The organism is Paenibacillus sp. 2TAB26 (genome assembly GCF_052115145.1).
Classification (GTDB): Bacteria; Bacillota; Bacilli; order Paenibacillales; family Paenibacillaceae; genus Pristimantibacillus.
Genome location: NZ_JBFRGC010000044.1, coordinates 1 through 56,435, shown reverse-complemented (window position 1 = coordinate 56,435; position 56,435 = coordinate 1). Strand labels below are relative to the sequence as shown.

Annotated in this window: 58 protein-coding genes, 1 pseudogene and 1 riboswitch; of the genes and pseudogenes, 47 read left to right on the top strand and 12 right to left on the bottom strand. The window is 42.8% G+C overall.

Translation table 11 applies throughout. The features are described from left to right. A pseudogene (locus AB4Z50_RS33525) lies at positions 1-298 on the bottom strand (rhodanese-related sulfurtransferase); the annotation flags it as partial. A 141-nt stretch (positions 299-439) separates the two neighbouring features. Here AB4Z50_RS33525 and AB4Z50_RS33520 point away from each other — a divergent pair. The 6 genes from AB4Z50_RS33520 to AB4Z50_RS33495 all read left to right on the top strand — a co-directional run bounded on the left by AB4Z50_RS33520 (position 440) and on the right by AB4Z50_RS33495 (position 8,717). Then, a complete protein-coding gene (locus AB4Z50_RS33520; RefSeq protein ID WP_441886344.1) occupies positions 440-961 on the top strand; it encodes a hypothetical protein in 522 nt (173 codons plus the stop codon). Positions 962-1,011: 50 nt separating this feature from the next. Then, positions 1,012-1,590 (top strand): sigma-70 family RNA polymerase sigma factor, encoded by a 579-nt coding sequence (locus AB4Z50_RS33515; protein ID WP_441886341.1) that lies wholly within the window; start codon positions 1,012-1,014, stop codon positions 1,588-1,590. Continuing rightward, a complete protein-coding gene (locus tag AB4Z50_RS33510) occupies positions 1,580-2,557 on the top strand; it encodes a hypothetical protein (protein ID WP_441886338.1) in 978 nt (325 codons plus the stop codon). Before AB4Z50_RS33515 ends, AB4Z50_RS33510 begins: the two co-directional genes overlap by 11 nt. A 19-nt stretch (positions 2,558-2,576) precedes the next feature. After that, positions 2,577-3,617 carry a hypothetical protein gene (locus AB4Z50_RS33505; RefSeq protein ID WP_441886335.1) on the top strand — a complete coding sequence of 347 codons (1,041 nt, stop codon included), beginning with the start codon at positions 2,577-2,579 and terminating at the stop codon, positions 3,615-3,617. Continuing rightward, entirely contained in the window at positions 3,614-4,492 is an 879-nt protein-coding gene (locus AB4Z50_RS33500; RefSeq protein WP_441886332.1) for a hypothetical protein, read from the top strand. Before AB4Z50_RS33505 ends, AB4Z50_RS33500 begins: the two co-directional genes overlap by 4 nt. 232 nt (positions 4,493-4,724) lie before the next feature. Continuing rightward, positions 4,725-8,717, top strand: a complete 3,993-nt coding sequence (locus tag AB4Z50_RS33495; RefSeq protein WP_441886329.1) for an S-layer homology domain-containing protein — start codon at positions 4,725-4,727, stop codon at positions 8,715-8,717. A gap of 68 nt (positions 8,718-8,785) precedes the next feature. Here the strand turns inward: AB4Z50_RS33495 and AB4Z50_RS33490 are convergent, their stop codons facing one another. After that, the gene (locus AB4Z50_RS33490; RefSeq protein WP_441886326.1) at positions 8,786-9,124 is read right to left on the bottom strand and encodes a winged helix-turn-helix transcriptional regulator; all 339 of its coding nucleotides are present in this window, start codon (positions 9,122-9,124) and stop codon (positions 8,786-8,788) included. A gap of 163 nt (positions 9,125-9,287) precedes the next feature. Here AB4Z50_RS33490 and AB4Z50_RS33485 point away from each other — a divergent pair, with 163 nt between their 5' ends. Next, complete coding sequence (locus tag AB4Z50_RS33485; RefSeq protein ID WP_441886323.1) at positions 9,288-10,313, top strand: NADH:flavin oxidoreductase/NADH oxidase; 1,026 nt, start codon at positions 9,288-9,290, stop codon at positions 10,311-10,313. A gap of 55 nt (positions 10,314-10,368) precedes the next feature. On the opposite strand, the gene AB4Z50_RS33480 is transcribed toward AB4Z50_RS33485, so the two are convergent. Then, positions 10,369-11,247 (bottom strand): LysR family transcriptional regulator, encoded by an 879-nt coding sequence (locus AB4Z50_RS33480; RefSeq protein ID WP_441886320.1) that lies wholly within the window; start codon positions 11,245-11,247, stop codon positions 10,369-10,371. Between the two features lie 116 nt (positions 11,248-11,363). On the opposite strand from AB4Z50_RS33480, the gene aroC reads away from it, so the two are divergent. The 3 genes from aroC to AB4Z50_RS33465 are packed head-to-tail and all read left to right on the top strand — an operon-like array spanning position 11,364 to position 14,083. Then, a complete protein-coding gene (gene aroC / locus AB4Z50_RS33475; RefSeq protein WP_441886317.1) occupies positions 11,364-12,419 on the top strand; it encodes a chorismate synthase in 1,056 nt (351 codons plus the stop codon). A gap of 45 nt (positions 12,420-12,464) precedes the next feature. Next, positions 12,465-13,433, top strand: a complete 969-nt coding sequence (locus AB4Z50_RS33470; RefSeq protein WP_441886314.1) for a 2-hydroxyacid dehydrogenase — start codon at positions 12,465-12,467, stop codon at positions 13,431-13,433. Between the two features lie 35 nt (positions 13,434-13,468). Further along, a complete protein-coding gene (locus AB4Z50_RS33465; RefSeq protein WP_441886311.1) occupies positions 13,469-14,083 on the top strand; it encodes an NAD(P)-dependent oxidoreductase in 615 nt (204 codons plus the stop codon). Positions 14,084-14,154: 71 nt separating this feature from the next. On the opposite strand, the gene AB4Z50_RS33460 is transcribed toward AB4Z50_RS33465, so the two are convergent. Then, complete coding sequence (locus tag AB4Z50_RS33460; RefSeq protein WP_441886308.1) at positions 14,155-16,209, bottom strand: molybdopterin-containing oxidoreductase family protein; 2,055 nt, start codon at positions 16,207-16,209, stop codon at positions 14,155-14,157. 176 nt (positions 16,210-16,385) lie between these two features. Next, positions 16,386-16,495: riboswitch (purine riboswitch) on the top strand. A gap of 73 nt (positions 16,496-16,568) precedes the next feature. On the opposite strand from AB4Z50_RS33460, the gene AB4Z50_RS33455 reads away from it, so the two are divergent. Then, positions 16,569-17,510: an EamA family transporter gene (locus tag AB4Z50_RS33455; RefSeq protein ID WP_441886305.1), complete on the top strand. Its 942-nt coding sequence runs from the start codon at positions 16,569-16,571 to the stop codon at positions 17,508-17,510. 173 nt (positions 17,511-17,683) lie between these two features. Next, positions 17,684-18,580, top strand: coding sequence for an NAD(P)/FAD-dependent oxidoreductase (locus tag AB4Z50_RS33450; protein ID WP_441886302.1), 897 nt, complete (start codon positions 17,684-17,686; stop codon positions 18,578-18,580). Here AB4Z50_RS33450 and AB4Z50_RS33445 read toward each other — a convergent pair. Then, entirely contained in the window at positions 18,573-19,157 is a 585-nt protein-coding gene (locus AB4Z50_RS33445) for an ATP-dependent Clp protease proteolytic subunit (RefSeq protein ID WP_441886299.1), read from the bottom strand. The two genes, AB4Z50_RS33450 and AB4Z50_RS33445, sit on opposite strands and share 8 nt — an antisense overlap. Positions 19,158-19,340: 183 nt before the next feature. On the opposite strand from AB4Z50_RS33445, the gene AB4Z50_RS33440 reads away from it, so the two are divergent. Next, on the top strand, positions 19,341-20,072 hold the full coding sequence (locus AB4Z50_RS33440) for an RNA polymerase sigma factor (RefSeq protein WP_441886296.1): 732 nt from the start codon (positions 19,341-19,343) through the stop codon (positions 20,070-20,072). 123 nt (positions 20,073-20,195) lie between these two features. Beyond that, on the top strand, positions 20,196-20,975 hold the full coding sequence (locus AB4Z50_RS33435; RefSeq protein WP_441886354.1) for a Cof-type HAD-IIB family hydrolase: 780 nt from the start codon (positions 20,196-20,198) through the stop codon (positions 20,973-20,975). Positions 20,976-21,039: 64 nt separating this feature from the next. On the opposite strand, the gene AB4Z50_RS33430 is transcribed toward AB4Z50_RS33435, so the two are convergent. Next, positions 21,040-21,549: a C40 family peptidase gene (locus AB4Z50_RS33430; RefSeq protein ID WP_441886293.1), complete on the bottom strand. Its 510-nt coding sequence runs from the start codon at positions 21,547-21,549 to the stop codon at positions 21,040-21,042. Between the two features lie 612 nt (positions 21,550-22,161). Here AB4Z50_RS33430 and AB4Z50_RS33425 point away from each other — a divergent pair. The 4 genes from AB4Z50_RS33425 to AB4Z50_RS33410 all read left to right on the top strand — a co-directional run bounded on the left by AB4Z50_RS33425 (position 22,162) and on the right by AB4Z50_RS33410 (position 27,486). Next, positions 22,162-22,428: a CD3324 family protein gene (locus AB4Z50_RS33425; protein WP_054024760.1), complete on the top strand. Its 267-nt coding sequence runs from the start codon at positions 22,162-22,164 to the stop codon at positions 22,426-22,428. A 200-nt stretch (positions 22,429-22,628) separates the two neighbouring features. Then, entirely contained in the window at positions 22,629-22,994 is a 366-nt protein-coding gene (locus AB4Z50_RS33420; protein WP_076265936.1) for a response regulator transcription factor, read from the top strand. Then, complete coding sequence (locus AB4Z50_RS33415; RefSeq protein WP_441886288.1) at positions 22,987-25,827, top strand: ATP-binding protein; 2,841 nt, start codon at positions 22,987-22,989, stop codon at positions 25,825-25,827. Before AB4Z50_RS33420 ends, AB4Z50_RS33415 begins: the two co-directional genes overlap by 8 nt. An 18-nt stretch (positions 25,828-25,845) precedes the next feature. After that, positions 25,846-27,486, top strand: coding sequence for a GGDEF domain-containing response regulator (locus AB4Z50_RS33410; protein ID WP_441886285.1), 1,641 nt, complete (start codon positions 25,846-25,848; stop codon positions 27,484-27,486). A 123-nt stretch (positions 27,487-27,609) separates the two neighbouring features. On the opposite strand, the gene AB4Z50_RS33405 is transcribed toward AB4Z50_RS33410, so the two are convergent. Next, a complete protein-coding gene (locus AB4Z50_RS33405; protein WP_441886282.1) occupies positions 27,610-27,900 on the bottom strand; it encodes a hypothetical protein in 291 nt (96 codons plus the stop codon). Between the two features lie 198 nt (positions 27,901-28,098). Between AB4Z50_RS33405 and rpiA the strand changes: the two genes are divergently transcribed. The 10 genes from rpiA to AB4Z50_RS33355 all read left to right on the top strand — a co-directional run bounded on the left by rpiA (position 28,099) and on the right by AB4Z50_RS33355 (position 39,150). Then, positions 28,099-28,761, top strand: a complete 663-nt coding sequence (gene rpiA, locus AB4Z50_RS33400) for a ribose-5-phosphate isomerase RpiA (protein ID WP_441886279.1) — start codon at positions 28,099-28,101, stop codon at positions 28,759-28,761. An 81-nt stretch (positions 28,762-28,842) separates the two neighbouring features. Next, positions 28,843-30,414, top strand: coding sequence for an ABC-F family ATP-binding cassette domain-containing protein (locus AB4Z50_RS33395; protein WP_441886276.1), 1,572 nt, complete (start codon positions 28,843-28,845; stop codon positions 30,412-30,414). Positions 30,415-30,617: 203 nt separating this feature from the next. Next, complete coding sequence (locus tag AB4Z50_RS33390; RefSeq protein ID WP_441886273.1) at positions 30,618-31,757, top strand: acyl-CoA dehydrogenase family protein; 1,140 nt, start codon at positions 30,618-30,620, stop codon at positions 31,755-31,757. Between the two features lie 13 nt (positions 31,758-31,770). Next, positions 31,771-32,943: an acetyl-CoA C-acetyltransferase gene (locus AB4Z50_RS33385; protein WP_441886270.1), complete on the top strand. Its 1,173-nt coding sequence runs from the start codon at positions 31,771-31,773 to the stop codon at positions 32,941-32,943. A 16-nt stretch (positions 32,944-32,959) separates the two neighbouring features. Next, positions 32,960-33,823: a 3-hydroxybutyryl-CoA dehydrogenase gene (locus tag AB4Z50_RS33380; protein ID WP_441886267.1), complete on the top strand. Its 864-nt coding sequence runs from the start codon at positions 32,960-32,962 to the stop codon at positions 33,821-33,823. 23 nt (positions 33,824-33,846) lie between these two features. After that, on the top strand, positions 33,847-34,995 hold the full coding sequence (locus tag AB4Z50_RS33375; RefSeq protein WP_441886264.1) for an acyl-CoA dehydrogenase family protein: 1,149 nt from the start codon (positions 33,847-33,849) through the stop codon (positions 34,993-34,995). 22 nt (positions 34,996-35,017) lie between these two features. After that, entirely contained in the window at positions 35,018-35,917 is a 900-nt protein-coding gene (gene prpB / locus AB4Z50_RS33370; protein WP_441886261.1) for a methylisocitrate lyase, read from the top strand. Beyond that, the gene (gene prpC, locus AB4Z50_RS33365) at positions 35,907-37,028 is read left to right on the top strand and encodes a bifunctional 2-methylcitrate synthase/citrate synthase (RefSeq protein WP_441886258.1); all 1,122 of its coding nucleotides are present in this window, start codon (positions 35,907-35,909) and stop codon (positions 37,026-37,028) included. The genes prpB and prpC overlap by 11 nt, the downstream gene beginning before the upstream one ends. A gap of 23 nt (positions 37,029-37,051) precedes the next feature. Next, positions 37,052-38,494 carry a bifunctional 2-methylcitrate dehydratase/aconitate hydratase gene (locus AB4Z50_RS33360; RefSeq protein ID WP_441886255.1) on the top strand — a complete coding sequence of 481 codons (1,443 nt, stop codon included), beginning with the start codon at positions 37,052-37,054 and terminating at the stop codon, positions 38,492-38,494. 146 nt (positions 38,495-38,640) lie between these two features. After that, the gene (locus AB4Z50_RS33355; protein ID WP_441886252.1) at positions 38,641-39,150 is read left to right on the top strand and encodes a hypothetical protein; all 510 of its coding nucleotides are present in this window, start codon (positions 38,641-38,643) and stop codon (positions 39,148-39,150) included. Positions 39,151-39,272: 122 nt separating this feature from the next. Here AB4Z50_RS33355 and AB4Z50_RS33350 read toward each other — a convergent pair whose 3' ends face one another. After that, positions 39,273-40,097 carry an alpha/beta fold hydrolase gene (locus AB4Z50_RS33350; protein WP_441886249.1) on the bottom strand — a complete coding sequence of 275 codons (825 nt, stop codon included), beginning with the start codon at positions 40,095-40,097 and terminating at the stop codon, positions 39,273-39,275. 99 nt (positions 40,098-40,196) lie between these two features. Further along, positions 40,197-41,099 carry a YihY/virulence factor BrkB family protein gene (locus tag AB4Z50_RS33345; RefSeq protein WP_441886246.1) on the bottom strand — a complete coding sequence of 301 codons (903 nt, stop codon included), beginning with the start codon at positions 41,097-41,099 and terminating at the stop codon, positions 40,197-40,199. 116 nt (positions 41,100-41,215) lie between these two features. On the opposite strand from AB4Z50_RS33345, the gene AB4Z50_RS33340 reads away from it, so the two are divergent. Continuing rightward, positions 41,216-41,659: a TerB family tellurite resistance protein gene (locus AB4Z50_RS33340; protein WP_441886243.1), complete on the top strand. Its 444-nt coding sequence runs from the start codon at positions 41,216-41,218 to the stop codon at positions 41,657-41,659. Positions 41,660-41,744: 85 nt separating this feature from the next. On the opposite strand, the gene modA is transcribed toward AB4Z50_RS33340, so the two are convergent. Next, entirely contained in the window at positions 41,745-42,587 is an 843-nt protein-coding gene (modA, locus tag AB4Z50_RS33335) for a molybdate ABC transporter substrate-binding protein (RefSeq protein ID WP_441886240.1), read from the bottom strand. Positions 42,588-42,745: 158 nt separating this feature from the next. Here modA and AB4Z50_RS33330 point away from each other — a divergent pair, with 158 nt between their 5' ends. From AB4Z50_RS33330 to AB4Z50_RS33320, 3 genes are all read left to right on the top strand, one after another. Next, positions 42,746-43,696 (top strand): helix-turn-helix transcriptional regulator, encoded by a 951-nt coding sequence (locus tag AB4Z50_RS33330; RefSeq protein ID WP_076266131.1) that lies wholly within the window; start codon positions 42,746-42,748, stop codon positions 43,694-43,696. Positions 43,697-43,750: 54 nt separating this feature from the next. Beyond that, positions 43,751-44,563 (top strand): GNAT family N-acetyltransferase, encoded by an 813-nt coding sequence (locus tag AB4Z50_RS33325; protein WP_441886237.1) that lies wholly within the window; start codon positions 43,751-43,753, stop codon positions 44,561-44,563. Positions 44,564-44,634: 71 nt separating this feature from the next. Next, entirely contained in the window at positions 44,635-45,276 is a 642-nt protein-coding gene (locus AB4Z50_RS33320; protein ID WP_441886234.1) for a Bax inhibitor-1/YccA family protein, read from the top strand. Between the two features lie 32 nt (positions 45,277-45,308). On the opposite strand, the gene AB4Z50_RS33315 is transcribed toward AB4Z50_RS33320, so the two are convergent. Beyond that, positions 45,309-45,488, bottom strand: coding sequence for a hypothetical protein (locus AB4Z50_RS33315; RefSeq protein WP_441886231.1), 180 nt, complete (start codon positions 45,486-45,488; stop codon positions 45,309-45,311). Positions 45,489-45,635: 147 nt separating this feature from the next. Between AB4Z50_RS33315 and AB4Z50_RS33310 the strand changes: the two genes are divergently transcribed. The 15 genes from AB4Z50_RS33310 (at position 45,636) to AB4Z50_RS33240 (ending at position 56,110) form a co-directional block, all read left to right on the top strand. After that, positions 45,636-45,794, top strand: coding sequence for a hypothetical protein (locus AB4Z50_RS33310; RefSeq protein WP_441886228.1), 159 nt, complete (start codon positions 45,636-45,638; stop codon positions 45,792-45,794). A gap of 191 nt (positions 45,795-45,985) precedes the next feature. Then, positions 45,986-46,564, top strand: a complete 579-nt coding sequence (locus tag AB4Z50_RS33305) for a sulfurtransferase TusA family protein (protein WP_441886350.1) — start codon at positions 45,986-45,988, stop codon at positions 46,562-46,564. 61 nt (positions 46,565-46,625) lie between these two features. Then, positions 46,626-47,750, top strand: a complete 1,125-nt coding sequence (locus tag AB4Z50_RS33300) for an MBL fold metallo-hydrolase (RefSeq protein WP_441886347.1) — start codon at positions 46,626-46,628, stop codon at positions 47,748-47,750. 15 nt (positions 47,751-47,765) lie between these two features. Continuing rightward, complete coding sequence (locus AB4Z50_RS33295; protein ID WP_441886225.1) at positions 47,766-47,993, top strand: sulfurtransferase TusA family protein; 228 nt, start codon at positions 47,766-47,768, stop codon at positions 47,991-47,993. Positions 47,994-48,023: 30 nt separating this feature from the next. Then, positions 48,024-48,506 (top strand): DsrE/DsrF/DrsH-like family protein, encoded by a 483-nt coding sequence (locus tag AB4Z50_RS33290; protein WP_339209355.1) that lies wholly within the window; start codon positions 48,024-48,026, stop codon positions 48,504-48,506. A 75-nt stretch (positions 48,507-48,581) separates the two neighbouring features. Next, the gene (locus AB4Z50_RS33285) at positions 48,582-48,848 is read left to right on the top strand and encodes a metal-sensitive transcriptional regulator (protein ID WP_441886221.1); all 267 of its coding nucleotides are present in this window, start codon (positions 48,582-48,584) and stop codon (positions 48,846-48,848) included. Positions 48,849-48,919: 71 nt separating this feature from the next. Beyond that, the gene (locus tag AB4Z50_RS33280; RefSeq protein ID WP_441886218.1) at positions 48,920-49,483 is read left to right on the top strand and encodes a manganese efflux pump MntP; all 564 of its coding nucleotides are present in this window, start codon (positions 48,920-48,922) and stop codon (positions 49,481-49,483) included. A 296-nt stretch (positions 49,484-49,779) separates the two neighbouring features. After that, on the top strand, positions 49,780-50,571 hold the full coding sequence (locus tag AB4Z50_RS33275) for a sulfite exporter TauE/SafE family protein (RefSeq protein WP_076265959.1): 792 nt from the start codon (positions 49,780-49,782) through the stop codon (positions 50,569-50,571). Positions 50,572-50,611: 40 nt separating this feature from the next. Beyond that, complete coding sequence (locus tag AB4Z50_RS33270; protein WP_441886214.1) at positions 50,612-50,971, top strand: rhodanese-like domain-containing protein; 360 nt, start codon at positions 50,612-50,614, stop codon at positions 50,969-50,971. 142 nt (positions 50,972-51,113) lie between these two features. Continuing rightward, positions 51,114-51,644, top strand: a complete 531-nt coding sequence (locus AB4Z50_RS33265; protein ID WP_441886211.1) for a DUF6886 family protein — start codon at positions 51,114-51,116, stop codon at positions 51,642-51,644. Next, positions 51,644-52,192 (top strand): GrpB family protein, encoded by a 549-nt coding sequence (locus tag AB4Z50_RS33260; protein WP_441886208.1) that lies wholly within the window; start codon positions 51,644-51,646, stop codon positions 52,190-52,192. The genes AB4Z50_RS33265 and AB4Z50_RS33260 overlap by 1 nt, the downstream gene beginning before the upstream one ends. A 157-nt stretch (positions 52,193-52,349) precedes the next feature. Beyond that, the gene (locus tag AB4Z50_RS33255) at positions 52,350-53,492 is read left to right on the top strand and encodes a serine hydrolase domain-containing protein (protein WP_441886205.1); all 1,143 of its coding nucleotides are present in this window, start codon (positions 52,350-52,352) and stop codon (positions 53,490-53,492) included. A 214-nt stretch (positions 53,493-53,706) separates the two neighbouring features. Next, positions 53,707-54,339, top strand: coding sequence for a nitrite reductase (locus AB4Z50_RS33250; RefSeq protein WP_441886202.1), 633 nt, complete (start codon positions 53,707-53,709; stop codon positions 54,337-54,339). Further along, the gene (locus AB4Z50_RS33245; protein ID WP_441886199.1) at positions 54,336-55,028 is read left to right on the top strand and encodes a response regulator transcription factor; all 693 of its coding nucleotides are present in this window, start codon (positions 54,336-54,338) and stop codon (positions 55,026-55,028) included. Before AB4Z50_RS33250 ends, AB4Z50_RS33245 begins: the two co-directional genes overlap by 4 nt. After that, positions 55,025-56,110 carry a sensor histidine kinase gene (locus tag AB4Z50_RS33240; protein ID WP_441886196.1) on the top strand — a complete coding sequence of 362 codons (1,086 nt, stop codon included), beginning with the start codon at positions 55,025-55,027 and terminating at the stop codon, positions 56,108-56,110. Before AB4Z50_RS33245 ends, AB4Z50_RS33240 begins: the two co-directional genes overlap by 4 nt. Before the next feature lie 223 nt (positions 56,111-56,333). Here AB4Z50_RS33240 and AB4Z50_RS33235 read toward each other — a convergent pair. Then, positions 56,334-56,435, bottom strand: a 102-nt coding sequence (locus tag AB4Z50_RS33235) for an IS3 family transposase (RefSeq protein WP_441878013.1), incomplete at its 5' end; no start/stop codon positions are given.

The following is a 56,435-nucleotide window of genomic DNA, read 5'->3' as shown; positions in this document are numbered from 1 at the left end:
TCACTAGCTCTTTCTTGTAACGTACAAAAATCTTTTTGAAAGCATGTTTATCCGTATCGTCGATTTTGAAAAGCATATCCGAAAATAAAGGATTCGCACGCATATGCGACATATATTGTTCAGTTTGCTCGATGGTTCCTGAGAGCGTTCCGTTAATTCCTTCATCAGCAATTAAGATACGGCCTTTTACGTTTAATTCCTTGCAATATGCAAGATGTTCAGCGGCAAACTGCTCAGCATCCGGTACAGCTACAAATTTATAATACAATAAAACTCGAAAATGATTAGCTTCACTCATCGTAGTCTTTCCTTTCCAGTAAACAAATAAAAGCATTCTATATTATAGTTGACATTTTAAATAATTTCAACTTAAAACCTTTTTGAACCTTTTTCATATACGAAACCAATGTATAGCGAAAGCAAATAGAGGAGGGGCTATATGAAAAAAGGGATAATAGTCATATTGATCTGTTTGGTGCTTGCCGCGTGTTCCAACGAGCAGCCAAGCATGCCTCAGGATTTTATTACAAATATCGAAAGTACGGATTTAAGCAAGGAACATACTGGCGAGATATCGCCTGGGGATTCGGTACAATTACTTACGGATAAACGTGGTGAGCCCAAAGGGAAATACGATATTAAAATGAAAAAAGCAGATAATTATGATGTGCCCGTTCAGTCTTGGGAGTATTTTAACGCTACATATACGGTAACTGACAGCAATGTCGCAAGCTATAATCTGCTTCCAGATGAAGCTACCCATAAAGGGGCTAAACTGGGAAATTCTATACAATCTGTGAAGGACATGTATGGGGATGCCTATTATAATAGAGAACACGATGATTTAAAACTACTAGGTTATATCGATAAAGAAAAGGAATGGGTGCTCGAGTTTATGGTAGATCAAGAAAAGGTAACCGGCATCATGATGAGTGAATTATCCCTTTTTGAAACGAAATAATAATTGAAATTGGCACATGAGTACTCGTGTGGCGTGAGGAGGTTTCCGTATTGAAGGATTCGGACATACAACCCTTGTTAGCTTCGCTTCTGGATGAAGATCCGGAAGCTTTCCGCTTGGTGTATGAGAAAACGGCAGATCATATCTATCGTACCGTCTATTATTTGGTCACGAACAAAAATGAAGTTAATGATATCGTTAGTGAGATTTACATCGCTATGCTCTCCGCTTTGCCTGCCTACGACTACAATAGACCATTTCGAGCCTGGCTTAACGGCCTAATCATTAATCAGGTTAATCATTATAATCGAAAGGGCTGGCGATTTTTACGTTTAATTAATCGCAATAAGCAATTGTATGGCGTACAGCCATGGAAGAGGCCAGATGAATTAGCGGTCGAAGAAGAAGAAAAACACCAAGTACTTCAGCTCGTAAACAGCTTGTCTGCCAAACATAAACAAATAATCGTACTTCGCTATTATCAGGATTGCTCCTTTGAGGAGATTGCCAGCACGCTCCAAATCCCACTAGGCACAGCCAAATCCAGACATCATGAGGCTTTGAAAAAACTGCGAAATCGAACCTCACATTCTCAATTTTTCAAGGAGGTGTTTAATCATGTCGATTGAACAAGAGCTAACACAAGCCTACAAACAATCCGCAACGAGAATCAAACGCCCTGAGGAGCTTGATGCTCGAATCGAACAGCTGTACCGTAAGCAGAGCTTCCAAAAGAAGACCAAGCTGCACGCGGTAAAAAAATCATGGACGCTCAGAATTATCGTAGCGGGATTGCTCCTTACTTCCATGGGTTTCTCTACACCCTATATTTTTCATTTTAAAGACGAGATTATTGATTACATGCTGCATAATGGTCAATTAGGAACGTATGATGCGATGTTGGCTCAGCAAATGCGAGAGTCGCTCGAAGAGGTTAAACAAACACTTCCTACCGAGGGGAAGGCGATATTCTATTCACAAAAATTAAAAAGCCTTTTGCCGAAAACTAATACTATCCCTTTCACAATCATCACCAATCCATACGTGTGGAAAGTGGAGAAGGATTGGGAGATGCAATTGACAGAAGTAAATCCAGATCTTCAATTACCTGATTCCTTAACAGAAACATTGACGTTTATTGGAGGTCAGAAGGAGCAGCCGTTTGGCGGTTCATTATCCGCTGCAGACATGGAGTCGCTTCATGAGCTTGAGAAACGAGTGAAGAAAGAGAAACCGAAGGAGACCTGGCTGCCTCTGCCCAGACCTGTAGCAGAGAGCGTGGATCATCCTATCTATACGACGACTTATGAGAACGAATCCACTGACATTATTCATATCACCATGGAAGTATTCACGGATAAGAGCAATGTGCAATTACGTTCAAATCTAAAGGCGCAAGAGCAAATCGTTATTGGACAACAATCTGCTACTTATGCTCTAGCCCAGCCGTTTCTGTACAGTGATTCGGATCAGTATCAATCTGTCTTTTGGATGGATTCACTAGCGGATGAAACGATACTATACACGATAGGCAGCCCTGATCTAGACATAACCAAATCAGAATTAACCAGTATAGCCGAGCAGTTTATTCATTGATAACTGGGGAGAGTGTTCAATGCAACCATACGCTATTTCTACGAAAAGCCACTTCGTAACGATGCTGCTTGGCACATGGCTGGTGCTCGGTATATTCGTAGACGGTTATGCCCATAACCATGATGTTGTCGAAACATTTTTCACTCCTTGGCATGCGATTTTGTATAGTGGGTTTCTTGCATGCGCAGCATGGATACTTGGAATGATTGTATATGTGAAAAAAAGAATGGGCTGCTCGTGGAAGCAAGCCATTCCTAGTGGATATGAGCTTGGCTTGCTTGGCGTCATCATCTTTCTTGCAGGCGGCTTAGCTGATATGGCTTGGCATATTATTTTTGGAATTGAAGTGAATCTTGAAGCGCTGCTTAGTCCTTCTCATTTAGCTTTAATGCTTGGTGCCATTCTCATCTTATCAAGTCCACTTCGAGCAGGCTGGAGGGAGCTGAGTGGCGACCAGATAGGTTGGAGAAGCTTTTTCCCATACTTATTATCCTTAGCGTTATCAGCGGGTACTGTCAGTTTTTTTCTCATGTATGTGTGGATGTTTCGGTATAATTTGCCAGCGCCCAAAGTAGTTGCTTGGTATATGAACAATTCCAGCACTTTATTTGCGCACCGAATGGCAGATGATGCCGAGGTAAGAGGATTAACGTTTATCCTACTTAATACGATCGTATTTATGTTTCCCATTTTATTTATGCTAAAGCGCTGGAAGCCTCCTTTTGGTGCGATTACTTTTGTATTCTTACTCATTAGCGCACTAATGGGTGTAATCGATGGTTTTACCCAAATACATAGTTTACTCATATCGTTTGTTGCAGGACTCAGCGGTGACTTATTGCTACATTTTAGACGCTCTGATCTGAATCGCAGGCGAAGCAGCAGGCTGATTGCAACCATTACGCCTATTGTGCTTTGGGGCAGTTACTTCGGCTGGATGGCTGCGACGAGCGGAATTGGCTGGGAGCCCGAGCTGTGGGTAGGCTCAATCGTACAAGCTTCGCTGCTGTCGCTGGGCCTTAGCCTTTTAGCCCAATCGCCTGAGCGTGTAAGTCAATGAGCGTACGATTAAAGTCCATTATTTTGTTGCTTATAACTTTGTTCATCATCCTGTTAGCTGCAACTGGCTGTGCTTCGGGTACATTTACGAACCTTACGAACGTCGATATAGAACCGCCTAAGCGCGGATTGCTGGCTGCTCTTCAGAATGAACAAATGCCGTCACCAGAAGCTTCAGGTTATCTTGTAAAAATAAGCGAAATAAATGGCAATCCAGTAGAAGCAGGAGAAATGGAATTACAATTGGAAGTCACCACCGCGGATGGGCAGCCTGTAACGAAATTTACAGAAGATATGACCAAGCTCATGCATCTGATCGTCGTTAGTAAAGATTTATCATCGTTTCAGCATGTGCATCCCGATTATGTGAAAGACAATGTTTTTCGGACAAAGCTTAATTTACCATTTGCAGGCTCGTTTTATGTAACGACTGAATTCAAGCCTCATAAACAAAAAGTTGTCATTCATAAGCAGTGGATACAGGTTTCTGGCGAGCCATTATCTAACAAAACAATAGTTCCTGACACCACATGGATAAAAAGTGTAAGCGGCTTAGAAGTTTCATTATCGGCAAGTCCCGGGATTGGTGAAATAGAAGCGGGACAGATGGTTATGTTGCTATTCCGATTTATTGATAAAGAGACGGGAAAGCCGATTAAGCAGATAGAGCCATTTCTCGGCACTTCCGGCCATTGTGTTATTTTGAACAGCACAGTTGACCAATTCGTGCATGCACATGCAATGGAAGCGATGAGTGGTGGTTCAAACGTCATGTTCCACACGGTATTTCCTGAGAAAGGCATCTACAAGTTATGGGGGCAATTTCAGTTTAAAGGCGAGGTGCTGACGGTGCCATTTGTCATCACCGTTAAATAAGAGATGGTTGAACCAAATAAAAAGTGTGTATGTACTCCTGCCCCCGTTAAGGGGGTTTTTGCTTTTTATAAGCCTTTATTCAATAACGACCACTGGACTAATCCATTCTTTTATTAGTAAATTGCTCAAGATTGCTGTCCATAATGTGGGATTTACCGCATTAGAGGGTTCGTACATTCCCCCTATACTTATAAATGTAAGGGTTTTCAAAAATGAAGAAGGGGGAAAGGAAATGACATTCACGACTCGAAAATGGTTTTGTTTTGCGTTAGCGTTTGCGATTTTGGCATCATCGGTATTTGTTTCAGCGCCAAGTGCGAAGGCAGCATCAGACGGAGTAGGGGGAGCGGGAGTGGGTCCAGCTACAATTTATTCGTATCAGCCTTCAGCAAAATATGCAGTTTCAACGAACTATAGCCTTAAGGCGAATGGAGTAGAAATTCCAGTGGTTAAGGGCTTCAACGACTACGATTATGCAAGCTTCTCGATGGGAGGCGGACCGGTAACCTATGAACTAACGATCCTGAATACGGACAAGGTGCATGAATATTCGATCAGTCCGAAGAAACTCGGTATTCAAGCTGATTCGGTGGTTGGCAGAACGATCACGTTTACGACGCAGAAGGATGAGTATTTGATCATCATGATGAACAACCGGGCTACCCGATTGGTTATCGCGGCTGATCCGGCGGAGACGGATATTCCGAATGCCACCGGCGAGGGGATCTATAATGTGACCGCAGCGCCTTATCTGGTGACGACAACGGGGGAGAAAACGGGAGTAGCAGCGAGAACAGCTGCCTTGCAGCAAGCCATTAATGATGCGAGCAGCTATGGAACTGCGCAGGGGAATGGGAAGCAAGGCATCGTTTATGTTCCACGCGGTACGTATTACATCGGTAATATCCTGTTGAAGAGCAACACGGCGCTTTATATGCAACCTGGAGCAACATTTGTTGCTACGGGAAAGACGGCAGATTATACCGAACATTGGTTTAAGGATTCGATGGGAAGGCCCGCCACATGGTGGATTTCTACAGCCTTTCATTCGACGAATATTAAAATTTACGGGCGCGGCACGATCGATGGCAACGGACAAGCGCTGCATGATGATAAAAGTACGAACGGCAAAGGTATGATCAACAATCTGATCGTGCCTATCGCTACATCAAATTTTAAGATGGATGGCATCATGGTTCGGGAATCGGCTGGCTGGGCGATCGTATCGACAAGATCCAATGATTTAGCATTTACGAATTTGAAAATGTTCAACAGCCTGGGCATGGGCGAAAATGACGGCATCGACATTTGCGAGTCGCAAAACGTAGTCGTTAGAAATTCGATTGGCATAGCGCTGGATGATCCGTATTCCACCAAAGCATGGCGGGAGGATACGGATATCGCATCCGGGAAGGTACCGTGGCCAGGAAGTCCGGAGCCGGTGCAAAACGTGCTCTTCGAAGACGCGATTTCTTGGACTTTATGTTATGGCTTCAAAATGGGTCAAGGCGTTATGCAGGACCAACAAAATATTACGTTCAAGGACGGTGTCGTGTATAAGGCAGCGGTTGGTTTTGCCATTCATCATAAATATGGATCGGGTAAGGTAAGCGGCATTACCTTCGAGAATATGGATGTAGAAGATATCAGCGGCAGCAACGAAGACAACAGTGCTTGGATGACAATGTTTACAGTAAACGGCGGCAATGCAGGTGTCGGACCGATCACAGGCGTAACCGTAAAAAACATTACAGTACGAGACATTGGCGAAGGCTTCTCCAAGCTGAAGGGGATGGAAGGAGCGGAGATTACAAATATTACGTTCGAAAACGTGTATATGCCGGGCAAAAGCGAGCCTGCAAAAAATCTCCATGAGATGAACTTTCTGAGCAAGGAGCATTATAGCGGTGTAACGATCAAGCCCGTGCAAAATCCGGAGCCTAGGACGCGGACGAATCTGGCGCTAAGGAAGCCCGCGGTCGGCTCTTCGAATGACGGCGTCGAGGATACGTCGCGTTATGTTAATGACGGTAATCTCGCGACCCGCTTTGGCTCCAAGCGAGGCATCGATCCGAGCTGGATTTATATTGATCTCGGGGAGAGCAAGACAATTGATCAAGTGAAGCTGTACTGGGAGAGTGCCTATGGCAAAAGCTATCAGATCCAAGTTGCCAACGATATAAGCAGCGAAGCAGGTTGGCAGACGGTGTACAGTACGACGACTGGGAAGGGCGGCATCGAGACGGTTTTGTTTAATGAAGTCAACGCCCGCTACGTGCGGATGTACGGTACGGTAAGAGCGACAGTGTATGGTTATTCCCTTTGGGAGCTTGAGGTATATGGACCCGAAGTGTTTGCGGACAGCATTACTTTGAATCAATCAGCATTTACGCTGGTGACTGGCAAAACGGAGCAGCTAAGCGCAGCGCTTATGCCAGAGCAAACGACGAACAAAAATATAACGTGGACAACAAGCAACAGCAATGTTGCAACGGTAAGCCAGACTGGGCTTGTTACCGCCATAGGGATAGGGACGGTCAACATTACGGCGAAAACACAAAACGGCGACTTAAGTACATCAGCAGTTGTGACGGTGATGGAACCAACTGATCCAATAGATCCAACTGATCCAACTGAACCAGGGGAGTCGCTTTTGCCGCCAGTACTATATGAGGCAGTGGCGGGCAATGGAGAAACCAGCTTAAGCTGGAACGCCGTGGATCATGCAGATGGCTACAAAATATTTGTCAGCACGACGCCAGGCGTTTATTCGGAAGAGACAGCAACCGTAACAGGCTCTGTATATAACTATTTAGCCAAAGGCTTGAGCAATGGTCTTACGTATTATTTTGTTATCAAGGCTTATAATGGGTCAGGAGAAAGCACAGCTTCTAATGAAATAAGCGCAGTTCCAATAGGAGAATCAGGACCTGTCTCGCCTATTAATCCTCCGCAGCCTGGGAAGCCTACTAATGCAGAGTTTGCTGTGTTGATCAACGGCAAGGAAGAGCAGCTTGGAACCGCAGAGACTTCAACAATAAATGGACAATCGGTTACTCAGTTCAAGCTTGATCCTGTTAAACTCGCGAATAAGCTGGCCAGTGAGCAAGAGCATTCGGTCATTGCGATACAGACGAGAACACAGCCTGATCGTTTCCTAGCTGGGCTGACTGCGGAAATACTGGATAATCTTCAGCAGAAAAATGCGGTAATTATGCTGCAAACCGCTGCAACAATCTATACGCTGCCTGCGCAGCATATTAATTTAAAAGCATTGATGGTGCAATTTAACACTTCTGCAGAGCCGTCAGCCATAGAGATTAATATCGAAATCAGCAAGCCGGAAGCAGCGGTTCAAAAGTTGCTAGACGAAGCTGCTATAATCGGCAAGTTTTCATTAGTTGATGCGGCATTTGATTTTACGGTTACCGCCAATTATGGAGGAACCAAAATGAATATCGACAGCTTCGACGCCTATGTGGAAAGGGCGTTGATACTTCCTGACGATGTGGATCAAACTCAAATGACGACAGCTGTTGTCATTGACCCAGACGGATCAGTTCGCCATGTACCTACCAAAATTGTTCATAAGAATGGCAACTATATAGCAGTAATTAGCAGTTTGACAAACAGCGTGTATGCGCTTGTCCATTATGATACCGTATTCGTGGATATAGAGGGACACTGGTCAGCATCCGCCGTAAATGATCTAAGTGGACGACTCATCGTAAAAGGTGTGGACAAAAATAAGTATCTGCCTAACCAAGAGGTTACGCGAGCTGAATTTGCGGCTTTGCTCGTTCGGGCGCTCGGCCTGAAAACTGTCAAGGCAGCGCAAATATTCACAGATGTGAATAGCTCGGCTTGGTATTCGGAGGCAATCCAAACGGCTTATGCTTATGGCCTGATTGAAGGATTCGAGGATGGGACATTCCGTCCAAGCATCAGCATGACACGTGAACAGGCCATGGCGATCACAGCCAAAGCAATGAAGCTTACGGGATTAAAGGACAAACTAGTGAATACAGATACCGATACGCTGCTGCAAGGATTTGCGGACAGAGCAATGTTTGCAGAGTGGGCTATAAGCGGTATCGCGGATTGTTTGCAAAGTGGTCTTATTAACGGAAAAACAGATCATCAGCTGGCGCCAAAAGCAAACCTGACTCGAGCGGAAGTTGCATCGCTCATTCAACGGCTTTTACAAAAATCAGAATTGATTTAATTTTCTAAATGAAAAAAGGATTGTCTCTAAAGCGACGACTGGAGACGATCCTTTTTGCTGTATGATCATTATAAAGTGAGTCCAAATCGCTTGAGCTCAATAAAGATGGGTTCCAATCGTTTACCTTTTTCAGTAATGGTGTATTCTACTCTTGGGGGGACTTCAGCATAAATGGTTCGACTAACGATGCCTTGGTCTTCAAGCTCCTTCAAGCGAAGGGAAAGTGTTTTCGGACTGATGCCTTCGAGTGATTTCAACAATTCACTAAAGCGCATCGTTTCTTCGACCAGCAGGTCACGAATAATGAGAAAGGTCCACTTCGTACCGATAATGTCTAGTACCTTACCTATAACGCAAGGAACACCATAGGTACCACGCTCTAGAACGAGCAGTTCACGTTCATCCATTAGGATCACCTCAACTAATTTAACTCCATTTCTTCAAGTATAGTACAAAAGTAACTTTAGGGAAACTATATGAAAAAAAGTTCACTACTTTCACTTTTATACTAACTGTGGTAAAAATAGAGTAATAACTACCCACTCTAATTAACGAAGAGGTGCATAGATCATGACGTTTAAACATTTAGATACACCATTTGAACTCAAAAGTCTTAAGCTTAAAAATAGAATTGTAATGGCACCTATGTGTCAATACTCTGTAGACGCGAAGGACGGGATACCTAATGAGTGGCATTATGTTCATTATGTTTCACGTGCGATAGGCGGTACGGGTCTTATCCTCATGGAGATGACCGATGTTGATCCAGATGGTCGCATTACAGATCATGATTTAGGGCTTTGGTCAGATGAGCATATTCCAGCTTTCAGACGCATTATTTCAGAAGTGCACAAACATGGATCCAAAATAGGCATTCAAATCGCGCATGCTGGGCGCAAAGCAGAGGACGCTGAGCAGCCCGTTGGTCCATCTGCCATCCCAGCAGGTCCTAACTATAAAACACCTAAACCACTTTCTGTCGAAGAAATAAAAGTTATTGTGAATCAATTTAAAGAGGCAGCTAGAAGAGCAGTAGAAGCGGGTGTAGACACAATTGAAATACATGGTGCTCATGGTTATTTGGTGCATCAATTCCAGTCTCCGGGCATTAATACCCGTGAGGATGAGTACGGTCAGGATTTGGCTAAATTTGGTGTAGAGGTCGTTCAAGCGGTGAAAAGCGTAATGCCAGCAGACATGCCGCTCATCATGCGAATCTCTGCCATTGAATATATGGATGGTGGTTATGATTTGAACCATAGCATCGAGTTCAGCAAACGCTACAGAGAAGCTGGAGTTGATGTGTTTCATGTATCCAGCGGCGGAGAAGGACCAGTCGGAGTAAGGCGTCCGGGCAACTATCCTGGTTATCAGGTGCCTTTGGCACGTGCTCTGAAAGAAGCGCTGCAGGTACCTGTCATTGCCGTAGGCAAGCTGGAGGATCCACAGCTGGCTGAAGCGACGATTGCGAGTGAAGATGCTGATTTAGTAGCTGTTGCTCGCGGCATGCTTCGTAATCCTTATTGGGCATTACATGCAATTCAGGCCATTAAAGGTGAGGCATTACCCGCAAAGCAATATGAAAGAGCATACTGATCATTATCAAGCTAATAATAAGAAGAGCCTCTTGGACGCCGAGAGGCTCTTCTTGTTATTCAAGCAATGCAATAAACCGGTTTGCGATGATGGGAAGAGAAGAATTGCGCCTAGTGGCAAAACCTACAGAACGTAATGGAATGGGTTCAATTGTCTGAAGTCGAAATAGTTTCTTATTCTCAAGTTCTAGATCGATAAAGGATTGTGTAACAAATGCTGCTCCATATCCGCGAATAGCCATTTCAATTAGCATATCCATGCTGGACAGCTCCATATCCGCATCTGGCGTCATGCCTTGTGAAGCAAACCACTGCTCAATAAACAATCTTGTACTGCTCGCTTCAGAGAGCAGCAAGAGCGGCAATTGGGCTAAGGCTTGAGCCGAAAAGGGGGTATCGACTAAATGACGATACGCTTCTCCTACAACAAAGCAGTCCTGAATCTCCGTTAGATGTGAAACGACAAGTTCATGATCAGAGAGGGGCAAGTGAACAAGACCAATATCAATTTGACCATCTAACAATCGATCCCGTATATCCGATGTTTTTCCTTGAGAAAGCCGAATGCGTACATCGGGATGCTCCGCGTGAAACGTATCGAGCAGAGGCAGCAGCAAATGCTTGATTACAGGTCCGCTAGCCCCAATGCGCAGCTCGCCTGCCGTAAGGTTTTTGAGCGCTTGTAATTGGATTTCACCTGCTTGCAGTATCGTAAACGATTTCTCTACATAAGCGAGAACTTCCAATCCTTCCGAAGTAAGCTTTACTCCTTTGGACAATCGATCAAACAACTTCACTTCAAGCTGCGCTTCCAGTTGCTTAATTGCGTAACTGACTGAAGGCTGTGTAATATGCAGCTCTTGTGCTGCTTTTGTCAAATTTCCTAATTTGGCGGTATGGAGAAAAATGCGATACCATTCCATATTCATTAGCATGATATAGTTCCTCTCTATGACAAGATTCAAAAATTTCGATTTCATTTATTTCACATTCAAAATTATAATAGACAAATAACGAATGCGTCAAAGCATTCCATCGGGAGGTAAACATAATGGCAGGAAGCACATATGGGGAAAGCTTTAAAATTACGACATTCGGTGAATCACACGGGGAAGCCGTTGGCGTCATTGTAGATGGCGTAACACCTGGGGTTGAGCTGGATGAGAAATATATTCAAACGCAAATGGATCGAAGAAAACCCGGTCAATCCTCTGTAACTACCCCGCGCAAAGAATATGATGTCATTCGTATTATGTCTGGCATGTTTGAAGGGAAAACAACGGGAACGCCACTTTTCATTATGCTGCATAATACGGATATGAAGCCTGAAGCATATAACGATATACAAAATTCCTTTCGTCCAGGACATGCCGATTATACGTATTTGAAAAAATACGGCTTGCGTGATCACCGCGGAAGCGGGAGGGCGTCGGGAAGAGAAACAGCAAGCCGTGTTGCTGGCGGAGCGGTTGCCCGCAAGCTGTTAGAGAACCGAGGAATAAGTGTTGTTGCTTATACCAAGGAAATAGGCGGTATTAAATGCGAAACGTACGTCGAGGATGAGATTGAAAAAAATGCGGTAAGAGCATGTGATCCAGAAGCAGCGGTTCGTATGATCGAGAAGATCGAGCATTTAGCGACTATTGGAGACAGCTGCGGCGGTATCGTGGAATGCAGAGTAAGAGGTGTTTTACCTGGGATTGGCGAGCCAGTATTTGATAAGCTGGACGCTGAGCTTGCAAAAGCAATGCTATCCATCGGGGCTGTTAAAGGCATTGAGTTTGGGGCAGGTTTTGCAGCAGCAGAGATGCTCGGCAGCGAGCATAATGATGCCATGAGCAAAAACGGGTTTTTAAGCAATAACGCGGGGGGAATTGTCGGCGGCATCAGCACGGGCGAAGAAATTGTTTTTCGTATAGCGGTTAAGCCCACTTCATCCATCTCTTTGCCGCAGCATACGATTGATATCCACGGTCAAGAGAAGATGATCGAGACCATTGGCAGACATGATCCGTGTATCTGTCCACGTATTATTCCCGTTGTAGAAGCGATGGCATGTATCGTTATTGAAGATCTAATCAAGCGCCAAGCAGCAATGAATGGATAAACTGTGCTATGCTTATAAATGACAAATGCTGAGAGGAGATTGCTAATGAAACCAACAGTCTTCATTGATCGACAGATCCCCGCTGAAGTAGAGGCGTTTATAGCAGAGCACTGTATAATAGACAAATGGGAAGAGAAAACGCCCATGACCCGTCAGCAGATGCTTCTGAAGATGGCGAGTGCAAATGGTTTATTAACGGCAGGAGCAAAAATTGATGCTGAATTAATTGACCATGCGCCGCATTTGAAAGTCGTAAGCAGCATAAGCGTCGGCTATAATCATTTTGATGTTGAAGCAATGCGTACAAGAGGGATAATTGGAACGAACACGCCGCATGTCCTGAATGACACTGTAGCGGATCTTGCACTCGCACTCATTCTGGGAACAGCGAGGCGTGTTGCGGAGCTGGATCGATACGTAAAGGATGGCAAGTGGAAGACAGGCGATGGCGTCAAGCTGTTCGGTAAAGATGTCCACCATGCTAAGCTTGGCATCATTGGAATGGGGAGAATTGGTGAGGCGGTTGCCCGTCGCGCCAGGTTCGGGTTTGACATGGATGTCGTTTATTATAATCGCAGCCGTAAGCCAGAAGCGGAAGAGAAGCTGGGCGTTCGTTATTTTGAATTAAATGATCTGCTTGCTTATTCAGATTTTATTTTATTATTAGCACCTCTGACACCAGACACGGTTAAGCTAATTGGAGCAACTGAGTTTAAATTAATGAAGCCATCATCGATTTTTATTAATATATCGAGAGGGCAAACGGTAGATGAGCAAGCTTTGATTGAAGCTCTCGAGCAGGGTACGATTTCAGCTGCGGGCCTTGATGTATTCGAAAAAGAACCGATTGAAGCGGATCATCCTTTTCTGACGATGGCTAATGTATTAACCTTGCCTCATATCGGCTCTGCCACTTCGGATACAAGGTTTAATATGGCTATGCTTGCAGCTCAAAACCTAGTAAACGCGTTAACGGGACAAGTCCCCCCAAATGTCGTTGACGAGCTGCTTTAACAGGATACACGTTGTTAATAAGAGGGGTACATATCATGACAGCTTCAAAGTTATTACTTCTCGGAGCAACAGGCAAGACCGGTCAATTTATTGCGAGTTATCTTGAAGATAGGAACGTTCCATTTAAGCGATTTGTAAGACTGCCTGAGCAAATGATCGATGAGAGCTATCTTGGAGATGTACGTAATCAGCATGATGTTTTTGAAGCCATAGTTGATGCGAGTGGAGTCATTTGTGCGTTAAATACGGAAGGCAACGGAACACTTGTCAGCGGCATCACAAATTTGATTGCCGCAATGCAGCATTACCGAGTGAAAAGAATCGTAACGATTGGTACAGCGGGCATCTTGCAGAGTGAGCTGCAGCCAGAGCTGCTTAGATACCAATCCAGTGAAAACAGACGTTTAAACCATGATGCAGCCAAAGAGCATGAGCAGGCTTATAGGGCACTCGCTAACACTGATTTGGACTGGACCATCGTCTGTCCCACAAAGCTCGTTCAAGAGGAGCTGCGCGGCGGTTATCGTGTGCGAAAGGAAATCCTGCCCTCTGGAGGTGCATCGATTTCTTTTGCAGATACGGCTGAATTCGCTGTTTCGGAATATTTTAACGGTGCTTATGTGCGAGAACGTGTTGGTATTAGCTACTAATTCATAGGCAAAAAGGTAAAAACACCTGAGTTCCTACTTTTCATAGGGACTCAGGTGTTTTTGGTTATCTATTATTGAGCTGCATCAGCTTTCAAAACTTCAACGCGATTTGAGAAAAATGTAGCACCGCCGCCCATATCTGCGAGCCGCTGCGGCGTCAGTGTATTCACGGCTTGATGACCTTTTTTCTTGTCTTCCCACCATAAGCCTTGCGTGACGAGTACTCCTGGCAGTACATCTTGACCAACGCGCAGCGTCATCTCCAGTTCACCACGATCATTGCGTATCTTAACACGTTCCCCGCTAAGGAGCCCGAGAGCTTCTGCGTCATCCGCATGCATATGAAGGAGAGGCTCCTTCTCAAGCTTTTGCAGCTTTTCTTGGTTGGCGAAGGTCGAGTTAATGAAGCTGTGATTCGGGCCAGTCGTCAACCAAAAAGGATACGTCTCCGGTTCTCTAAGCGGCGTATGATTGGGTATTGGTGGCAAGCCGTTCATAAGCATTTTCTCCGAATAAAGCTCGATTTTACCAGAAGGAGTCGGAATCATCGAGGTATAGGAAGGAAGCTCATTACCGCCAGCCTTCATCCACGTATTAGCTTGCAGCGCCTCAAAAGTAATGCCTTTAAGAAGTGGATTATTTTCGCTATCAAGTGCCTCACTTATCATTTGCTGCTCAGAAATGTCAAATAGATGAGGCTCAAAGTCAAGTTTAAGCGCGAGCTCCTTAAAGAGCGTAAAGTTTGATTTGCATTCACCCATCGGTTCCATAATCGGCTGGTGAAGCTGCAAATACAGATGCCAGTATGAAGTGTATAAATCCAAGTTTTCAAAATGAGAAGTTGCAGGCAATACAATGTCCGAATATTTGCAGGTGTCTGTTAAGAACAAATCATGTGTAATCGTAAATAAGTCTTCACGAGCCAATCCCTCGCGCACTCGGTTCTGGTCAGGCGCTACGACTGCTGGATTGCTGTTATAGACAAACAGCATCTTGACTGAAGGAGCGGCATCTAGAAGAGCATCGCCGAGCTGATTCATGCTGATCGTACGGACATCCGGATCAGGCATTAAATCGGGGCGCTCAATTTTCTCACCATTGAGCCGCGAATACCAGCTGTTGCCTTTCATTGCGCCGCCACCTTGAACATCCCATTGCCCAGTCAATGCAGGCAAGCATGAAATTGTTCGCACGATCATTCCGCCATTATCATGGTGCTGAAGTCCGTTGCCAATGCGGATAAAAGAGGGAGTGGTCGTTCCATACAGCCTGCTAAGCTCCTCGACCTCCGCTGCCGGTACGCCCGTAATAGCTTCCACTCGTTCAGGCGTATATTCAGCTGCTTGCTTCGCGAGATCCTCGTAACCGAGCGTGAACTGCTCGAGAAAAGCTTGATCAGTCAGCCCATCACGGATGATGACATGCATCATGCCAAGAGCGAGCGCTGCATCCGTTCCCGGACGCAAATGAATGAACTGATCCGCCCAAGTAGAGGTACGATTGCGATGCACATCAATATGAATAACCTTTGCTCCGTTTTTCCGTGCTTCCGTTGCCAACATCGTTTGGTGCATATTTGTTGATACCAGATTGCAGCCCCATATAAGAAACAGCTTCGTATGTATCGTTTCTTCGGGATCAATGCCTTTGGAAGCGCCCATCGTATAAGCATAACCTGTTGATCCAGCAGCGTTGCATATTGCGCGGTCCAATTGACTTGCACCGAGTCGATGAAAGAACCGTCGATCCATTCCTTCTGCATTCAAAACACCCATATTGCCATAAAAACTATAAGGCAATATGGCACTCGCTCCATGCTCGGAAATAATCCCTTTCATCCGTGAGGTAATTTCCTCATAGGCTTCTTCCCAAGATATGCGTTCGAATGAATGCTCGCCTTTGGGACCTACACGGCGAAGAGGGTAGAGCAGTCTTTCAGGATGATACACGCGATCATTTAATTGTCTTACCTTATTGCAAATTGCTCCGCGGGTTACCGGGTGCTCTGCATCACCTGTTACTTTCGTTATTTTGCCTTCCTCGAAGGTGACGCTCAGACCACAAGTATCCGGGCAATCAAAAGGGCAAACCGATTTTACAGTACCATTTATTACTGATTTGCTCATATCTATCTCACTCCATATAACAGCCATATTCACGTCGTATTATCATAGCATAATCGCATGCAGCGTAGGGAGCAAGATGCAAAAAGTGATGTGCAAATCGCCTGTTTTCCGAACTTCCAGTTTATTATCTATTGACAGCACTTTACTTGTCATGTAATATTCAATGTGCTTAAGACGTATTCCACAACTAAATAATTCGTATAACCTCACGGAGTTACAGCTTGAACAGGGTGAGGGTTTCTACGGGAAGCCTTACTTCCCAACTACGAATATGAGATCAATCATCATTGATCCTATATTCGCAGTTGGGATTTTTTTATGCGCAAATTTTCAAATTTTCATGAGGGGGATTCACACAGATGAAGTATATTTTTTCGGTTTTTCTAGGTGCTGCAAGCTATGGCATTTTATCCACTATTGTTGTGCTTGCTTATGGTCGCGGCTATGAGCTTGGTGAAGTTGTAGGCAGTCAATTGTTAACAGGTTTTTTGCTCGCTTGGATACTCACTTTCATTATGAAATGGCGTGAGAAGCGCAGCCAGAGCTCAACTAATCAAAGTAAGGTTAATACATCTATTCGCACGAGCAGCATGACATGGAAACAACGTTTCATTCTAATGGCTGCTGGAACTCCAACCGCTATTACAGGTTTATTGTATTACCAATCTCTTCGCTACATCCCAGCATCGCTTGCGATTATATTGCTCTTTCAGTTCACATGGATTGGTGTATTAATTCAAGCGGTAGGACAGCGGAAACGTCCAAACGGCATTATGTTTTTTACAATTGCTATCTTATTCGGCGGTACTTTGCTTGCAGCAGGCATCATCGAGCAGGGCACAGGTCAGTTCAATATAATGGGAGTTATACTCGGCCTGTTATCTGCAGTTAGTTACTCATTATTTATTCTCTTTAGCGGAAAAGCAGTTCCCTCTGTACATCCTGCATATCGAAGCGCTTGGATGATTACCGGAGGCATGGTACTTGTATTTATTTTATTCCCTCCAACCTTTTTGTTTAATGGACTCATTTTTGGAGATTTGATGCTTTACGGTTTCTTGCTTGGTATGTTCGGTGCGTTTATTCCACCCGTGTTATTTGCAATCGGTGTGCCGCATGTCGGAGAAGGGATGGCAGGGATTTTGGGTGCGTCGGAGCTTCCTGTCGCTGTTTTGCTTTCATCCTTCGTTCTGAATGAACATGTCAGCGCCTTGCAATGGGCTGGTGTCATCGTCGTACTCATAGGGATTGCGCTTCCAGAAGTCATCAAAATGAAGCGAAGAAGATTGAGCGTGCAATAATCACATATATGAAAAAGAAGCCAGCTGCCCTGAATTAGTGCAGCTGGCTTCTTTTGAATTAGAGACTATTCCTAGCCGTATTCTTATTCCTTTGTATAAGTGGAGAGCCAGTTATAAATAATAAATAATCAACTGATGTTGTTTACACTAATCCTATTTCTGGGAGGCATTTGATGATCTATGATTGTGTAATTGTAGGTGGCGGCATTGCAGGTTTACAGGCTGCCATACAATTAGGAAGATATCGTCATCACGTTGCGGTTATCGATTCCGGCAATGGAAGATCTTCGGTATGCAGAAGCTATCATAATTTAATCGGTTTTCCTGATGGCATTAGCGGGGTGGAGCTTCGCCTTGCAGGGAGAAAGCAAGCAGAGCAGCTTGGAGTCACATTCATACAAGCTGAAGTTGTACATGCGGAAAGATTAAATGAGGCTTTTTTTCTAAAAACTTCGGATATGAAAACTTATCTTGGTAAGAAGCTGCTTATTGCGACAGGTGTGAAGGATCGGCTTTCGAATTTGGATATGCTTATTCCATGTTTAGGAACGAGCGTATACGTATGCCCTGACTGCGATGGATACGAAGTACGAGACCAGCCTACGATTGTTCTAGGTGCTGGAAATGCCGGAGCACAAATGGCACTAACACTTACGCATTGGACGGAGGAGCTCATTTATGTAAATCATGAGCTCACACCGATTGAAGAAGAGCTACGACTCAAGCTTGACCAAAAAAGAATCCCCTGTATAGAACAAGCCATTCAAACCGTTCTGATTGAGCGTGAACAATTTATAGGGATAATTCTTGCGGACGGTTCATCTATTTATCGTCAGCGCTGTTTTGTTGCTTTTGGCGGTAATGAGGTTCGTTCCTCCATTGCCAAACAGCTTGGAGTAGAGGTTATGGAGAACAATCATATTGTCGTTGACCCGCGTACCAAGCTTACAAGTGTCGAAGACATTTGGGCCGCTGGAGACGTAACTGCGCATTCTGAAATGTTGACCATAGCAATGGGGGATGGCAGCCAAGCGGCAATATGGATTCATAAGAGCTTATTATCTACATAGAGGTGATGACCTTGTCGATAATTCCATATTCCAATGCCTCTTCCGATGACATATAATAATCACGATCCATATCCTTTTCGATTTTCTCTATAGGCTGTCCTGTTCTTTCTGCACTAATTCGATTCAATTTAGAGCGTATATTCAAAATCCGATTTGCACTTATCGCAATATCACTAGCTTGCCCTTGGACACCGCCATGGGGCTGATGAATCATAATCTCGCTATTAGGCAGCGCAGCACGATGACCCTTCTCGCCAGCAAGCAGAAGTATAGCTGCAAAAGAAGCAGCGAATCCCGTGCAGATAGTGTGTACTGGAGCTTTCACAAATTGCATCGTGTCAAGAATGGCGAATCCGGCAGAAGTGGAGCCGCCTGGGCTGTTAATGTACATCGAGATTTCTTTCTCAGAATCCTCCGCGGTAAGAAATAATAATTGAGCAACGATGCTGTTAGCGACTACATCATCTATTGCAGAGCCCAAAAAAATGATGCGATCCTTCAGCAATCGCGAATAAATATCGTAGGATCTTTCACCGCGGCTGGATTGCTCGACTACATAAGGTACATAATTACTCATCGTATTTTACCTCCAAATGGATGTTGTTTGGTTTCGATTAGTAAACGAATAACAATTAAAAAAAGATACGGGAAAAATTTTTGAAAGAAGCGTATCTTTTGACGCACTTCATTCGTTTACTTCAATAAGGATGTTCTCCTTTTTGAGAAGATGAAGAGAGGTAAATGCCGAGGAGGTATAATGATGAATGAACTGAAATCTTTACCCCATACAGTAGTAAAAAGCACAGAGGCTGACCTTGATCAGCTTCAAAAAACACTTGAGCGATATTGTTTGTTTTTAACAAAATCAAAATGGGATGCAGAGGATTTAGTGCAGGATACATGGCTAAAAGGGCTGCGGGCAGCTGTTGATTCAAATCACAATAATCCGGAAGCTTTGTTGCTGCGCATCGCCAAAAATACATGGATTGACCAGCGAAGAAGAAAAAATCAATATCAACTTCTCATCCAGCAAGCGAAGCCATTGGATATAGCAGCTTATTCAAGCAGTCTTGACCATGAAGAAGCGATGTACGCGCTCTTGCAACATCTGTCACCTTTACAACGAACTGTGTTTCTTTTGCGCGATGTGCTTCATTTTTCAATCGAAGAAACTGCCGAGCGGCTAAATACGACGCCTGGTGCAATCAAGGCTGCCCATTACCGCGCGCGTGAAGCCTTGCAAGCAGTCAAGCGGGAACTGAAGGCAGAGGCTGTTATACTACCTGATGATGAGTATTTGCGAAGCTTCTTAAGAGCGATGGCGGTTGCTTATCAGACGGGGGATGTAGCTCTTTTAGTTGAGCTTGCACAACGAGATATTTCTGAAGCGCCAATCCTAGTAGGTATCGCACAGAACAATAAGCGCAAAGCCTCAAGAAGCGGAGCACATGTGTTTGCTGCTAACCCAGTGAATGTGCAAATGGCTGCATAAGCAATAAAGAAAAAAACCGATGCCAGCAGGCGTCGGTTTATTTGCTGTATGCAGCTCCACGCAGAATTTTATGAAATAAGCTATAATAGAGGAATAGAATATGAAGGATTGAGGCAAACAATGATGACTCGCAAGCTTATTTTTTTTGACATTGACGGTACCTTGGTTGATCACGAGAAGAAAATACCGCCATCTACGCACCAAGCGATTGAGCAATTGAAAGCAGCTGGCCATGAACTCGTTATTGCGACGGGAAGAGGGCCCTTTATGCTGAAGCCCATTAGCGAACAATTAAACATAGAATCCTATGTTAGCTTTAATGGCTCTTACGTGGTGTACAATGGAGAAGTTGTGTACAGCCATTCGATTAATCCTGACCGACTTGCAGAGCTTACGCAAATTACTCTAAATAATAATCATCCTTTAGTCTATATGACACCGGAAGGTATGCGCTCCAGTACACATGAAACCGCTTATTTAGAGGATGCCCACGAACCGCTAAAAAAGAAGCTGCCGCCTATGGAACCTGATTATTATGTAGGAAAAGATATTTATCAGTGCCTGCTTTATTGCAAGCAAGAGGATGAGGGCTGCTACAAGGAAAATTTTTCTGAGCTCGGCTTCATTCGTTGGCATTTGTTTGGCAGTGACATTTTACCGCCTGGTGGCTCAAAGGCAAAAGGAATTCATGCTCTTGTTGAACGATCCGGTTTCGACCGTGAAAATATTTATGCATTTGGCGACGGTTTAAACGATCTGGAAATGATGCAATATGTCTATCACAGCGTTGCGATGGGCAATGCACCCGATGAAGTGAAGCAAGCCGCACGGTATGTAACGAAGGATGTAACAGAGGACGGCATTATGTATGGCCTGCGCATGCTTGGTTTATTAAAAGATTAGGGCAGGCACGCCTCACGGAATAATAAAGGCAGATCTCTTTAATAGAGATCTGCCTATTATCGTACTATTTAATTACGCGTCTAGCAGTTACATAACGCTTGTCCCATGTGCTGCCTTTGAATTTGGAAATGGTTACGCCTACACCTACTCTGTAAGTGTGAAGGAGTTTATCATTACCGATATATATGCTTACGTGATTGATGATGCCATCACGATTCGTGTCAGAGAAAACAAGATCGCCTGGTTTAAGATTGCTTTTCGAAACATAAGTGCCGGATTTCGATTGCTGCTTAGAAGATCTTGGCAAGCTAATGCCATTTTTCTTAAATACGTACTGCGTGAAAGACGAGCAGTCAAACGCGCTAGTAATACCTGATTTTGCACCAAATTTATAAGGCACGCCCAAATATTTTTTTCCAGTTGCAGTGACGCTGTTTGCTTTGGACGTACTTGATACCGTTGCTGCGTTTGCTTCTTGAGGCGCTATGACAGGCACGCTGGCAATGGCAATAGATAAGCTGATTCCAACACCTGCGATAAGTCTACTAATCTTTTTGTTCTTTGTGTTATTCATGATGTTCCTCCTTGAAATTAGGTAGTCTGTGTGATGTGCTAGAAATACCATAACATACATTAAATGCCCACTAATTACCTATGAGGAAGCAAACCCTTGCTGCTGCTGAATAAAAACAACTTTATTAAAAAGTGATGATAAAATACTCACTTTTTCTCACTTGACAGCTGTCCATTTGGTAAAGTTCATTTATAAGTGTTTTTACTCTATCGCCAAGCTGGATACAGGATATATACTGATGAAGTCGGGCCGACGAATCTTGAGGAAAGGAGCTGATCGATTTGATTAACAACTTGGAGGTGATCTCCGTTTAACGGAGATCGCTCATTAGAAGGAGACCGCAAGGTCTCCTTTTTACTTTTAAAAATGTTCTAACCAATATTAATGGAATTATTGTTAAACATTTCTTGTCATCTGAAAATGCTTACAATATAATAAGAAAGTGCAACAAGAAAGAAGTTCAAGTGGAGGGAATAACATCCATGGCTTTTATTGCTTGCAACAAAAACTCAGCGTTACCAAAAATCGAAAGGAGGAAGCAAAAAATGTTGATTAACACTACTGCTGCAAACAATTCTAAAAAGATTAGCTTGTTCGAGGAGGACATTTATTGTGAACTACAAAAATGGGAGAGACGTGCTTCCCCCTAGTCTATTGCAAGAGCTGCAAAAATACATTCAAGGTGATTTGATCTATGTGCCTAAGCTTGCGGAGAAACGTGCGCATTGGGGTGAGGTAAGCGGCACACGGAAACTGCTTGCCGAACGAAACAAAGAAATTTACCTGTATTATTCGAATGGTTGGACTGTTGCTGATCTAGAGCGGAAATATCATTTATCGTGCGAAAGCATTCGTAAGATCATTGTTAAATCACGATAATGAAAAAATATTGAAAAAAAGCAGATTGCCGCGAGCATCTGCTTTTTTTGTTGTCATTATTGAGTAAAAAGTAGGATTGACACAACTAAGACAAACCTTTAAGAGGGATTTTTTGTCGAACGTCGAAATGTTAATGGATGTATTTTTGGCGATAGATGTCGAATGAACACTAGAACAAATGGCAGTGGAGGATTAAGAAAATGAAAACATTATTAATTGCAGAAGATGAGCCGGTTCTGCGCATGCTTATTATGGATACGCTCGAAGATGAAGGTTATGCGCTCGAAGAAGCGGCTGATGGGGAAGAAGCGTTACAAAAAATTGTGGACACTAACTTTGATTTAATTATTCTAGACTACATGATGCCTAAGATGACAGGTATTGAAGTCATAGAGAAAACAAGGCTGCTGGAGGATCGCAAGCATTCATGCATTCTTATGCTGTCAGCGAAGAGCCAGCAAGCCGAACAAGAGAAAGTGCTGCTCGCTGGCGCCGATGGCTTTATGTCTAAGCCCTTCAGTCCGCTTGAGCTAATCGATAAGGTAGAGGAGATGTTACGTGGGTAAGCTGCGTCTCTTCTATAAGAAAAGAATTACACGACAGTTCGTAGCGATGATGGTACTTGCTTTATCGCTTATTCTTATTGGGGCTGTTGCCGTGCTGACAATCTCGGTTATGATATTAAAAAATTATGAGTCCGAAACGGTTCAAATGAGAGAGAAGCAAGAGCTTGTCGCGCAAATTGCCGATCATTCCAATGATATTATTTTGAGAGCGCGCGGTTACTATGTCTATTTAACAGATTTCGAATATAAGCAGATTTTTTCGGAGAAGAAGCTGCTCGATCAATCTCTAGCAAAAATCAAAACCTATCCGATTAATGCAACGGAACAAGAAGTGATGAACAATATTGAGTCCTTTTTCGTCGATTACTTTGAAAACATTTTGCCGAAAGCGATTGAATATTCAAAAGCTCAAAATTATGAAGCGCTTCGCGTCCTTGTATCCGCAGGTGAGGATAACCCTGTGAATAAACTAATTAGCTATTCACGTGATTTTGAGAAACAAGTACAGCTGCTTGCTGAACAAAAAAACGATGAATTATTTCGCAGCCTAACGCTCCAAGCCGTTATATTAATAGGCTACATCATTATTATCTTAATTATAGCTTCATTTATTACGAGAAAAGTGGCTAGAGATATTGGCGTGCCGCTCATGAGATTGACGAACCACGCTCGTGAGTTTGCGAATGGTGAATATTCGGAGCCGGAGGATCTCACAAGAGAAGATGAGCTTGGAGAGCTGGCACGAACCTTTAAGAAAATGATGACGCAAATCCAAAGTAAAGAAGAGGAGCTTCTCGCTCAAAACGAAGAACTTATTGCGCAGCAGGATGAGCTGCAGGCGCAGCAAGAGGAACTGCAGATCGCCGTAGGCGTAATGGAGCAAAATGAGAAATATTTGGAGAAGCGCAACCAGCTTGTACAATCCCTCTCTAATACCCTCGATAAACAAGAGCTGCTGCAAAGCATCATTTCTAATATTGTCGCTATCACCGATTCCGATAAAGGCTTAATTGTGATGATGAATAGAGAGCATGATTGCGCATCTGTAGGGATTTCCAATGCTTCAGCCAAACAGTTTATTGAGCAAATGGAAGATGGCATCGTATTACGTGCCTCACAGACCAAACAAGCATACAGTATGATTCGTGAATGTTCACTTGGTGAACAGGGATATCACGATTCTGCTATGAAAGCTACCGATTTAATCTTGCCCATTTTGAATGCATCAGAAGAAATGGTTGCCTGCCTAGTTATTACGAAGGTCAATCGTACGATTACGAAGCAAGAGGAAGAAGAGATCGTTGGCATGATGACACAAGTATCATTAGCCTTCGATAAACTGCATTTGTACGAGCTGTCGGAGAAGCAGCGCTTGATGACTGGAGATATACTGAACACCATTCAAGAAGGCATCCAATTGCTTGATCTAGATGGCAGCACGCTTCAAATTAATCACAAAATGGCTGAGATATTCGGATTTTTCAATCATGAAAAAGGGACAATCAATATGCCTTTTGAGCAATTCAAAGGTTTTGTCCAATCCTCTGTTGTTGAATCTGAACCGTTAATTCAATTTATGACTGGGCTTATCTCAAATGGACATTATAATGGCTTGCGCAGCATGAACTATGAAATTACAGAACCAGAAAGAAAATTCATTCAAATTTATTGCGAGCCCTTGTACCGCAATGGTCAACAATTCGGGTTATTGCTCGTTCACCGTGACATCACGAAAGAGTACGAGGTTGACCGGATGAAATCTGAGTTTGTAAGTACAGTTAGTCATGAGCTGCGGACGCCGCTTGCAAGTGTGCTTGGATTCGCAGAGCTGCTGCTTCACCGGGAACTGAAGCCGGAGCGCCAGCGGAAATATGTATCGACGATTTATCAAGAAGCAAGAAGATTAACGACGTTAATTAATGACTTTTTAGATTTGCAACGAATGGAATCAGGTAAACAAACCTATGAAATGAAAAGCACATCGTTAACGCCATTAATTAAAGAAGCCATCGACATGCAGCAAATGTCTGCTAGTATCCATCAAATAACGTGGAAAAATGATGCACAAGAAGCAATTGTAATTGCAGATAAAGATAAAATGCTTCAGGTATTCATTAATTTATTGAGCAACGCAATTAAATACTCGCCAAATGGCGGACAAATCACTTTGTTTAGCAGCATTAACAAAGATATGATCGTCATTCGCTTAGAAGATGAGGGACTTGGCATACCAAAGGATGCACTGCCTAATCTCTTCAACAAGTTTTATCGTGTCGATAATTCAGATCGAAGAGAAATTGGCGGGACTGGCTTAGGCTTGGCAATCGTAAAAGAGATTGTTACAAGACATGATGGCAAAATAGAAGTTTTTTCCGAGTTCGGACATGGAAGTACCTTTATCGTGACGCTTCCACTGGCTAAGCAGCAAGAACGAATACAAAACGATGAGTTGAAGGAAAATACTTCTTCTGAGACGTCCATTCAAGTGATGCTGATTGAAAACGACCTTAATTTGTCAACTTTACTCCGTGATGAATTGAGGTCTAGTGGATTTCATGTTCACCTGTTCACAGAAGGTGGATTGGCTATTAATGCAATTGAACAGCTTAAACCGGATATCGTGGTCATCGATCTGATGCTGGAATCAGGAATTACCGGCTGGGATATTATTAGCAAAATCAAGAAATCCGATGTATTGCTAAATACGCCAATCATCATTTCGAGCGCCTTCGAAGAGAAAGAAAAAGCTGCACAATGGGGAATTAATGAATTCCTTGTGAAACCCTATTTACCTGGCAGACTAAGTGCAGCAATCTCTCGTTTGCTGCGATAATTGGGGGAGCCCATTTTCATGAAGACGGAAAAATATAAACAACTGATTCAACAGCGAATTACACAGACGATCGATGATTGGTCCAATCAAACAGCAGTTGAGGAACAAGATATTCATCGATTTTTCCATAATCTTAAAGGGACAAGCGGTACGATTGGGCTGCGTGAGGTTGAAAAGTTTTCGGAATCCAAAGAACAATTTTTTTCTGAAAAAAGCAAAAAAACGTACATACGCGAGGAGTGGTCAGAGCATTTGCTGCCACTAACGGCCATGTTTCCTCAAGTACTGCAGCTGCTAGACGGACTCGACAATGCAAATGAGGGTCAGGCCGATTCCCTTGATGATCATTCAAAGCATCACAATCGTGTACTTGTCATTGATGATGATGTTGAATTTGTAACCTATGTCAAAGAAGTTTTAGAGAAAAATGATTATCCAGTAAGCATTGCTCTGAATGCGGAGCGCGGTTTAAAACTGTTCTACGAATGGAAGCCTAATCTCATCCTTCTTGATATCGTGTTGCCCGATCGAAGCGGCATGTATGTTCTTAATCAAATCGTTGATAAGGCGAAGCAGCAGCATATTCCGATTATTATGGTCAGCGGGAATGTATCCGTCGAAAATCAAGTTAACGCCTATCGATCCGGTGCGATGGACTTTCTTGCCAAGCCGTTTGATGTTGAGCTGCTTAAGGCTCTCATCGACAATCGATTTGCGATGAAGATGGACTGGGAACGCTCGATCATTATTGATGAGTTAACAGGCGCTTACAATCGCAAGCATTTCAATCAAATGATGCGGCAGCATCTCGACAGCTTTAAGCGCTCAAACGATATTTTCTCACTCGTTATGATTGATTTAGATTACTTCAAACTTGTAAATGATACCTATGGTCATCTTCAAGGGGATGAGGTGCTTCAAGCCTTTGTGGCAACTACACAACATGCAATCAGGCCAAGAGACATTTTATGCCGATATGGCGGGGAAGAATTTGCTCTTATTTTACCGAATACGGATGCAGTTCAAGCCGCTTACCTTATGGAGCGTCTGCGTTCTAAATTTAATGCTATTAAATTTCAAACGAGTGATTCTAACTTTCAAGTCACATTTTCATCAGGAATCACAGAAATAACGGAACATAATAGCCATTCTGCTACCCTGGTAGATGAAGCGGATCAAGCTTTATACAGTGGGAAACGCGGAGGAAGAAACCAAACGGTAGTTTATTCCAAGGCATTAAACCATTCCAAAAACGAATCGATATTAAACATCATTGTCGTTGATGATGATCCATTAATCCGAGAGATTATCATTAATCGATTTTTTAACTGGAAACCTACGAATCATACGAAGGTAAAAGCAGAAGGTTATGCAGACGGTAGAACGTTCTTATCCTCCAACTGGTACAAAGAGAGTGAAAAGTTTATTATCCTGCTCGATGGCTCTATGCCTGATTTGGACGGATTAGAGGTATTAAAGGAGCTGCGCCTCAATTATCCTGAACAACAGCTGTTGATCGTCATGCTGACCGCTCGCAATAATACTTCTGATATCGTCAATGCACTTCAAATTGGTGCAGATGATTACGTCGTAAAGCCATTTCATATGCAGGAGCTTGTGCTGCGAATCGAACGATTGGCTAGTCGAATCGTTAACTAGATTAAGGAATAGCACAAAAAATCGCACTTCGATAAGAAGCGCGATTTTTTTTATAGGGCATCCTATGATTACAGACTTGCATTCCCTATTAGGGAATAGTATGTTTAGAAAAATTAAACCGAATCAGCGATGTACGGCTTCCGGTAATTCTACAACGGTTTGGGGATACTTATAATCGTTCTGATAACAGTTCGTGTCTGAATCATAAGTAGACTGTGAAAGCTTGTGAGAGATCGCGAATATGGGAAGTTTCGGGTTGACGTGCAGGGAAGAATCATAAAAAGAGCATCGTTCAAAATTAAAGTCCAGCGTAGTGATAATGATGACGCAGTTCGAAAAGGTACACCCGATAAAGCTAAATCCGTCAAAAGCAATCGTTTCATTCGTAAATTGTTCATTCGAAATTGTGTGCATAATCAGCGCTCCTATTCTGTGGTGGGACAACCTAATTGCTAGTCTACCAGATTCGTGATGTGATGTTTGTCGGTTGATGCATGTGAAAATTAATAATTAACGACATAAATAGCGTTCATTTGAGATGACTCTCCATTAATATAGTGAGTACAATATTTTTTTACAAAATACGATTGATTGAGTGAAGGAGCTGTATAAATGGACTCAAAAAAATTAGCCGCCGAAAAAGCTGTCGAGTTTCTTAAGGACGGAATGGTCGTGGGATTAGGAACAGGATCAACCGCTTATTGGGCGATTCAAAAAATCGGCCAAAAAGTAAAGGAGGGCCTATCGATTAAGGCGATTGCTACGTCGAGAGCTTCTGAAGAGCTTGCGATAGAGCTTGACATAACGATGCTTCCATTCGCAGAGATTGAGCAAATTGATGTGACAATTGACGGCGCAGATGAAGTAAATAACGAATGGAACTTAATCAAAGGCGGAGGAGGCGCGCTGCTCCGAGAGAAAATCGTAGCTGCCGCCAGTAAGCAGCTAATTATCATCGTAGATGAAAGCAAGCATGTCGCGCAATTGGGACGTTTCCCGCTCCCGGTAGAAATCGTTCCTTTTGGTTACGAAATGACAATAAGAAAACTGCGTAATCTCGGCGCTGAGACGACAGTGAGAACGAAAGAAAATCAAATGTTTGTAACGGATAATGGCAACTTTATTGTAGATTGTCAGTTTGGTACCATTTCGCAAGCAGAACAGCTGGAACATACATTAAATCTCATCCCTGGTGTCGTCGATAACGGATTGTTTATCGGTATGGCAACTAAGGTCATCGTAGGTTATACCAATGGTACAGTGAAGCTGTTGTAAAGCTGTCTAATAGATGTATGCTGCACTTAGCTTGACACATCACCCGAAAGTGGTTTACAACCATATACAGAGGTGAGCGACATGAGCGTCATTCGGTTGGAGAACGTAACGAAAAAGTATGAAGATACACTTATTTTTCGAGATATTTATTTTCGTATAAGCAAAGGGGAACGAATCGGTCTTATAGGCCGTAACGGCGCAGGAAAATCGACCGTATTTAAACTTATTTTAGGCAGAGAAGAGCCTACAGCAGGGAAGGTAGAGGTTGATCCGAAGGTTAAGGTGAGCTACTTCTCACAGTTCTCAGAGCTTAGCGGCAATCGTTCCGTCAAACAAGAGCTGGAGCTTTGTTATGAGCATATTTGGAGCATCGAACGCGAGCTTGGGGAAATCGGAGAAAAGCTTGGTATTACCGTTGATGCTGATGAAATGGATCAGCTGCTGAATCGTCAAGCAGATCTCTTCGAGCAGATGGAGCATCATAATGGCTGGAATGCTGCTGTAGAGATCGATACCGTACTCACTAAGCTTGGATTTGATGAGCAATCGCGTCAACAGCCTATCGATCAATTGTCAGGCGGCTGGCGCAACCGCGCCGCACTAGCCAAAATGTTAATTGAGCTGCCAGACGTCGTACTGCTGGACGAGCCGACGAACTTTCTAGACCTCGACGGGCTGGCTTGGCTGGAGCAATGGTTAAATCGCTTTAGCGGCACAATGATTTTGGTATCTCATGATCGGCAGTTTATTGACCGGGTAGTGACTCGTACCATTGAGATTGAAAATTATCATTTTCAAGAATACGAAGGCAATTATACCGATTATATTCGGAAGAAGAAGCTGCGCAAGAAAGAACTTGATCGGCAGTTCGAATGGGAAGAGGAGCTTCTGCTTATGGAAGCCGAAGAAATCGACAACCGTTCGAGCAGGAAGTCTTCCAAAGATCGTCTGTCGCGGAAGCTGGCTGATATGAAGAAAAGAGTAGAACCGCATCCTGTAAACGTTCTGATTACTGATATTTATGAAAATTTGCGTTTTCCAGACAACTTATGCACTGTCGATGCAATAAGCAAAAACTATGCTGAGCGTGTTATCTTTCAAGATGTCAGCTTTGATATCCAAAAGGAAGATCGGATTGCTATTATCGGTTCAAATGGCAGCGGAAAATCCACTTTAATTAAAGTGCTAACAGGACAAGAACCGGCTGATTCAGGTGCCGTGCAGTTTAGCAAAGGCGTAAGCTACGCCTATTTCAATCGCATGTGGGACGAGCTCGATCAGAAGGATACGGTAAGCCATGCAGTGAACATCTATGGCCTTGGCCTTAATGCCCCTCGCAAGAAAGTGAATAAATTTCTTTCTATGCTGCAGTTCTCGGAAGCAGACCTTCAAAAAGTGATCGGAAGTTTATCCGGCGGTCAACAGGCACGTGTGGCACTCGCAAAATGTTTACTGTCCGGCGCCGAACTCATCATATTGGATGAGCCTACCAATCATCTGGATTTGACCAGCATACAGGTGATGGAGCAGGCGTTAATTCATTTCCCTGGAGCAGTACTCACCGTAAGCCATGATCGTTTCTTCATTGATAAAATAGCTACAAAGCTGCTGACCTTCGAACCGGGTGGAGTAATTACTCAACAAAGTGTATAGCTCACAGCAAAACATAGTATAAGCCAACCTAATGGGGTTGGCTTTTTTTTGTTTATCCGAGCTCAAATGTTAAAGATAAGCTGCATATAAGGCGAGAGATCGAAGTCATTTTTCAGCGGTCTGTCTTCATATACTACGATACGTGCGGATACCGTCGAACATTGTCCACTAACCATGCCTCTTATAAGAAGGAGTGGAGTGAGATGCAATTTTCTATATCCGATGAGCTGGAAATGACTCGCGCAGTGTTAAGGGAATTTGCAGAAAGCGAGGTTGCAACTAGAGCAGTCGAACGTGATGAGAAGGAGCAGTATGATCGATCGTTATTTGACCAACTGGCTAAGCTAGGCATAACAGGCATACCTATTGATGACTTAAATGGCGGTGCCGGCAGCGATTGGATGACTTTCATTATTGTAATAGAAGAACTGGCTCGTGTCTGCGCTTCTACAGCTGCTCAGCTTGCCGCCCATACGGTTTATGCTGCTATGCCGATCTTCACTTTTGGCGGCGACGCTTTAAAAGCTTTGTATCTTAAGGACCTCRCAAAAGGTGTAAAACTAGGTGGATGCGCTCTACCATCGACAGTAGTGGGGAACGAGGGATTGAGCAGCAGCATTTCAGCACGTCGACGAGGAAATTACTGGGAGCTATGTGGCGAGCATACATGTGTCATTCATGGAGATATTGCGGATTATTGCATTGTTATTGCAAAGACGGAGTTAAAACGAAAAAAATCGCCAAGTACAGCTTTTTTAATAGAAACGAGTACAGCTGGATGGCAAATTGGGCAGCGAGTACGAACGATGGGATTGCGTTCTTTCCACATTTCAAATGTGAATCTGGATAAATGTAAGTTATCTGAGACAAACAAAATCGGAAAAGATGGTCAAGGATTTGAAATCATTTTGAATTCCATCGATATCGGGCATTTGAGTGCAGCTGCGCAATCCATTGGCATTGCCCAAGGAGCTTTTGAAGCAGCAGCTGCCTATGCCAAGGAACGCAAGCAATTCGGTCATTTAATTGGAAAGCAGCAAGGCATCTCTTTCAAGCTTGCAGATATGGCAACTCAGCTGGAAGCAGCCAGGCTTCTCGCTTATCAAGCGGCGTGGCGCAAGGATGAAGGCTTAAGCTTTACAAAGGAAGCCGCCATCGCACGTAAGTTCGCGGCAGAAATGGCTGTTGCCGTTGCGATTGAGGCTGTACAAATATTTGGCGGTTATGGCTATATGCAAGAATATCGGATGGAACGGTTTTTAAGGGATGCAAAATGTGTGGAAACGGGGCTTGGAACAGGCGGGATGGAAGTGGATTGCATCCATCGGATGCTGAAGGAGTAGGAGGTATATCACCATGCGCCAGACCGTTATTATAGGAGGGAAACGAACAGCATTCGGAAAGCTCGGCGGCATGTTCAAAAATGAGAAAGCAGTTGAGCTGGGCGCTGCCGTCATTAAAGGAGCCATGCAGCAAACGGGCATACACGCAAGTCAAGCTGATGCCGTCATGATGGGAATGGTGCTTCAAGCAGGCTGCGGCCAAAATCCAGCGCGACAAGCTGCCATTCTTGCAGGGATCGATTGGAGCGTTCCAGCGGAAACGATTAACAAGGTTTGTGCTTCGGGCTTGCGAGCCATCTCTATGGCAGATCAGGTCATACGTGCTGGAGATGCAAACATAATTTTTGCTGGCGGAATGGAGAGCATGAGTCAGGCGCCATTTGCTGTTCGAACAGCTAGATGGGGAAACAAGCTGGGAAATGCCGAACTTACGGATTTATTGATTCACGATGGTCTACTTTGTCCTTTCGAAGATGTCCTGATGGCTGTTTATGGCAACAAAATTGCAACAGATCATCATATTAGTCGAACGGAACAAGATGAATGGGCATTAAGGAGTCATGACCGTGCGAGCTCAGCTGCAAATCTGCGATTATTTGAGGATGAAGTTCAGCCTTACTACACTTCTGCAAACGCTATCTTGGCCATCGACGAAGGACCACGTTTTAACACGGATTTGTCGAAGCTTGCGCTGCTAAAACCGATTCATGGTCCGAGCGGTACGATTACGGCTGGGAATGCTCCGAGTGTGAATGACGGCGCCGCCGCTATGCTCCTCATGTCGGAGGAAGAAGCGAGACGAGGCGGACACAAGCCGCTTGCCAAAATTATCGGACATAGCACCATTGGTGCAAGTGCTCCTAATTTAGCTGCTGCTCCAGCGCTTGCAATCCAAAAGCTATTGCGAAAAACGGGCATTCCTTTAAAAAACATTGATTTATTTGAAGTGAACGAAGCATTTGCCTCCGTCATCCTAAGCTGCGGGAAAATAGTAGGCTGGGATGAGGAGAAGGTCAACGTGAATGGCGGTGCGATCGCGCTTGGACATCCAATCGGTGCAAGCGGCGCAAGAATTTTACTCACTTTAATTTATGAATTGAAGCGCCGCGGCGGCGGTTTAGGCATTGCTGCCATCTGCAGCGGCGGAGCCCAGGGTGATGCCATGCTCATTCAGGTGGAGTGCTAAGGCAAAGGGGGTGCTCATGATTATCCAAAACGTTACCGTAATTGGAGCTGGACAAATGGGCAGCGGAATTGCACAGACGTTAGCGCAAAATGGATTTCAGGTAACCCTTTACGATATTGAGCAAGCTGCCGTGGCAAGGGGGATTGCCACAATTAACACTTCTCTGACTCGACTTGCCGCCAAAGGAAATATTAGCGAGGCTGATCGAACTCAGACCATAAAATCCATCATAACTTCGACAGACTTAATGTGCTCCAATCGCTCTGATCTAATGATTGAAGCTGCGCCTGAGAATATGACGATGAAAAAAGCGCTTTTTGAAAAGCTTGATCAAATTTGTCAACCAAATGCCATTTTGGCTACCAATACATCCTCGTTATCGATTACAGAAATAGCTTCAGCAACAAAAAGAGCTTCGCGTGTAATCGGCATGCATTTCATGAACCCCGTACCTATTATGCCATTAGTCGAAATTATTAAAGGGCTTGAGACTTCGAGCGATACATTTGAAAAAATAAAAGCATTGACGCTCACAATCAAGAAAACGCCGATTGAGGTTCAAGATTTCCCAGGCTTTGTCYCCAATCGAATTCTGATGCCTATGATAAATGAAGCGATTTACACGGTGTATGAGGGGGTCGCTGAGCCAGAAGCTGTAGACCAAGTGATGAGGCTTGGCATGAACCATCCGATGGGTCCGCTTACGCTTGCCGACTTTATTGGGCTCGATACTTGCTTAGCAATCATGGAGACACTGCAGGCTGGATTCGGCGATTCAAAGTATAGACCATGCCCGCTGCTGCGCAAATATGTGCAGGCTGGCTGGCTAGGCAGGAAAGCCGGACGCGGCTTTTATGTGTACTCAAATGAGAAGGGATAGGTACATCCGAAGGGAGACGGGAAATGGAACTCCGACTTTCAAAGGAACAGTTAGAGCTGCAACAAGCGGTACGACGTTTTGCAGAGACAGAAGTAGCCAGCGCTGTGCCACTCATGGAGCAACATGATCAATTTCCCAGCCTTCTCATTGAAAAACTATCACAAGCAGGCTTTATGGGCATTCCAATTCCTAAGCAATGGGGAGGAGCAGGCTGCGATTTCATTTCCTATATTGCTGCGGTTAACGAAATATCAAAGATAAGCGCAGCGCTTGGCGTCATCTTATCCGTTCATACTTCGGTTTGCACTTTGCCGATCCTGCATTATGGTACGCAAGCTCAAATATCAAGCTATGTTCCCAAGCTTGCTTCGGGTGAGCGGTTAGGCGCTTTCGCGTTAACAGAGCCTCACGCGGGTTCGGACGCTTCCTCTATAAGAACAACAGCAGTATTAGACGGTGAATATTATGTTTTGAACGGATCAAAGGTATTTATCACGAATGCCGGCGCTGCCAATGTTTATGTTGCATTTGCAGTGACTGATGCAAGCAAAGGGGCATACGGCATTACCGCTTTTATTATTGAAAGTGAAACAAAAGGGCTAACGATCGGAAGAAAAGAAAAAAAATTAGGTTTGCACGGATCGAATACTTGTGAGCTTATATTTGATCAATTAAGGATACCCGTTTCCCATAGACTTGGCGAAGAAGGCAAAGGCTTTTCCATAGCCAAAGGCTCCCTTGATGGCGGACGTATCGGAATCAGCGCCCAAGCGCTTGGAATTGCGCAAGCTGCACTAAATATTCTAAATGACCGCTTCCAACCGAAGGCTGCAATGTTGATAAAGCCAGATCAGAAGGCAATGCATCAGCAAGTTAAACTCGCTGGCATAATAGCTAAAGTAGAGGCAGCGAGATTGCTCGTTTATCGCGCGGCGTATTTGCATCAAGAAGGTTTGCCTTGTACGAAGGAAGCATCCATGGCCAAAATGTTCGCATCTGATACAGCAGTTGCAGTGACTAGCCAGGTTATGCAAATGCTCGGATCAGACAGCTGTCTGCAAGGATCAACGATAGAACGACTGTTCCGAGATGCGAAAGCCACTCAAATTTACGAGGGAACAAACGAAATTCACCGAATCGTAATTAGCGGCAAAATACTCAAATCATTATGATTTCTAAAAAGGCGGTGGCGAGATGGGTCATACTCCCGGAGCGCGATTTCGCGAGGCGCTTCAAGTCGAGAAGCCTTTGCAGATCGCAGGCGCTATTAATGCCTTTTCGGCAATAATGGCGGAAAGAGCAGGGTTTCGCGCTTTGTATTTATCTGGTGCAGGTGTTGCTAATGCGTCGTTCGGTCTGCCTGATCTTGGGATTACAACGCTGCAGGATTGTCTTGAGGATGTAAGAAGAATAACGAGTGTTACAGAGCTGCCGCTGCTCGTAGATGTGGATACGGGCTTTGGAGGAGCTTTCCAAATTGCGCGAACGATTAAGCTGATGAACCGTGCGGGAGCCGCCGGCGTTCATATTGAAGATCAAATCCTGGCTAAACGCTGCGGGCATCGCCCTAACAAAGCAATCGTAAGCAAGGAGGAAATGATTGATCGGATTAAAGCAGCTGCAGACGCAAGAGAAGATGATCAGTTTGTCATTATGGCTCGCACGGATGCGCTTGCGGTAGAAGGGTTAGAAGCAGCGATTGAACGGGCATGCGCATGTGTGGAGGCCGGAGCAGATATGATTTTCCCTGAGGCAATAACAAAACTTGAGGATTATCAAGCCTTTGCTGATGCGGTGAAGGTTCCTATACTCGCAAACATTACGGAGTTCGGGCAAACTCCGCTGTATACGATAAATGAGCTTGAGCATGCAGGTGTCAGCTTAGCTCTTTATCCGTTATCCGCCTTTCGCGCAATGTCAGCAGCAGCTCTTCATGTCTATGAAACGATAAAACAAGAAGGAACACAGAAAAATGTCATAAATGTTATGCAAACTAGAGCAGAGCTTTATGATTTCCTCGATTATTTGAGCTACGAAGAGAAGCTGGATCAGCTTTATGGAGTCAAAGAGGAGGAGAACCGTCATGACAACTAAAAAAAAAGGCGGTCTCGCCGACGTTATAGCGGGACAGACTTCGATTTCGACAGTCGGAAAAGCAGGAAAGGGCTTAACCTATCGAGGTTATTCGATTGATGATCTCGCCCTTCATGGCAGCTTTGAAGAAACTGCTTTTTTATTGTTATATGGAGCACTGCCAAACGATGTCCAGTTAAAAGATTACACGAAGAAGCTTGCGTCACTTAGACAACTGCCAGCAGGTGTATTGAACATATTGGAGCAGCTGCCGAGCAGCACACATCCAATGGATGTGCTTCGTACGGGGGTTTCGGCGTTAGCTGCGTTCGAACCAGAAAATGAGGAGCGTGACGCTTCCCACATCGCTGATAGATTAATAGCCTGCAGCGCCTCTATTTTATTATATTGGTATCATTATCAGAAGAGTGGGAGAAGGATTGATACAGAGACAGATCAACAAAGTGTTGCTGGACATTTTCTGCAGCTGCTTCATGATCAACGCCCGAACGAGCTTCATGAGAAAGCTTTTGACGTTTCACTTGTACTGTATGCGGAGCATGAATTCAACGCTTCTACATTTGCAGCACGTGTTACTGCATCTACTTTATCAGATATGTATTCCGCCATTACGACTGGCATCGGCACACTCCGTGGACCTCTTCACGGCGGTGCCAACGAAGCCGCGATGGAGCTGATTGAACAATTCGGCAGCGTGCGCGAAGCCGAGATCGGAATTATGCAAATGCTGAAGGACAAAAAATTAATTATGGGCTTTGGACATCGTGTTTATTCTGTATCTGACCCACGATCCGATATTATTAAATACTGGTCAAATAGACTCTCTGCAGGGGCTGAGAATTCAATCATTTATTCAATTTCCGAGTCTATAGAGAAAATAATGCTGAAAGAGAAAAAACTATTTGCTAATTTGGATTTTTACAGCGCGTCAGCCTATCGATTTATGGGCATTCCAACCTCACTTTTTACACCGATCTTCGTTATTTCTCGTACCAGCGGCTGGGCTTCCCATATCATTGAACAACGTGCAAACAATCGAATCATTCGTCCTAATGCTGAATATATCGGCTGTGATTTGCTGCCTTGGCTGCCTATCGAACAACGATCCTAAATGAGGAGGAGGATTCGAAACGAATGTCCACTTTAATGAGTAATGAGAGGCCAAAGCCGGATCAAGTGTTGGTTGATATTGCACAATATGCTGCAAACTATACGATAACTAGCGAAGAAGCTTATAATACCGCTCGCTATTGTCTCATCGATACGCTTGGCTGCGGGTTGTTAGCGCTTAGGTATCCCGAGTGCACGAAGCTGCTAGGCCCGACCATACCGGGAACTCTTGTTCCGAATGGAGCTCGTGTTCCTGGAACTTCGTTTCAGCTTGATCCGATCACTGCTGCATTTAACATTGGATGTATGAACCGCTGGCTCGATTACAATGATACTTGGCTTGCAGCGGAGTGGGGCCATCCATCAGATAATCTTGGAGCTATACTAGCTGCTGCGGACTATGAAAGCAGGAAAAACATAGCCGAGGGCAAACCGCCGTTTGTCATGAGAGATGTGCTTACGGCTATGATCAAGGCGCATGAAATTCAAGGCATTCTTGCACTTGAAAACAGCTTTAACCGGGTAGGGCTCGATCATGTTATTCTCGTGAAGGTTGCCTCAACTGCTGTAGTGACTGCGCTGCTAGGCGGGACGACAGATGAAATTATTGATGCTTTATCCAATGCGTGGATTGATGGTCATCCGCTTCGTACTTATCGTCATTCGCCAAATACAGGTTCGAGAAAGTCATGGGCAGCCGGCGATGCCACAGCTCGCGCGCTTAGGCTTTCATTGATGGCGCTAAAAGGAGAGATGGGTTATCCCGCTGCACTATCTACACCGGAATGGGGATTTTATGATGTGCTGTTTAAAGGGAATCCCTTGTCCATTAAACGGGATTTTGAAGCTTATGTCATGGAAAATGTATTGTTTAAAATATCTTTCCCCGCTGAATTCCATGGCCAAACAGCAGTGGAGGCTGCTATCTTGCTGCACCCGAGTGTGAAGGACAGATGGCATGAAATTGATAAAATAATCATTTCTACACATAAGTCCGCACTACGAATTATCGACAAAACAGGACCGCTCCATAATCCTGCGGATCGTGACCATTGCATTCAATATATGGTTGCGATTGGTCTGATTCATGGACATTTAACTGCCGATCATTATGAGGATAATTATGCGAGTGACAGTCGTATCGATGAGCTTCGCAAGAAAATGATTTCGACTGAAGATATTACTTACTCATATGATTATTTGGACGCTAATAAACGCTCGATTGCCAATGCCATTCAAGTGTTTTTCCAAGACGGAACATCCACTGAGAAGATCGAGATTGCGTACCCAGTAGGTCATCGACGCAGACGTCAGGAAGCCATACCGCTTCTGTTTGCGAAGTTTGATGCCAGTTTGAAGAGCAGGTTTCCATCCAAGCAAACACAAGCGATATTAGAGCTTTGCCAAGACCAAAACGTATTAGAGAACACGCCCGTACAGCAGTTTATGGAACTATTTGTTATTTAGGTGAATGCCTGCGTACAGCGCAGGTTTTTCTTTTTAAAATCTATTTTTTTTTGTAGCTTTTCTGTAACTTTCTGCACCCCCATTTCGTTATATTGTATAAGTAAGCCGAATAAGAATATATACCATATAGAAGGAGCGTCTGCGCTATGAAAAAATATGTATTGATCGCAACTGTTGCGATAGCTTGTCTCACGGCCTTTAGCTTTGCGCCGGCGGGAGGCCGTGAATATACACCGGTAGAACAAACACCGGATATGATAACTGGCTACGTTGCAATGACAAAAGGGGAAAATAATCATTACACATTATCAATCGACCAAATCGATTGGTACGAAGGTGATGCAGCGACAAAGATTTTCCTTGAGCGTGAAAAGGATTCTGGGCTAGATGCCCCGCCAGATGGATATTACATTGAGAATGATGATGAAACATTGCGTGACTTACTGATAGCCGATAACGCTGAGGTGCTAATGCAAATCTATAATCGAACAGGCAATATTAATGAAGCAGATATAGTTTGGAATGAACCGATTTCAGTTAAAAAGTTTATTGAACTCATCAATACGGAAGACGACTTCGATATGAAGAGCTTTCCTTATCATATGACGATCAAGAACGGGGAAATCGTACGCATCGTCCAGCAATTCGTTCCTTAAATAACTTTTACATTTATGAGAGAAAGCAACACAACAAGCGCGTGCCGATAGTTAATCGGCACGCGCTTTTATGTTTCACTTGATGCTTTTGGAATAACATTTCCTCATTATGAATTATCCGTTTAATCTCGTCCAGCTTCATAGATACGATGAGCAAGCATCTCAGGATGCGTCTTTGCTGTTGACATATGATCGCCATGACCTTGGATATATCGGAACAAGCCAAGTCGATTGGACATATGCGGATGCCACCCATATTCGCTGTTGTACTGTGGAAGAACATTATCTTCCGTTAAGAAAATATAACTTTTCGGCATATTCAAGCTATAAAATACTTTAAGATCGAGTTTTTCATAAAAAGGTTTTGCTGGTTCTGGACTTACCATACTGTACATTTTCTCCGCTAAGCCGAGGCTTGCCAAATTAACAAAGGTTTCACGAAACAGCGAAAATGGCAGCATGATCGTATCATCCTTCGAGCTTTCCCTAAGCTGCTGGAAACTAGCTTTTACAGGGGCTGGGAATTCATCGGCGACCATTTCACCGTCGTTTAATACAAAAGCATCCAAAAACACGAGCCTCCTAATACTCTCTGGAATGAGCTCTGCAACCTTTTGGATGACGGAGCCTCCGAAGCTGTGACCCACAAGTATGATTTGCTGAAGATTTCTTGACGCAATATAAGCAGCTACAGAATGACTTATCATTTCATGAGTGACGTTTTTATTAGGGTCTGCACCATGCCCAGGATATTCAGGCGCGAACACGGTATGGCCCATTTTGCTTAATTCATAACCGATGCCATTCCAAAAGCTCGCATCCGCCCAGGAGCCATGAACGAGAACAAAAGTGAGCGGCTGTTCGCTCTGCATCAATCTTACACTGGTTGCGTAAACATCCGAGTATGGATATACGTAGTTAATCGTGTTTTGTTCAATTTGATACATGCGGCATTACTCCTCAAAATCAGATTATTCAGCATATGCCTATAATCCATTTAAGGTTAATAATCGCCCAGTATCTGTACAAGGCTGCAAATTTACCACTTATGTTATCGTTTTAATATCCTTATTCTGATTAAGCGGAATGCGAAAGCTATGTCTAGCTGAGTTATTGGGTGGAATTATGCTTTTTGCTGATGCGAGCGTAGCATTGATTTCACCGCCAAGCATGATGAGGATAGAGCTAATGTAGAGCCAGATCAACAGGATGATTACTCCGCCAAGACTGCCGTATGTTTTCGAATAGTTCCCAAAATTGTTCATATAAAACTGAAAAACAAGTGAAGTCGCAATCCAACCAAACGTTGCAAATAAAGCACCTGGCACAGCTTCTTTTAAGCTCAGCCTTCTGTTAGGAACAATCCAATAAAGCAAGGAAAAGGCGCCTGTCATTGCGGAAATAGGTATGACATACTTCAAGACATTCCAAATCCATTCGAAACCATTTGGATAATCAAGCCACTTAAATAAGTATTCGCCAATAGCTTTACCGAAAATAAGCATAACCATGACCAAAACAATAACGACGACTAAAAAAATTGTTGATAGCAGTGAAATACCGCGTACCTTCCAAAACGGCCGCTTTTCCTCAACATCGTAGGCTTTGTTCAATCCTTTCAAAATCGCATTAATACCGTTTGAAGCAGACCAAATGGTCGCAATCATACCGAATGACAGCAGTGTTCCGCTGCTGTTATCTACAACTTCAGCAAGAATTCCGCTAATCGTATCACTTGCATCTGCAGGTAGAAGGCGAATAAACTCTGCGATCACGCTATCGCCAGACATTTCGATAAAGCTAAGCAAACTGACCATAAATATAAGAAAGGGGAAAAACGATAAGATCAAATAATACGTCAGCTGTGCGCCAAGCGCAGGCACATCATCCTCACGAAAACGGCTGTATAAGCATTTTATAAATTGCATCGTGTTGAATTTTTGTTTCATGAAGACCACCATCCTTTTGATATAAAACTAAACAAAATAGAAGGGTACAAAACATTTATTGAAATAGAAAAGATAAGCAGCAAGTAGGAAATAGTCAAATCATGTCGAATAAGAGTATGAGTAAATATTTTCGAATGAAGGGAGTGGACCTTATGTTTTTACATTTTCTACAAACCAAGGAGCAAAAAGAAGCATTTCTCGAATTAGCACATCTTGCAGCAAATGCTGATGGGTTCATTCACAAGAAAGAACAAGGATTTCTTCAATCGTATATGCAAGAGATGGATATGCAGCAAGCCGTAATAAGCTTTTCATCCGAAAAGCAGTTAGCAGATATACTAGTAAATATTAATGATGATCATGTAAAAAAAATCTTTTTCGCAGAAATTCTGCTTCTCATATTCGCTGACGGCGACTACAATGACGATGAAAAAGAATTAACAAAGGATATGAAAGAGCTTCTTAATCTAGACGAAGAAACTTGTGAATCCATTAAAAACTGGGTTATTCGTATGGATCAGCTCAAAATTGAAGGCCTTAAGCTTATATTGAACCCTTAATAAAATTGCAGACATAAGTAAAAAACCTCTATTCTTCCCAGTGGAAGAATAGAGATTTTTTAAGTACTGCTTTTTCTTACATGCATTATGGCTTCGAAAAACCGAATTTTTCAAACACAGCCATTGCCTCTGCCGTTTGAAGATAATCATAAAATTGCTTCGATTCTGGAAGATGCTTTGTTGCTGTAACGATACCAATCGGATAGGTGATCGGCGTGTATGTTGCAGGATCAACAGTAAGGACAATATTGACTTTATCTGATGTTAAGGCGTCAGTCTTATAAACAAAACCCGCATCAGCGTTGCCTGTTTCAACATATTGGAGAACCTGACGGACATCCTTCGCTTGAACAACCTTCGTTTGCAAACTATCCCATAGCTTCGCTTGTTCCAAGGCTTCTTTCGTATAACTTCCAGCAGGTACGCTCTCTGGAATGCCAATTGCAATTGTTTTAACATCAGCGTTCAACAGATCATTAACCGTTGCAAGCTGCGTTTTTGACGTTTTTGAAGTGACGAGCACGAGACCATTGGATAGAAGGTTTGTTTGGCTGTCCTCAGCTATCAGCTTCGCATCTACCAGAGACTTCATGTTTTTGGAAGCAGCAGAGAGGAACAGATCTGCAGGAGCACCACTTTCAATCTGCTTCTGAAGAGCGCCTGAAGCGCCAAAGTTAAAATTCAGTTTCACATTAGGGTGAATTACTTTGAATTGTGTTTCAATTTCCTTTAACGCATCCGTTAAACTTGCAGCTGCCGAAATCGTTAAATCAACATTTTCAGCAGGGGCTTCCGTGCTAATTGCTGTTGCTTCTGCTTGATTGGTGGAGCTTGGTTGATTTGCTTGATTCGAACCACACGCCGTTACAACAACCATAATCATAACCAAATACAATAAAACATAGCTTTTTTTAAGTAAATTAATCATTTAATACCCTCTTTCGTTATGTTTAGATATAAATAGATATAATCCATTTTCCGATTATAAGGTGAAGGAAATAGATTTGTAAAGCGAATCACCACAGTATTTCCGTTGTTTATGCTACAATAATGATTACTGCAAACAATCCTTAAGAGGTGATCAACATATCTGAAAATATTTCCTATACGACAGAGGAAATCTCTAAGCTGCTCAAAATATCCAAATTAACCGTTTATGATCTCATTAAAAAAGGTGATTTGGCCTCATACCGAGTAGGCAAACAAATGAGAGTGGACGCTTCAGATTTAGAAGCCTATAAGCAGCGCTCAAAGGGGAACCAGCAAAGCTTGCGTGACGCTTTAATTGTTCAACCAGATGCTGCAAGCACAGCACGCCAGAGCCATGGGGCTCGCTCCATTGTCATCACAGGACAAGACATCAGCCTGGACATACTCGGAAGGCATATTGAGAAATATACACACACACTGCGCCCACTGCGGTCTAATGCCGGCAGTCTAGACAGTTTGATCTCCATGTACAATGGGCAATCCGATGTCGTAAGCACCCATCTGTTAGACGGCGACACGGGCGAATATAATATTCCGTACATACGCAAGCTGCTTGTCGGCTCCTCATATGTTGTTATTAATCTGCTATCTAGGAAAGCTGGGCTATTTGTCCAAAAGGGGAATCCACAAAACCTAGAAGGATGGAGCGATCTTGCTCAACCAGACTTACGTATTATTAATCGAGAAAAAGGTTCCGGGGCTCGTGTATTGTTAGATGAACAGCTTCGATTACATCAAATTTCGGCACGCGAGCTTCTCGGCTATGAGGACGAACTGACAAATCATCTAGGCGTTGCAGCCAAAGTGGCGGGTGGCGAGGCAGATGTTGGCGTTGGGATAGAAAAAGCAGCAGCGATCGTAACTGGAGTGGACTTTATTCCTTTAGTTAGTGAACGTTATGATCTTGTCATTATGAAAAATTCGGGGAATAGCGATCTCATTAACTTGATTATCGAAATTCTGAAATCCGCTTCATTTCAACAGGAGCTTGCAGCTATTTCCGGCTATGACTTATCACAGACAGGAAATATTCTTTATGAATGTTAAAGCAGATTTCACCTTTCAGATGAATCCCATTATAATGCGCAAGGATGGATGGAGATGAAACTTCCCATTTTGAACGAAACGTTAATTAAACGAATACAACAATCAGAAATGGAATATCTTACATCAAGAATTAGTTCCATAGGGGAGAGACCAGGCAATCCTGAAGGAGTCGAGATTAATCATTATGGCCAAGCTGCAGCTTACTATATAAAAACAATGCCTTGGGGCATTTTTAATTCGGTAAAAGGTTTGGGCGATGAGGACAGCGACAAGCTGGAGGAGATTATCAAGTTTTATGAAGCAAGAGACAGAAGCTTTCAGATCGATTTGGATCCTATACAATGCACTGCTGCTCTGTTCGGGAAATTGGCAGAGCTCGGTTTTCGACAAAATGGCTTTCATTCTGTTCTTTATGGACTGCCAAGTGAAGATAAACCTGTTTTGCATCCTCATATCACGATTTCGGAAGTCGTTACAGAGGAGGCGTTCGATCATTATGCTGAAATCCACTGCCTAGGATCAGGCATGTCATTGTCCGATAAACACCACTTTGTTAATAACAATATTGGTTTACTGAATCGAAAAGGGTGGAAAATCTATCTCGCGTATTTAAATGACATACCTGCTAGTGTAGGTGTCATGCATATGAATGAGGATGGAATCGCCTCGTGTGCTCTAGCGGCTACTGCCCCTGCATTTAGAAATCAAGGGCTGCAAACAGCACTATTAAGCAGGCGTCTACATGAAGCGCATCTTGCAGGCTGTGAGCTCGTCGTAGCACAGGCTAGCTTCGGATCAAGCAGTCAACATAATATGGAAAGAGCCGGATTACATATCGCATGGACGAGATCCATTATGAAAAAATAAAAAGAACATTTTGTATTCACGCTTTTCATGCTATTATTGATCCATAAATATGGATGACAGGAGAAAATAAGATGAGCTATACACAGTCAAGCGGTTATGGTAAACCGATGCAAAAATTAATGCTAACCTTTTTCTTTGCCTTAATTGTTTCAGTAGGCGGCATGTACATAGGAACAATGCTTCCTAGCGCCGCACGAATCCCACTGTTTATTGTCGAGATTGGATTAATCATTGCCATCATGTTTTTGCGTAAATCAACAGCAATTGGCTACTCATTGATGTATGTGTTTATGATTGTATCTGGTGCAACCTTGCAGTTTTCTTTAAGCTATTATATCGCCTCCATGGGTACATCAGTCGTCATTCAAACCGTTTCTGTTGCCGTACTCGTTTATGCAGGCCTTGCGATCTACGCTACATACTCCAAAGAAGATTTTCGCTTTCTCGGCGGGTTTTTGTTCGCATCATTAATTGGGCTCATCGTTATCGGTCTTATGCAATTTATTTTCCCTTTCGGAGGGATGATGGAAACCATTTATGCCGGCTTTGGATTACTCATTTTCATCGGTTATACACTTTATGACTTTAGCCGTATGTCCAAGGAAGGTTTTGAAGACAAAGATATTCCACTGATGATCGTTAATATTTATCTTGATTTGGTTAATATCATTTTGTTCGCCCTACGTTTTGTGAAATCCTTGCTGGATGATTAATCGTTCGTCCTAATTGCCAATAAGGTTAATCTTCATACTTGAGGATTAACCCCTTTTTTTTTACGTGTTGATAACCATCTTTTAATAATTGATTTATCGGGTGAAGCTGCTTTGATATCATAATCAATAAAATCCCCTCTACGAATTCGCTTATCCAAAGCTTGCTGCTGATCCCTCCATAAACTTTCTGCTACATAGTTATGAAACAACATGATCCATTCCTCCTCTTACCAATCAATGCTTATGCTTTCATTATGCGATCTGAGTCCGTTGGTAAAAAGAGTAGATCTTTCATTGTTTATTTCACCTTTTAATGTTCAGAGCAATGCCCAGTATAACTTTATCCTAGGAGGAAAGAGATGGGGTTTATAATCGTTTTACTGCTAACGATGATTGTTATTTTATTATTTGAAATAAACGGAAAGCTGCCTAGAAGAAATCGAAACAAAGATGAATTGAGGCGTGCCTTGAAGAGAGATCAGGAAAGAAGAAAAAGGGATAAAGAAAGAGATTACTAAGAGACCGCTGAATGGCGGTCTTTTTTTTGTGATGCCACGTTGACATCTGCATTTAAAACATGTATATTTTTATCAACGCCTTATACCCATAGGGGTATATGTACGGCGTCATTTTTTCGCCTTTCTCGATACCCCCATGGGTATGTTATTCGAATGATTTATTAATAAACGCAAAGGAGGTTCAAGAAATGATGAATCACATTCAAGCAGACAAAACAATAGATTGCAAAGGCTTGGCTTGTCCTATGCCCATCATCAAGACGAAAAAAGCAATGAATGAGCTTCTTTCTGGACAAGTCATTGAAGTAGTTGCCACGGACAAAGGATCTTTGGCAGACATCCAAGGGTGGAGCAGAAATGCGGGGCATCAATACTTGGGTACGCTTGTGGAGGGCGAGGTATTGAAGCATTACCTTAGAAAATCCAACCCGAATGAAATAAAAGAAGAAATCAAATATTTGAAGACAATGAACAACGGAGATTTGAAGAAGAAGCTTATTTCAAATGAGAACATGATGATTTTAGATGTACGTGAGTCTGCAGAGTATGTTTTTAACCACATCCCTGGAGCCAAATCAATTCCGTTAGGAGAGCTTGATATTCGAACGAGTGAACTCGATCCTGATCAGGAGCTTTATATCGTGTGCCGCACTGGCACCCGCAGCGATATCGCTTGCCAGCTATTAGCTGATAAAGGGTTCAAACTTGTGTACAATGTCTTGCCAGGTATGTCCGAATGGGAAGGACCACTAGAGAATGATGTACAGTAATACCACTCACTCATCATAGTAGGAGGAATACACCATGAGTTCATCAAACCAGTTAAATGAAATGAGTGCCGGGCAGCTAGCAAAACTTATTTTAAGCAAAAAAGAAGATCTCTTCATCCTTGATGTACGTAGTGAAAGCGACTTTGCGAATTGGAAAATCGAAGGAAGTCGAATAGAGGTTCTCAATATTCCTTACTTTGAACTGCTAGAGGGAGTAGAGGAGATAATCGAACAAATTCCATTAGACAAAAAAGTGCTGGTTGTATGCGCCAAAGAAGGTTCTTCTATATTTGTTGGAGAGTTGCTCGTGGCAGCAGGCAGGTCTAATGTTTATTACTTGCAGGGTGGGATGAAGTCGTGGAGCGAGCATTTGGAGCCCGTAAAAATTGGCGATTTGCGCCAAGGCGGTACTATTTTTCAGTTTGTACGAATGGGTAAAGGCTGCTTGTCCTACATGATCGTATCAGACGGTGAAGCTGCTGTCGTAGATGCCCCTAGAATGACGAATGTGTTGGAGCAATTTGCGAAGGACAATGGGTATCGCATTATGCATACGTTAGATACCCATCTTCATGCGGATCATATCTCGGGCGGCCGTAAGCTTGCAGAACAACAATCTGCAACGTACTGGCTTCCTCCAAAAGATGCTGCAGAAGTCACATTTGAATACGCGAAACTTGAGAACGGTCACGATATTGAGGTAGGCAATACCACTTTAAAAATACAACCCATTTATTCACCTGGTCATACGATCGGCAGTACATCGTTTATAGTAGATGATCAGTATTTACTAACTGGTGACATTTTATTTATTGAATCCATTGGACGACCAGATTTGGCTGGACTCGCTGAAGATTGGGTTGGTGATCTTCGCCAAACGTTATATAGTCGTTATCCGGATTTGTCTCAGGATTTAATTGTACTTCCAGCACACTTCGGCAAGTTCTCGGAGCTTGGAGAAGATGTGCGGGTAGCCGCTGTTTTATCCGATGTATATAAAAACAATACAGGCTTGCAAATATCGGATGAAGCTGCGTTTCGCAGCATGGTGACCAACAATCTGCCGCAGCATCCGAACGCTTACCAAGAAATACGCCAAACGAATATGGGGAAAATCACACCTGACGAAGAAGAGCAGCGCGAAATGGAAATCGGCCCCAATCGTTGTGCCGTTCACGATAATTAAAGGAGGAAATGAATAATGAAAGCTGATCTAATCGTTAATACCAAAGGGCTGGCTTGCCCGATGCCAATCGTAAAAGCAAAAAAAGCACTGGATGGATTGAAGCCTGGACAATTTATGGAGGTATTATCAACCGATAAAGGTTCTTTAAATGATTTTACGGCTTGGATTAGAAAAACAAATCATGAACTCGTGCAGCATACGGAAGAAAACGGCGTGTTCACATTTCTTGTGAAAAAAATTTAACTGAATTTTATTATGGAGAGGAGAACATAAATGGAAGCAGTAACTGAAAAAACAACGATAGTCCTCTTCAGCGGGGAACTTGATAAAGCGATAGCTGCTTTTATTATTGCAAATGGAGCAGCTGCTTATGATCACGAGGTAACTATATTTTTCACCTTTTGGGGACTAAATGCTTTGCGCAAGGATGAAGCAATCCATACCAAAAAAGGGCTTCTTGAAAAAGCCTTTGGCTGGATGATGCCAAGAGGACCGCAAAAACTAGGCTTATCCAAAATGAATTTTGGCGGCATGGGACCTAAAATGATTAAGCATGTTATGAAGAAACATAATGCGTTATCACTGCCGCAGCTCATTGAACTTGCGCAGGAGCAAGGGGTTAAGCTTGTTGCGTGTACAATGACAATGGATCTTCTTGGTTTGCAGCGTGAAGAGCTGATTGATGATATTCAACTTGCTGGTGTAGCCGGTTACTTAGGCGACGCCACCGATGCAAAAGTGAATTTATTTATATAATCAATGAAATGATACTCTTTTTTGGTTTATAATATACCCATACATGTACACGTTATCGAATGGGAGGTTAAGAACATGGCATATGTTTATACCGATGAAATAAAAACACGACTAAGAAGAATAGAGGGTCAGGTTCGAGGCGTATTGAGATTGATGGATGAACAGCAATCTTGCAAGGACGTAGTAAGCCAGCTGTCAGCAGTACGTAATGCAGCAGATAAAGCAATGGCCCAAATTGTTGCGGAAAACCTTCATCAATGTATTATTGAAGAACAGTCTGCTGGTGGCGATGCGAATAAGCTGGTTAAAGAAGCGATTGAGCTGCTCGTGAAAAGTCGGTAAAAGAACACAAGCTTAATAACCTTCTCTAGCATACTCTACTTAGTAGAATGGATGGTAGAGGAGGTATAGTTATGCATTTAATTTCAATCATTCTCATTGGACTGGCTTCTAATATTGATAATTTAGGAATTGGTGTATCCTTTGGCACACGATCAACAAAAATTCCAATTGTCTCAAACTTGTTTATTGCCATATTGGCCATGGCTGCAGCATATTTAGCCATAACAATGGGTCACCTTATATCTGGTTTTATGAGTCAAAAGCATGCAGATTTAATTGGTGGTTCTGTCATCATACTTCTAGGTCTTTGGAGCATATTGCCTAAACAGAGGACAAGGGTTGCAACAAGTCCATTACGTGAGACAAGTGATTCGGAAAGATCTATTACTTGGCAGGAAACGATCTCATTAGGTTTTGCTTTATCATTAAATTGTATCGCTACAGGATTTGGAGCAGGTGTTAGTGGTGCGTCACCGATAATGACTGCAATTTCAGTTGGTATATTTTCACTAATAACCGTTGCTATCGGATTGCGGATTGGACATGAGATTGCTAGAACATGGTTAGGTAAATATTCTACTCTCATCGGCGGTATGATACTCATTGTAATAGGCCTTTTGGAGATTTTTTTGTAACTGACCGATAACAAAAAATAAGCGAACACGGTAGAGCGTGTTCGCTTATTCTAAGACGTCATATATAATTCTTACACCTAGGGAGCTGTAATTTTCTTCTTTGTAATGTCCATGCTCACAATACTTGGTGCTGGACAAGCTTTCATTGATTGACAGCAAGGGTTCATTGCAGGTCGGGCATTTATCTTCAAATATTTTTTTGAATATACTTTTCATTTCATAAATACCTCATTTCACATGAAGTTACTTGGTTTTAATTATACCTTACTTATTGCATTCCAACAAGGAGAGTTTTTATGGACATTATCCTTTACATCATCATGACGCTGCTCGGTTTTGTTGGTTCCTTTTTTTCGGGATTACTTGGCATAGGCGGGGCCATAATAAATTTTCCCCTTTTATTATATGTTCCATCCAGTCTTGGCTTAGCGCAGTTTACGGCAAAAGAAGTTGCATCCATCAGCATGTTTCAAGTTTTCTTCGCTTCGTTAGCTGGGATTATCGCTTTCCGTCAAAAAAGCAATCAAACAGCAGTCATTCATAAAGGTCTTGTTGTTTATATGGGCAGCAGTATATTAATGGGCAGTTTAATAGGCGGATTCGGATCACGATTTCTTAATGAAGATGCCATTAATATTATATACGGAACATTATCGGTTATTGCTGTTGTTTTAATGCTCGTTCCAAACCGGGGAAAACAACAATTAAATATAAATGAAATCACTTTTAATAAGCTCATTGCGGTAACGTCTGCTTTCATTGTTGGCATTGTGTCAGGAGTTGTTGGAGCAGGTGGTGCTTTTATTCTAATCCCAATAATGTTGACGGTCTTAAAAATTCCGACAAGGACAACCATTGCCTCATCATTAGCGATCGTATTTGTGTCGGCAATTGGCGGCGTAATCGGCAAGCTATCCGCTGGTTCCATTCCGATATGGCCAACTGTATTTGTTGTATTGGGCAGCCTGATCGGTGCTCCAATTGGATCTAGAATCAGCTCTAAAATAAACGTGAAATATTTGCGATATGGGCTTGTTGTATTACTCATTTTTACAGCGATTAAAGTGTGGTCATCCATATTGCAATAGAATATGCGTACCTTATTAAACGGATTGGGGAGGTTAGGATATGTTGATTTTAATTGCTCTAACTGGTTTATTCGTAATGTGGTTCATTTATAGAAGATTCTCACCCCTAAAAAATTTAACTTATGTCGACGAAAAAGCGCTAAATGAAAAAGGCGTTATACCTGACAGCAGCAAAATACTCGATGTCCGCGATTCAACTGACTATGAGAAATGTCATGTGGATGGTTCGATTAATATATCAATTGGTCGGCTCCCTTATTTGTGGAACAAAGAGCTTGCACCAAATGATTCTGTCTTAATTTTGTCGGACAGTTTCTATAAAAGTAAAAAGGCTGCGAAAATCCTTAAAAAACATGGTTTCAGCCAGCTGTTTACTGTACGAAACCAACAATGTGCATAGATAACTTTTCAAGTGACTGATGAACCGCGTATATCGCGGTTTTTTTGCGTCCACTCTAAACCAGATTATGGTACAATCTCCTCGTATGTTGAAAATAATGCTGTTCGTGCACAACAATTTTATATCAGAAAGCAGGGATCATTTGAGATTATTTCATGTGAGCGAAGAAAGTGATATTACACTTTTTGAACCTCGAATACCTTCTCGAGTGGATATGGATCAAAGCAAAGGGTTGGTATGGGCAATAAATGAACAATGCTTGCCGAATTTCCTAACACCTCGCAATTGTCCTAGAGTAACTTATCATAGTCATGAAACGACCACAGATGAGCATAAAAAACTTTATTTAAGCTCAAATTCGTTGGACCATGTTATTGCGATTGAGCATAAATGGTTTGAAATCATGAGGCAAACCACGTTGTATTTATATGAATTCGATACGACTGATTTCTATGGCGCAGATAAAAGTGCTGGTTACTATGTGAGCGAAAAAACACAGATCCCTATCAATAAAATAATTGTTCATGATTTGTTTGGAGAACTCATACGCAGAAATGTCGAGGTTCGCATGATCGATAATTTGTGGGATTTGAATGATAAAATTGCAACCACAAGCTTTAATTGGTCGATGTGCAGAATGGGTTTTGCCGCGCAGAGGAAGGAATCAGTATGATGAGTACAATAGTTGAGATTGAAAACTATAATCCTCTTTGGGAGCACGAATTTTGTGAAATACGATCTACTATCGAAGCTGAAGTTGGGCAATTCATTAGGTCAGTTGAACATGTAGGAAGCACCTCTGTTAAAGGACTTGGTGCTAAGCCCATCTTGGATATAGATATCGTCATTGAAGATTATAGTATGCTGCCTCTGATCATCCAAGGGCTTGAGAAGATTGGTTATTTCCATCAACAAGAATGGAGTTTTGAAGGAAGAGAGGCCTTTGGCAGAAAAGATATGTCGGTTCCTTGGCATAAACAGCGTGGAAAATGGATGGAGCATCACTTGTACGTGTGCAATCGTGATAGCGAAGAATTAGCAAGACATTTGGCATTCCGCGATTATCTTAGGGAGCATCCCGAGGCTGTCATTGCGTATGAACAGTTAAAAAAGGAATTGGCTTTGCACGCTCAAGATCGGTCCGGTTATACAGCAGGTAAAACTGATTTTATAAATGAAATATTAAAAAGGGTAAAGCTCACGAAAACAAAGGATCATTGATGAGAAACCATACGAATGGAAAGCAGCCCTGAACTTGATACAAACGAACAATTTTTTATAATATTAACGGCAGTCTTTACATCCTTATGGACGAAATTAGAGCGGCTCGTGTAGTATAGATTCATTGTTCCTAATTAATGGAAGGGGATCGTGACAGATGAATGAATTGCTAAGCGAGTGGAAAATAACAGAGGGCCACTTGGATGTTGTGCCCGAAGAGGTTGGACTCAGCTCACATCAATTAAATAAGCTGGATAATCACTTTCTGAATCTGATCGCACAGCAAAAAATTCAAGCAGCCAGTTTTCTCGTTGCACGAGAAGGAAAGATCGCCGCATGGAAATCAATGGGTCGACTGCATGGCTCCACTGAACAAGGTGAACTGCAGCCGGATTCCTTGCGTAAAATGTCATCCATAACGAAAGCATTCACAAGTGTTGCGATCATGAAGCTCATAGAGGACGGTAAGCTTTATATCGATCTGCCTGTGTCCAACATTTTGGAAGAATTCAATAATCCTGTACATAAAGATATCACCTTGTTCCACTTATTAACGCATACGTCTGGTATTTTGCCAGTCACCGGATATTACAATGAGCCCTATCCTAGAGAATGGTGGGGGGCTAGCGGCATGGATCATTGGATTCGAAAAGTGCTGCAAGGCCCGCTCGTTTGCCAACCCGGGGATGCCTATAATTATTCTACGGTGGGCTTCGCTCTGCTGGGCGAGATCGTCTCAAGAGTATCTGGTAAGCAGTATGAGGACTACATTACGGAGAACATTATCGAACCACTCCAAATGACACGTACTTTTTTTGATGTGCCTGAGCATCTGCACTCTGAAGTATGCAGTGTAGATCGGATGGATATCGAAAGGTTAAGCAGAGAAAATGACGGTTCACCTATGCCGCCTCGTTCGGATAGTGGACTTTATTCAACACTATTTGATATGTGGAAATTCGGACAAATGCTGTTGAATGGCGGAACCTTTGAAGGTCAGCGTATCCTTGGCAGAAAGTCAGTAGATCTGATGACTCGCCGACATCTGTTTAACGTTCCCGCCTATCATTGGGGAGGTAAAATCAAAGATAAAGGCCATGCTCTTGGTTTAGATTTAGCTATTCATCATCTTTCATATGAATCAGTAGGCACCTACCAGCTGGAGGGTTCAGGAAGAACCGGATTTTTTGTGGACCCGGTTGAGAAGCTCGTTGTTGTACTCATGGTGCCTTCCATTTACTCATGGATACCGGAATCGGTACTTGGTACAAAACAAATGATATGGTCAAGTTTGGTTTAGAATAAGCATGAAACTTGAATGCAGCCATTAGTAATATTTATAAAGAGTGAGTCGACTATTCGGCTCGCTCTTTTTTTTGTGCAGACAATTAAACTGTTGCAATGACATCATGAAGACAATTATAGATACTTAACCCGGGTATAGTAAAAACTCTTGACCTACATACCCTTAGGGGGTATATTATAATGGTTATGATGTAAAGGAGAGATGCCAAATGTATGATAAAATAAAAATCGCAGTCTCACCAGCCATTCAGGTTGGAGGCAGCCTGTTTACACCTCATCAACTGGTAACCATAGGTTCACTTATTGACACAGATGCAAATATAGAGATGACACCTTTTAAGCAGCTTTATGTGGAAATACCGTTAGATCAACAAAATGAAATAACCGAACAATTACGAGCAGTCGGCCTCGAGGTTAATCCTTCAGGCTTTACGACAAAAAGCTTGATTGCATGCAACTTTTGCAAAGGAGCCCAGGATGCCGGCTTAGATATTGCCATTAAATTAAACGAAGCAATCGCGGGAATCGGAACACCAACGCCAATGAAAGTCGGTTATGCAGGTTGCGCATTAGGTACAAGTGAACCTTTATTAAAAGATATTGGGGTTGTAAAAATGCGGAATGTGTTTGACGTTTATGTCGGCGGAGAGCCAAAGGGAATAAAACCTTCCTTTGCCCAGCTTTTACTTTCAGGTTTATCGGAAGATCAGTTAATACCATCAATATTTAATCTCATTAACTATTATAAAGAACATGCTAAAGGAAAGGAAAAGTTCAGCAAATTTATTAATCGAATTTCTCTAGACGAACTAAAAACATTGAAATGGAATGAGCAACCATGAGTAAAATTTTAGTTATTGAGGATGAAAATAAAATTAGAGAGGTTATAATCGCTTATCTAAACAAGGCTGGTTATCGTGCATGTGAAGCTAGTGATGGCCAAAGTGCGATGCATGAAATCGATAAGCAGCCCTTTGATTTAATCATTCTTGACTTGATGCTCCCTGACATTAATGGAGAGCTGCTGTGCAGACAAATACGAAGAACTAATCCGGTACCCATCATTATGCTTACGGCTAAAGCTTCTCTAAATCATCGCATCCAAGGGTTATCTGCTGGAGCTGACGATTATATCGTGAAACCATTTGATCCCCATGAATTGTTGGCTAGAGTTCGTTCCGTCCTGCGGCGTACCAATCATCATGAGCTTCTCGCTGATCGTTTGGAATACGGTAATGGACGATTAAGTTTGGATAGCCAAGCTAAACAGGTTTACATCAATCAAGAACCCATAAATTTAACACCCAATGAATATAAACTGCTTGTTGCTATGGCTAGAAATGCTGAAAGAACACTTTCCCGCGAACAATTAATTGATATGGTGATGGGAATCGATTTTGAAGGGGATGCTCGTACAATTGATCAACATGTCAAAAATTTACGGCAAAAAATAGAGGAGGATGCTAAAAATCCAATGTTCATTCAGACGGTTTTTGGTGCCGGCTATCGCTTTCATGGAGGAGGCAAATGAAAAAAACACTATCCTATCGGATTAGTATTCTTCTTATCTTTTATACAACAGCCATCTTAATCATTGCTTCCATTGCTTTAGCTACAGCCACTCATCATCATTTCCAGCTTTATGGTGAAGAGATAGCGCAAGGCAGCCACGATAACACAGAGTCGTTAAATTCACATTTAGAGCAAGCCATTCTTCAATCCATTGGACTGACAGTAGGCGGAGCACTCATTATTACGCTTATTATGAGCATTTACATCGCTAAAAAAATTTCCTCTCCTTTAGTTAAAATGAAGAATATAACACTCGTTATGGCAAGAGGAAAACGAGATGCTCGTCTTCCTTTAAAAGGCACTCCAAAAGATGAAGTCGATCAACTGGCCGCCTCTATCAATCATTTAGCTGAACAGCTTGAACAGCAAGAACAATTACGGGTAACGATGACCGAAAATATTGCTCATGAGCTTCGCACACCTTTAACGACATTAAATAGTTTTTTATCAGCGATTCAAGATGGGATTTGGGAAGCTACACCTGAACGCATTCAATCATGCAGAGAAGAAATTCACCGTTTAGTCCAAATGGTTAATGATTTGGAAGAACTGCAAACACTTACTTCTACAGCACAGCAGATAACCTTAATAGATGTTCCACTAACAAAATCTATAGAACAAGTTATAGATCTGATGAAGCCCTCCTTTTCAGACAAAGGAATTATTTTGGAAAGAGGTTTCATCCCTGAAATGACTATCCATGCTGATGAATACCGACTCATTCAAATGTGGACGAATTTATTATCGAATGCTCTAAAGTTTACTTCTAATGGTGGAAAGGTATCGGTATATGGGAAATTAGTTCAACAAGGTGTTCAAATAACCGTCAAGGATACTGGAATCGGAATACCAACTGAGCAGCTCGCGCATGTATTCGAACGTTTCTATCGTGTGGAAAAATCACGGAACCGGAAATCTGGAGGCGGGGGCTTAGGTCTTGCTATTACGAAAACGCTTGTCGAACGTCACGGAGGACAAATTTGGGCTGAAAGTGATGAAGGGACTTTATTTCATGTGTATTTACCGAATACAGTTAATTAAGACTAAATAATGAGTCTATTTGTAGATGATGAAAACATCATACTGCTATTGGAGTCAAACAATTCAAGCCAAGGCTTACTTCACAAGACAATAAATTGCAGAGGCTTTTGCTAACCTGATACTGAACCGAGTGAAAACTTTTATAAATGAATAGCTAAAAAACACGTACTGTCGAAGGGGACTGACCCCCATTTGTGAGACAGGGATCAAAACACCTTCAAGTTTAAACGGCCAGTCGCCTGTAATCAATCGGCGACTGGTTCTTTAGTTTCGTTTGAATACGAATTGCGTTATAGTAAGTGATGTAGTCTCGAACGGTCTGTTC

Coding starts and splice junctions, on each gene's coding strand:
- AB4Z50_RS33520 (WP_441886344.1), top strand. CDS start 440: ATGAAAAAAGGGATAATAGTCATATTGATCTGTTTGGTGCTTGCCGCG.
- AB4Z50_RS33510 (WP_441886338.1), top strand. CDS start 1,580: ATGTCGATTGAACAAGAGCTAACACAAGCCTACAAACAATCCGCAACG.
- AB4Z50_RS33505 (WP_441886335.1), top strand. CDS start 2,577: ATGCAACCATACGCTATTTCTACGAAAAGCCACTTCGTAACGATGCTG.
- AB4Z50_RS33500 (WP_441886332.1), top strand. CDS start 3,614: ATGAGCGTACGATTAAAGTCCATTATTTTGTTGCTTATAACTTTGTTC.
- AB4Z50_RS33495 (WP_441886329.1), top strand. CDS start 4,725: ATGACATTCACGACTCGAAAATGGTTTTGTTTTGCGTTAGCGTTTGCG.
- AB4Z50_RS33490 (WP_441886326.1), bottom strand. CDS start 9,124: ATGGATGAACGTGAACTGCTCGTTCTAGAGCGTGGTACCTATGGTGTT.
- AB4Z50_RS33485 (WP_441886323.1), top strand. CDS start 9,288: ATGACGTTTAAACATTTAGATACACCATTTGAACTCAAAAGTCTTAAG.
- AB4Z50_RS33480 (WP_441886320.1), bottom strand. CDS start 11,247: ATGCTAATGAATATGGAATGGTATCGCATTTTTCTCCATACCGCCAAA.
- aroC (WP_441886317.1), top strand. CDS start 11,364: ATGGCAGGAAGCACATATGGGGAAAGCTTTAAAATTACGACATTCGGT.
- AB4Z50_RS33470 (WP_441886314.1), top strand. CDS start 12,465: ATGAAACCAACAGTCTTCATTGATCGACAGATCCCCGCTGAAGTAGAG.
- AB4Z50_RS33465 (WP_441886311.1), top strand. CDS start 13,469: ATGACAGCTTCAAAGTTATTACTTCTCGGAGCAACAGGCAAGACCGGT.
- AB4Z50_RS33460 (WP_441886308.1), bottom strand. CDS start 16,209: ATGAGCAAATCAGTAATAAATGGTACTGTAAAATCGGTTTGCCCTTTT.
- AB4Z50_RS33455 (WP_441886305.1), top strand. CDS start 16,569: ATGAAGTATATTTTTTCGGTTTTTCTAGGTGCTGCAAGCTATGGCATT.
- AB4Z50_RS33450 (WP_441886302.1), top strand. CDS start 17,684: ATGATCTATGATTGTGTAATTGTAGGTGGCGGCATTGCAGGTTTACAG.
- AB4Z50_RS33445 (WP_441886299.1), bottom strand. CDS start 19,157: ATGAGTAATTATGTACCTTATGTAGTCGAGCAATCCAGCCGCGGTGAA.
- AB4Z50_RS33440 (WP_441886296.1), top strand. CDS start 19,341: ATGAATGAACTGAAATCTTTACCCCATACAGTAGTAAAAAGCACAGAG.
- AB4Z50_RS33435 (WP_441886354.1), top strand. CDS start 20,196: ATGACTCGCAAGCTTATTTTTTTTGACATTGACGGTACCTTGGTTGAT.
- AB4Z50_RS33430 (WP_441886293.1), bottom strand. CDS start 21,549: ATGAATAACACAAAGAACAAAAAGATTAGTAGACTTATCGCAGGTGTT.
- AB4Z50_RS33420 (WP_076265936.1), top strand. CDS start 22,629: ATGAAAACATTATTAATTGCAGAAGATGAGCCGGTTCTGCGCATGCTT.
- AB4Z50_RS33410 (WP_441886285.1), top strand. CDS start 25,846: ATGAAGACGGAAAAATATAAACAACTGATTCAACAGCGAATTACACAG.
- AB4Z50_RS33405 (WP_441886282.1), bottom strand. CDS start 27,900: ATGCACACAATTTCGAATGAACAATTTACGAATGAAACGATTGCTTTT.
- rpiA (WP_441886279.1), top strand. CDS start 28,099: ATGGACTCAAAAAAATTAGCCGCCGAAAAAGCTGTCGAGTTTCTTAAG.
- AB4Z50_RS33395 (WP_441886276.1), top strand. CDS start 28,843: ATGAGCGTCATTCGGTTGGAGAACGTAACGAAAAAGTATGAAGATACA.
- AB4Z50_RS33385 (WP_441886270.1), top strand. CDS start 31,771: ATGCGCCAGACCGTTATTATAGGAGGGAAACGAACAGCATTCGGAAAG.
- AB4Z50_RS33375 (WP_441886264.1), top strand. CDS start 33,847: ATGGAACTCCGACTTTCAAAGGAACAGTTAGAGCTGCAACAAGCGGTA.
- prpB (WP_441886261.1), top strand. CDS start 35,018: ATGGGTCATACTCCCGGAGCGCGATTTCGCGAGGCGCTTCAAGTCGAG.
- prpC (WP_441886258.1), top strand. CDS start 35,907: ATGACAACTAAAAAAAAAGGCGGTCTCGCCGACGTTATAGCGGGACAG.
- AB4Z50_RS33360 (WP_441886255.1), top strand. CDS start 37,052: ATGTCCACTTTAATGAGTAATGAGAGGCCAAAGCCGGATCAAGTGTTG.
- AB4Z50_RS33355 (WP_441886252.1), top strand. CDS start 38,641: ATGAAAAAATATGTATTGATCGCAACTGTTGCGATAGCTTGTCTCACG.
- AB4Z50_RS33350 (WP_441886249.1), bottom strand. CDS start 40,097: ATGTATCAAATTGAACAAAACACGATTAACTACGTATATCCATACTCG.
- AB4Z50_RS33345 (WP_441886246.1), bottom strand. CDS start 41,099: ATGAAACAAAAATTCAACACGATGCAATTTATAAAATGCTTATACAGC.
- AB4Z50_RS33340 (WP_441886243.1), top strand. CDS start 41,216: ATGAGTAAATATTTTCGAATGAAGGGAGTGGACCTTATGTTTTTACAT.
- modA (WP_441886240.1), bottom strand. CDS start 42,587: ATGATTAATTTACTTAAAAAAAGCTATGTTTTATTGTATTTGGTTATG.
- AB4Z50_RS33325 (WP_441886237.1), top strand. CDS start 43,751: ATGAAACTTCCCATTTTGAACGAAACGTTAATTAAACGAATACAACAA.
- AB4Z50_RS33320 (WP_441886234.1), top strand. CDS start 44,635: ATGAGCTATACACAGTCAAGCGGTTATGGTAAACCGATGCAAAAATTA.
- AB4Z50_RS33315 (WP_441886231.1), bottom strand. CDS start 45,488: ATGTTGTTTCATAACTATGTAGCAGAAAGTTTATGGAGGGATCAGCAG.
- AB4Z50_RS33310 (WP_441886228.1), top strand. CDS start 45,636: ATGGGGTTTATAATCGTTTTACTGCTAACGATGATTGTTATTTTATTA.
- AB4Z50_RS33305 (WP_441886350.1), top strand. CDS start 45,986: ATGAATCACATTCAAGCAGACAAAACAATAGATTGCAAAGGCTTGGCT.
- AB4Z50_RS33300 (WP_441886347.1), top strand. CDS start 46,626: ATGAGTGCCGGGCAGCTAGCAAAACTTATTTTAAGCAAAAAAGAAGAT.
- AB4Z50_RS33295 (WP_441886225.1), top strand. CDS start 47,766: ATGAAAGCTGATCTAATCGTTAATACCAAAGGGCTGGCTTGCCCGATG.
- AB4Z50_RS33290 (WP_339209355.1), top strand. CDS start 48,024: ATGGAAGCAGTAACTGAAAAAACAACGATAGTCCTCTTCAGCGGGGAA.
- AB4Z50_RS33285 (WP_441886221.1), top strand. CDS start 48,582: ATGGCATATGTTTATACCGATGAAATAAAAACACGACTAAGAAGAATA.
- AB4Z50_RS33280 (WP_441886218.1), top strand. CDS start 48,920: ATGCATTTAATTTCAATCATTCTCATTGGACTGGCTTCTAATATTGAT.
- AB4Z50_RS33275 (WP_076265959.1), top strand. CDS start 49,780: ATGGACATTATCCTTTACATCATCATGACGCTGCTCGGTTTTGTTGGT.
- AB4Z50_RS33270 (WP_441886214.1), top strand. CDS start 50,612: ATGTTGATTTTAATTGCTCTAACTGGTTTATTCGTAATGTGGTTCATT.
- AB4Z50_RS33260 (WP_441886208.1), top strand. CDS start 51,644: ATGAGTACAATAGTTGAGATTGAAAACTATAATCCTCTTTGGGAGCAC.
- AB4Z50_RS33255 (WP_441886205.1), top strand. CDS start 52,350: ATGAATGAATTGCTAAGCGAGTGGAAAATAACAGAGGGCCACTTGGAT.
- AB4Z50_RS33250 (WP_441886202.1), top strand. CDS start 53,707: ATGTATGATAAAATAAAAATCGCAGTCTCACCAGCCATTCAGGTTGGA.
- AB4Z50_RS33245 (WP_441886199.1), top strand. CDS start 54,336: ATGAGTAAAATTTTAGTTATTGAGGATGAAAATAAAATTAGAGAGGTT.
- AB4Z50_RS33240 (WP_441886196.1), top strand. CDS start 55,025: ATGAAAAAAACACTATCCTATCGGATTAGTATTCTTCTTATCTTTTAT.